Source organism: Nostoc sp. DedQUE02 (genome assembly GCF_034531035.1).
Lineage (GTDB): Bacteria > Cyanobacteriota > Cyanobacteriia > Cyanobacteriales > Nostocaceae > Nostoc.
The window spans coordinates 57,672-104,147 of the sequence record NZ_JAVRBY020000023.1; the positions used below are offsets into that span (position 1 = coordinate 57,672).

Sequence of the window (46,476 nt, forward strand, 5' to 3'; positions counted from 1 at the left end):
CAGTTATTACACCTGATGCGTTGGTCTTACAACAGTCGATACCTTGGGTTCTTGAACCGTTTCAAATCCGTGTTCAAGAACATCGGCAAACTCTACAGATAAATATCCCTTCAAATCTCCCGCCGCTATTCTCAGATGGTATTAGTTTGGAACGAATCTTAGTAGAATTGCTCAATAATGCCTGTAAATACACACCTGCGGCTGGTGAAATTATCCTAAATGTAAGTCACGATTCTTCGCAAGCGCCTGCAAAAACTATTATTACTATCAGTAATTCAGCAGAAATTTCGGTGACAGACTTACCACGAATCTTTGATAAATTTTATCGCATCCCCAAAGCAGATATCTGGAATCAAGGTGGTTCGGGATTAGGTTTACCCATAGTACAGAGATTAACCGAACAACTGCAAGGAAACATTCAAGTAGAAAGTGGCAACGGATGGACAACATTTACACTCACATTAACTGATTTATAGTACTCAAATTTTGAAATGGTATAAGATAATTAAAGCAAATTAAATTATTAAATACAGCCAAAAAAATGTCATTAGCTATATCTTCTACACCTCAAGGATTTACCGCATTTATTACTAATTTGGGAATCCGAGATACAACAGATGATTTTGTATTTATTAAATCATCAGTTCCTTGTGTTGCTGATGGAGTCTTCACTCAAAGTCTTTTTGCAGGGCCAAGTGTTACTATTAGCCGCGAGAACTTAAAAGATTCACAAGCACAAGCAATTGTCGTTATATCTAAAAATGCAAATGTAGCTAATGGTTCTATTGGCATCGCTGATGCCCAAGAAGTTCTACAATTAGTTGCAGCTGAAACTGGAATTGCTGCACATAATATTGTGATAGCTTCTACAGGTGTAATTGGCAGACGTTACCCAATTGAAAAAATCCGATCAGGGTTATTAGGATTGGGAAAAAAATTGACTCCTGCTGATTTTGATGCCGCAGCTCGTGGTATTATGACCACCGATACAGTAGCAAAACTAGCTACACGGCAAATAGGAAATGCCAAGTTAGTAGGAATTGCCAAAGGTGTCGGCATGATTGAGCCTAATATGGCTACCCTTTTAACTTTCTTTTTTACGGACGCGGCAATTTCTGCAAATAGCCTTCGTTCTATTTTTCGCTCTACTATCGATAAAACCTTTAACTGTTTGAGTGTAGATACTGATACTTCTACTAGTGACTCGGCAGTGATTCTAGCTAATGGAATAGCCGGTGAAGTTTCAGAAACAGATTTTGCCAGTGCATTGCAAGAAGTTGCACAAGAACTGGTACTGAAAATTGCACGAGATGCAGAAGGTGCTACCAAGATTATTGAGGTAACTGTAGATTCGGCGATTAACTATGCACAAGCTAAAAAAGTAGCTAAAGCAATTGTTAATTCTCCATTAGTAAAAACCGCCGTTTATGGAGCAGATCCAAATTGGGGACGAGTTGCTATGGCTATAGGCAAATGTGAAAATGAACAGCAGATAAATCCAGATAAAGTTGTTATCAGTTTTGATAATGTGAAAGTTTATCCTAATAGTTTAACTAATGAAAATCTGGAACAGTTGCGGCAAATTATGTCCAAAGATCAAGTAAATATTCATGTTAGCCTCAATATTGGCGAAGCCTCTGCAACTGTATGGGGTTGCGATCTTTCAGAAGGTTATATAGAAATTAATGGCAAATACTCAACTTGATTAAGCCCTTGCTTTGTTTTGGTCTTAGAACCATCTGCACAATCTAACGACACTTATTCCATCACCCATTGCATCAACGGTGCACCATCAAAACCGCCATCCACCCAAATGGCATCCAGTTGTTTAATGTAGAGGCGATCGCACAATCCCTAGCCCCGTAGAATTCCACAGCAACCTAATGTGCTGATGGTAGATAAACTCAAAGTTTTTACCCAATGAACAGTTGGCGAAAATTTCCAATTTGGGGAATGTTTTTGATCCATACTCAAAAGTTTTGCATTGTCAAAATTAGGCGTTTAGATAATCTTACGAATTTCAACATTATCGGTAACATCAAGCTGACAAGCTAACCGCGCATAAGGATAATTAGCTGCTAATGTTTCCAGCATTTCCTGTTCTTCAGGTTGCGGAGGAGGAATATCACCCATAACCTCAACCAAACAAGTTCCACAAATACCAGTCCGACAACCAAACAAAACAGGTGAATTTTGAATTGTGAGATGTTCAGACAAATTTTTATGAGATTCCAGAGTGATCGGAACAAAATCGCTTCCTGGAAACGATATCTGACAAAATTCAGCCATAATATGCAAAAATTTTACCTAAACAACACTCTTCCATTCCTCTCTATGCCTCAATACAGTTCAGTTAAGCTTTTTTCTCTCCCCATGCTTCCCCTGCCTCCCCTGCTCCCCCTACCTGCCTTAACAGATAAATTTCTTAACTGAACTGTATTGCTTTATGCCTCTGCGTCTGTGCGTGAGCTAAAAATAAATCTTCTTGGTGTTCAAAACCTTGAAAAGCCCTTTTTTGAGTTGCCAAATATCGAGAAAGTGAATTAGTAGCCATCAGTGACATATCCCGATTCCGTTGCCAAAGATAATCGAGTTTCTCAACATACACCTGATAAGATTTCATTGCCTCCTGATGAGTTGAAAAACTGCGCTGTAATCCTTCCGACTCCTCGGTAAAACAACGCCGCATCATTTCTTTAGCATCTTTGTCACTCATCTCAAAAATGTGCGATCGCAACACCTGATAAATCTTGCTATACAGCGCCGGATCGTACCAGAATATGCCGTTAATTGCAGCCGAAAAATGAAAATGATCGCGCTGACATCCCAGCAATCCTAAATTAGCAACCAGTCGCTCAAAACCAGTCGGTGGCTTCAGGCAAGTGATAACATCATGAGATATAATAGTCGAACTATTGAAGTGAAAACTTTCATCCATGAAGTGATAATAGGAGACTTTAGCAGGCATTGGAGCAGCTTCAGGATGAGGATGTTTTTGATAATAATTGCTGAGTTTGTGCTGTATTAACTTGCCGTTTAGTGTCCGCACTCCCCGCACCGTGAAATACTGACAAGCCAAAAAAGTGTTATTCGCAGAAATTAGCCCAAAGTATTGAAGTTGAATTTTTTTCCACCAAGTTTTTAGGGCATTGGTGTCAGCATAAACCATCGTTTCTGTAAAGGGGCCGCGCATCGGATAGGTAAAGATAAGTTCCCCAAACAACGCTTGTTCAACCTGTTTGGCAATTGTGCGGAAGGCGTTAATGTGCGATCGCTCTTGGGCGGATTCCAAATCTAAGGTATCGCAGATCAAACGAAAATCTTCTTGAGCATAAAGTCCGGCTGCACTGGTTTGATTGAAAAAGATAGTGGCAATTTCGGCAGAAACAATTTGTGAGTAGTAAGCTACCCAGTAAAGTTGGTTCAAAATTATACGCTGATGTTGGCTAGACTGTTCCCATAAAGGTGTACCATATAACAGGGAAAATTCCTCTGGGTTCCAATACTCGTTTTGACAATCTTCGTAGCGAAACTTGGTGACAGCTTCATCCATTAAAGTAGTATGATCTTGCTGTTTGTTGCGAGTGTGGTTGATTTGTAATTTGCGATGAATAGTTTTTTCCATATCCGTTTTTATTAAACGCAGAGATAAGATTGAGATTTATTACACACATTCATGGGCGGGGAGTGGTTCAAAGGCTCCGCGTTCTTCTAAATGTTGCAGGATAGACTGTGCTGATGTTCCCCCCATGAGCGATCGCAATATTTGTAATCGCGTTCCGCTATGAGTCTCTGTATTTAGTTCTTCTAAAATTTTGATTTTTTGCGATCGCGTCAGATGTCCTTTCACTTGTTCGACTGCTGCAAGTAAACTTTGCGGCCCCACCTGTACCATAAACAAAAACTGTGCCAATACATCAAGAATTGTTGTTTGACTAAATGCTGAAACAGTAATTTGATTAAACAAGGTGGTTCCCGTGGCGTGATGACGGGATTCAGATTGTAAAAAACTAGCAAAAAGTTCTGCTAAAACTGGATAGCGGCATTCCTTTGATAAACGCCGATAATGGCTTAAACCCCATCCTTCTAAAACCACTTGCAGCACAAACAATAAAACTGTTTTATCTTCACTTTCAACCACTTCTGATAGTAAGCGCAAAAACGGATCGCTCGTGCTAGTTACTTCCATTTCTGGTAAAAAATGGCTAATTTGGTGAAGGTGGGTAGCTTCATCAGCTGTAAACAATCCATAAAGCATTCGTTCTTCAACTGTTTCTGCTAACAGTACCATTTTTGCCATATAACCAACCCCTGCTTTCTCAATGAAATATGATTCTTCTAACAGACTGTGGTTGGCAAGTTCTAGAATAGCAGATTGTTCATTAAGATTAGATTGCTGAAAAATTTTGACTTGGTGTAAGTTGAAAAATTCCGCATCCCAATAATTTAATTGTGGGTAATTAGTATAATTATTCCGATTGGGTAATGCTGCTGTTAATATCCGTCGCAAACGGTCATTACAATCTATATGTGGTAAGTCAAAACCGACAACATTATATTTTAAATCCATTTTCTTATGTTCATAAATGTGAAATAATAGTGACACCAATTTTCCACAAATTTGCACTTAATGATTACTCCTTTTATGGCGTTGCTGAATTGAAGTATGAATCTAGATGTAGAGAAGTAGCACTGCTACGTCTCTACAAGGATTTTGGTATTAGGCAAAATCGTTTTCATACATGGAATCAGCAACGCCCCTTTTCTCTTGGCGTACTTGGCGGTTCGTTTAATAATTAACTGCATTTTCATCGCGAATTAGTATTAGGTGTTGATATTTGATTTGGATAATTAACAGTTTCCCAAATTCGCCAGCTTAAGGCTTTCTGGTGATTAACGTGCTGAATAAATTCCAGAATAGATTGATCTGCTTTAGTAGGAGTCTTTAAATCAAACTGAATTGTTTGAAATACCTGTGTATCCCCTTTTGCGAAGTAATTACCAACCTGCTGAGTTAACCATAACAAACCACGATTTAAAACCCATCCCCAAAATCCCGGACGCTTGGGAGTGACAAGAATTGTTTGCCCTTCAGTTTTACCACCTTCTATCATTCGCAGCGCAAATATAATGTAAAAGTGCAGTAAATCCGGCCCTAGCGTCACAGTGCCAGTGCTGCCATACCAATAACACATACTATAAGTAACTTCGTTGCGATATAGAGGACGAATCAGGCGGATTAACCAGGAATCATCCCCTCCCCGTGTAATGTTGCTGAACGTAATAGCGTTTCGATTGAGGTCTTGGGAATCAAATACAATCTCTAAGGGCAGATTATGTACTGTATTGAAATGGTGAGCATCAATCGCATTAATTAGTAAGACATTAGGATGGCAGTTTTTGACAAATCGAGTCCCCAATATATAATCACAGTCTGCCTGTTCTAGTTCTGGTACAAAGGGCAGAAAACTTGGCTTTTCTTCTCCCACCCAAACCCAAATCATGCCGTATTTTTCTGCCGTATGCCAAGTGTTAATACACACAGGTAGCGGTTTTCCCAAAGAAGGAACATCTACACAAATTCCGCCACTGTTATACTTCCAATTATGAAAAAAGCAGCGAATTCCATCACCTTCTACCTTACCTTCTGCCAAATGTGCGCCCATGTGAGGACAATAAGCATCCACCACCACTACTTCACCACTGACTCCCCGATAAATTGCCAAATTTCTACCCAACAAAGTTACCGCTTTCACTTTGCTAACTTTTAGTTCTCTTGATGGTAATGCCCAATACCATCCCTCTACAAATTGCGTTGGATTGTTAAAGTTTGAATGTGGGCTGGTAGAATGCATAAAATATCACCGATCTCGTTACAATTGATATATAGAGGTGGGCAGTGAAGGTGATTAAATACCTTATCTGGCGTAATTTTGTTTAATTTATATGAATAAAAATTCTTAAATAAGAACAGGATCTTGTACAGATTCTAACAATGAATTTGACCGCCACATCCTTTGTCCAGCGCTGGTGAGATTTTCATAGTTAATTTCAGTTAAACAAACCAATTCATCCCCTAACCTATAGCCAGGATTTTTCTCCTCAAAAAACTGGATATGGGGATTAGTCTGTCGTCCTGATGGAATTTCAATCAACCCTTCCCGTAAAATTTGGGGATGCGGAAACTGGACAATACCAGCTGCTTCTTGGTATAAGCTACCATAATATTGCTGTGCCAAATTACCCATTAAATTCTTGACATCAGCAGGTGTTGTGACATCATAACGAGGATAAAAATCTTGCCAAAAAGTAGGAAGAAAACGATAAGTGCGAAAACCAGAGCAAATTAGCAACCAGTAAAGTTTATTTTCTGCATAGTGTTGACGCAGAAAATTGATGGCGGCAATCCAACTACGTGGTAGTGTTGTACTCGACCAAGCACTAGGATCAACAATAGTGTCGCCGGAATATACAACACTAATTTTTTCTCCCAAAAAAGTTTTTTGACATAACATCAGAGTTGAAAAGCCTTTGAGTGTGTTCGTTGTTTCATCTCTCAACAATAAAACCCAGTTTTTGCGTTCTAAATCAATTTGAAAGCCATCCCAGGTTATACCTTTAAAGTGATTTTGCAACAACGCATACATGGCGGTGCGATCGCTTGCTTGCAATTTTTCAACAGGAATCAGCAAACTCTTCATTATTTGTAAATTACTTAAATTTGATTTGTATTATATTTAATTAAAACTTTATCGACTATTCTGGTAAATTTACGGTGTAATGTGACAGATTCCAGAATGGTTATCTACGCTACAATTCTCTATTCACATCTTGCACCTTTTGAATCAGAGTTGATGGAAATCCCCCACTCTACAAAATAATTAAGATGTATTTAGATTGAGAAACAAAACGCAACATTACCAAAGCTTTTGTTGGGTTAGGCGATCGCTAATCTAACCTACTATTCTACACCCTTATTTTTTGACCACCGAGACGGTTTTAGCTGATTTACATACTCCATATATTCAGCTAATGGCCGATCAATACTAAGGAGCAATTTCGGATTAAAGCGAATATTGTCGTAAATCTTGCCATCTTCATCTCTGAGCATATAGTAAGCCAAGCGCGTACAGAATAACAAAAACTGGCTTAAGAGATATCCCACAATACCTTGACGTTTTTCAGTTACATAAATCGGTTGAATTATCGTTTTTCCAGGTGAAATTGGAGTATAAGCATATATCATATACAGTGGCGGAAAAAGCCTGACATCTTTCATCATTGTTAACAAACCAATGCAACCATGAGCATAACGCATTGAATATTGATATGTAGAACCAAGAAATCTTTGACCTAACTTTTCTCTCCAAGTGGTTTGAGGGAATTGTCCCCGCATTGTAAAGTCTATTTGTGTGCCTAATTCGCTGCGATGTAGCGACAGATCCATTTTGATATCTAAATGATGAATTGTTTTTAAATGTTGAGCATCAATCCCATTCATCATACAAATATGGTGATGGCAACTTCTGGCAAATGCAATATCAGCTTGTGCAACAATTTCTTTTCCCTTCAACTCATCAAAATCAGCCACTCCTTCCGATGCTTTAGCATCAGGATAAATCCAGATAAATCCATACTTTTCCTCTATTGCATAAACTTGTAACTTAGCTTGAGTAGGAATTTCTGATTGACAGGGAATATTTTGACAAATTCCTGTTTCATCAAATGCCCAATGATGAAATGTACAACGAATCCAATTACCATCAACCTTCCCAATTCCTAAATCTGTCCCCAAATGAGGACAATAAGCATCCAAAGCCCGTACTTGCCCATCTTCACCTCTAAAAATGGCAATTTTTTGACCGCATACTTCTGCAGATTTTGCTGTTTTTTTAGGGATTTCATGACTATGACAGGCAATATACCAACCCTTAGCAATCACATCCCAATTATTGAATACTTTCATAATTTTTTGATAGATAATTATTTAATATTTCTTGTCGTTGGCGAATATCATCTCGATATTTACCCGTCAAAATCCTAAATAACATTTTACCTAAACAATAAGATGCCCGCCAAGAAAATACAGCATCTTGTAAATCAATATGGCTACGCTCAAATAAAAAATGTCCAGTTAATCCCAGAAATTGAGTTAACGGTAAGCCCAAAAGTAACCAAAATTTTTGCAATTTCCAAGTAGAAAAGAGTAAACTGTAAAAAAAGAATATTCCTAGAATGTGTAGACTAATATTAATTGGATGTTGATGTTTAAGAATAAAAATATCCCAATAGTCTGTAAAAGGATGCTCCAAAATTTGATTATTAATCCGATTTCTTACCTTTTGTTTAGGATTATAGTTGATCTCACTCATGAAAAGATGTGAGTTTCCTCAGATATCGTATGGGCTTGTCGTCTTACAAACAATGGTTCAAGACTACTGTCTTCAAAAGCTGATGACAATCAAGACTGATTTATTGAGTCTGCTGCCTACATTAATAAGGATGATCTAGCTTGCATTTTGATTCAGTGATTTGTTATACCCCCGCTTGATTGGGAGTCTTACCAGTCTATCCTTGTGTTCCGTTTGTTTTCTTTGTAAATCGTTAAATATAGCTTGCAAATCATATTGAAATGATTGAGCGTAATCTTCTCTGTACTTGTGAATTTCTTCAACTATTTCGTTTTTGTACATGATTAAGTCTCCTGATTATATCCTATGAGTTCATAAGGTGTACAAATAACTGGTAAAACATATCCAAGTTCAGAGCTAATTTGTGATAACTTGCGCTGGATTTGGGCATTTGCCATATGTTTGCAGTTCCATGTTAGCAGATAGTCCAAGCCATACACTGTTGCCAATGCTATATGCAGAGCATCGTTTGATGCTTTTGGTGGGAGATTACTTTGCCTGAGGAATGCTTGGGCAAGCTCTAGAGCCTCTTCTGTTAGTTCAAGGAGCATCAAGGATTGTAACATACTCAACCTTTGAGATGCGATCGCTGGATCTCCCTTAGCTGCTTCATCCTCAACAATTTCTGAAGCATAGAGAATGAATAAACTACGATTTTCATTCCACCAGTCTTGTGTGATCTTGATGTTGGCAGCAAGAATGAGGTTGTCTGTTGCTCTGGCGGTCAAATGACCTAAGATCCTGGTTTCAATGTAGATGCTTTCCTTTACGGCAACTTATAATTCCTTTTGATCCAAACTATCTCCTTAATTTATACTATTGATGGTTTTAGCCTCCCAGATAAACTAAAACAATCATACTTATCAGCTAGTAATATAATTTATACCTTAATAGTCATTGTCAGCTACACAAATACCTTTACATTTAATACCGTTCGTAGCAGTGCGCTGACAATGAGGACATAGAACTTTTTCATTTTCTGTATCTTTATTTATGTTTATACTACTGCTTGCCTGTAGCTTGTCTTTTTCTGTCTGTAGTTTTTCACTCATAAGAATCGAGAAATTATTCGCTGTTTAAATTTTATAAGTTATTGAGAAGTGATTATCTGTGAGGCACAATTACTGAATAAAGCGATCGCTCCACCCACCGTAGGTATCACTCTCATAAAAACAGTGCGTTATGTTTCGTTAACGTAGCGTACAGGAAAAGCGATCGCACTGGGAATTATCCTTGTCTACAACCCTGATAAGTAGGCAAAAACTTCTTGCTGCCAATAATTTATCCGGTTTTCTCGTGTTGGTGATTTACCGATTAGTTTACGCCAAGCACCATTTGCTGCACCACTAGGATGGGGAAACTCACGGTGTTTAACTTCTAATTTTATACTTCTAATGGCGCTACTTGCTTCTTGTCCCCAGGTAATGACCGCAAGTGGTTCAAAAATTTCTAACTCTGTCTTCAGAACTTGAATGAAGCGACTACGATCTTTCTTACTCAGAGGAATACCGCGATCGCAATTAGCCTCACTGACCCATACCTTGAAAATGTCTGTAAGGTAAACTCGGTATCCTGCATCTAGTAAGACTTTGATCAAATCAAAATACAGTCTTGTATTACGCAACTTCTCACGACAACTTTTTGAGTGTAAAGCATAGGGTGTTGCAATCCTAATTTGCTCTACTCTTTCATTACTTGTTCTTAAAGGATCTTGTCCAAGGATAACAACTGTTTTCTTGTTTGAAATATTATTGTTCTTTTCAAGGAGACTGGGAATATCTACTCCAATAACGAAAGCGTCTTCGTAGCATTTCTGAAAACTTTCATCGTGAGAGTGAAAAATATTTCTGGGAAGCCTCCGATCGTCGGGATAGCCCTCTAATTCCAATTCTTGCTGCATCACCTCATAAAGAGCTTGTAGTTGACCTTGTGAAATATCCAGAACTTTAGATAACTCCTTATGCAAGGCTTCAAATTCGTTGGCTTTAAACTGGGAAAACAAGTAATTTGACATATTGCTTCAGTATCAATTGAATTGTTGATTCAGGCAATGTTAGCCACAGGTGCAACTCCTCAAGATATTGGCCAAGTCATTGCTGATGTGAAATAAAAGCAATTCAATCTTAAACTCTTAGAAACTTCCAAATAAAAAATGTCTCAAAACTGACCCAATAACCTTCTCTATTTCTCCTCTCTCTGTGTTCTCTGTGCCTCTGTGGTTCGTTTATTTGGATAATTTATTTCTTGGAAGTCTCTCAACCTTTCCTTTGCGCCTCTACCTGAGATACTTCAACAAGGAAACAGAACCGTTAGCAACCTTTCACCCTCCAAGCGCGATCGCTCCCCCCGAAAAACAACCCGAACTCCATTAATATAAACAGCTTGCACAATCTCATCCGAACCGCGCTTAACCATCCGAGGTTCACCATCTAAAACGGGATCTGATATCTGCACCTGTGGGCTAATTGGCTGATTTAAAGCATTGGGATCGAGTTAGTGCGAGTGCCGTAGGCGTAGCCCGTCGTAGATATTGCAGCAGGCATTGCTCTACAGATAGCGATCGATTCACACATCGCAAAATTATGTCACCAAATCTTGACATCATTGCTATCGCTTAACATCGAAGAAGATGGTAATGTTATGAAAAGCTGACATCACGATCCCGGAAGGGCTGATAAATTCGTGAAATAGTCAAAAAACCTAGTGATTACCCCTTGATCCCTAGATATGCTTAGTGGTTAATATTGACTTAACAAACAGGACTCCTCCGATCCCAAAGAAATGCTAATTTTGGCATGATCAGGAATTGAAAGGATGTTACCTCAATTTAAAAACAGATTAAAAAACTTAAAAACTGGGCAAAACCAGGAGTCAGGATAAAAAATTCATCTGGAGTGGATGACATTTTATATAGCATTCTTTAGCCAGGGGAAATCATTTACCGCTTAAACTACTGGAGGCCAAATTAATGGCAAAAGAACGCCCGCCACTAGAGGAGATGACCTTACGCCAACTACGCAAAGTTGCTAGCGAATACAGTATCTCTCGCTATAGCCGAATGCGTAAATCACAACTGCTGACATCAATACAAGAAGTCCAGCGCAGCAAAACTTTACTCAGTCCATCTCGTTCATTGGAGGCACAAGAAACCGTGGAAGCTGCAAAGTTTGAATTAGGTCAGGAAGATCGTACTGGTGGATCTTTGGCTGATGTTGATGAAGGACTGGCAGATTTGCCATCTGGCTATGGTGAAAGCCGGATTGTACTCTTACCGCGCGATCCTCAGTGGGCTTACACTTACTGGGATGTTCCCAATGAACACAAAGAGGAACTGCGCCGCCAAGGCGGACAACAACTGGCACTACGGATTTATGATGTCACCGACATTAATATAGAATACCAAAGCCCCCACAGCATTCAAGAATATCCTGCTGATGAACTAGCTAGAGAATGGTATCTACCGGTTCCAGTTAGCGATCGCGATTATGTGATCGATATCGGCTATCGTGCTGCTGATGGTCGCTGGTTAGTACTAGCTCGTTCTGCTAGAGTACACATTCCTCCCGTCTATCCTTCTGACTGGATTGAGGATGTCTTCATCACTGTCAACTTTGAAGAAGATTTACGTGGAAAAACTCAGTACGAAATAGTTCCCCCTGCTAAGAAGGTTCCAGCTACCGCCAATAACGGTAATGCTGTTGTAAATGGTAACGGCAACCCCATCTACGACGAAATATTTGGTTTAGCAGAATCTGCCGAAGCGCTACGCGTTGCTGGTTCAATCTTCGGTTCTCAGCATCAAGTACCAAGTTCAGCGCGTCCCGAACAAGCTCTCAGTTCCTACATTTTCCCATCTGGTGTGGGTCTGTGGGCATCTGGTTTAACCGCTTCCGGTGCAGGAATGTCAGGTGTTGGCTTCTCGGCTTCCGCCGTACCAGTGCGTCCGCGCCAGTTCTGGTTAATTGCCGATGCTGAGTTGATAGTCTACGGTGCAACCGAACCCGATGCTACCGTAACCATTGGCGGCCGTCCAATTAAGCTGAATCCAGATGGAACATTCCGCTTCCAGATGTCCTTCCAAGATGGTTTAATTGACTATCCGATTTTGGCTGTAGCTGCTGATGGTGAGCAAACCCGGTCAATTCAGATGAAATTTAACCGTGAGACACCATCTCGAAATACTAACACCAAAGAAGAAGCTGTTTTAGAATGGTTTTCCTAAGTTTTGGTTTTCAGATTAACTCCAAACTGAAATTTTAAATTATTCCCCGCTATAGTAATTCTGTAGCGGTTTTTTTGCATTATATGTCTACAAAAAAATTATTTTTGTTATTTATCTTGGTAATTGGTGCAAGCTTTTTATCAGGTTGTCAACAGATTAAAGCAAATTCAGCCCCAAAAGCATCTAAAACTTGTCCTGGCAAAGATGCTAATTTCAGTATTGATTTTTTTAAAACCAATAATCAAGGTAGAAAAAATCCCAGAGGTATTAACAATGTGATTATTTTTAATCCTAAATCAGCAGAATTAGATTTCAAAGTAAATGTTGGTCTATCTCATAAACTCTACGCCAAAGATAGTAGAGGGAAACTGCGTAAAGAATATGTACCAAAACAGTTTCATGAACTCATCGCTGATGAAAATGCCAAATTAAACAAAGAACTACCCATTGCCGCAATTAATGCTGACTATATAGGTACTGATAATAAACCACAAGGCTTAAATATTTCTCGTGGCGTAGAGTATTCGGGAGCATTTAAAAATAAGCGTTCTTCCTTTGGAATATCAGGAGGTACACCCAACCAGCGACAGGCTACGATCCAAGCAGGCAGAAGAAAAAACGATATTCTCAATTACAATTTAGTCGGTGGTAATGGCAGATTTTACCGTCAGGGTCAGTTTAAAGATATTTGTCAAGATCTGGGAGAATTTGCTTGTAAAAATGCGACTAATCGCTCTCTGGCAGCTATCACTAATCAAGGCTATGTAATCCTATTAGTGAATGATTTGAAAGCTAATTCAAATATTGAATTATCTCAAGTTAATCAAGAGTTACTGCCAGATATGTTTGATCATGTCCTAGAAGGCATTGCGAGCAATAACTGTTTAGGTAAGATTCAAGAAGGGATTTTATTTGATGGAGGTATGTCTCCAGGATTGTATTACAACCAGAAAATTTATGTAGAAAACCTTGGGCCGATTGGTTCAGTTTTTTTGATTTACAAAAAATAAAATAGTTATGATTGCCACAATCAAGCCGAGCTAAGAGGATGGCTTAGATAGCAAAGAATTTTGAATCTTTCAGTTGTTACACCCAAGTGGGTGAGAAATAATTCAGCCACTTGGGTGAGCCAGATGTGCGAGGTTACATTTTGTAAAAAAAGAGATTCTAGTACTAGAGAACATTGATTTTACTTAACTCTAGGGAGAATAATTCTATGAAACTTACAAAATTAGCTGCCTCTTTCCTTGCTGTTGCTTCCATTGTCTTCTCAGCAGGCATTGCATCTGCTCAAACAGCAGGTACTAACGGTAACTACATCGGTGCTGGTGTTGCTGTTGGTGCAACCAGTGGCGGACAAGGAAACGATGAAGCACAAATTGGTGGTAATATTCAAGGACGATACGCCGTTCCCAATGCCCCTGTTTCACTGCGGGGTTCGGTGCTGTATGGTGGTGATGCTGCTGCAATTATGCCCATAGTAACTTACGATGCGCCCATTGCCAAAAATACTAACGTTTACTTCGGTGGCGGTTATTCCTTTGTAACTGACGAAGGTCAAAAAACCCCATTGGGTAATCAGAATTCACCTGTAGTTACCCTTGGTATTGAATCAGAAGTTAGCAACAATGTCATTGCCTACGGCGATACTAAATGGGGTATTGATGCCTACAGAAATAGTGATGCTGATGCCGTCAGCTTCCAAGCCGGATTAGGCTATCGTTTCTAGTGATTACAAGCTAGAAAACGGCTTATTCGGAAACTAAAGCAATGATGTTTACCAGCCGTAATAGTAATTCATTCTTTCACGCCTAAATATTGATATTTAGGCGTGAATCATTTTTAGTGATGATTTTGATAAAAAATGATATTGGCTAGTATTGATACTTTCTCTTAAAGTGAAATGAGTAATCGGGAATATACGTATAAGATATTACTCATGAAAAAGATTAATCCCATTCCAGAAATAGTTGGTGAAACAACTGACGTAGAATCTTGGCTAATTCGAGCGGGGCTAAGATTTTCCGACTTAGGTGACGATCCTGCAAGTATTGCCATCCGTAAGCAATGGCGAGAGTACCAAGCCGCAGTTCACAGATGCTGTGTAATTTTACATCAGCCACCATCACGTGTTCAACTAAGTGGCGACTATGCCAGCCTGAGAATACCTGGTGGTGCGTCAACCAATTGTGCGATCGCCTGTCGAGTCGTCCCAAATCCTTAGACTAATAATCCTGTTGCACGCCGCCCACCACTGGCTTAACTTCTGAAAATGGATCGGTACCGCCACCCCAGTTAAAATCACTAATTCGGATGCTGATGCCACCTAATTGCAGTACGGGATTGTAACGCAAGACCAGACCATAAGTACGACGGCTATATTCCAAAATGTAGTCGGTGCTAGTTTCTTTGCCAGTATCCAAGTTAACAGATGTTTGAAAGCCTAAGCGAAAAGGGCCGTAGATTTGTTGTGATATTCCAGCGCTCAAAACTTTGTTATCAACGGAACGGTCAAACAAAAAGGGTGATAATCCGCTATTTAAGCCTTGAGAGAAACTGATATTAAAGGCGGTATAGTCAAAAAAAGGTCGAGAAAAATGACCAATTTGCCCTAGTAAACCAACTGTAGCAGTTAAGGTGCTTTGGTTATCACCATTGCTGTAATAACTGGTAGTGCCTGTGAGTCCAGCAGTCGCTTGCAAGTAAGGAACTACAGGGTTAGCCGTGTATCGTAATCCCTGACTGGCAGTGGCTGGTAATGGTTTTCCTTGCCACAGCAACACCCCAGTACTGAGGGCAGCGCTGGCTTGTAAACGACCTAGTGAGATGCGATCATTTTCCCGCACTGGTTCTAGTAAGTCTTGGCGATCGGTGTTGGCATCAATATATTGGGCACTTCCCTGATAGCTGAGGTTGATGCCACTTTTTCCTAAAGGAATCACAGGAGAGGTAATAATCCCGCCAAAACTGCTCTGGACAGTTTGAAAACCCAGAGTACCGTTGTAGAGACGATCGCGGTAGTTATATTGCACATTCAATGTGTGGGGAAGGGAAGTCCCTAATATCTGGGTTAATCCTAAATTCACCCGCAAATTGTCTTCCACCTTGTCCAAGTTAAAACTAGTTAACTCCCCTCTTCCCCGAACTACCGTCCGTGGACTCAAAATAGAATTTATGTTGGTCTTTACAGCAAATAGTCCAGCTAAATCACTTGTGCCTTCTTGCACACCTTTCTGTACTAACAACTGGGGAGTGATCGTCCAGCTAGTATTGTCTGTAGTGAGTACTGGAAAGCCACGCTCAATATACAAACCACCCCGCTTATCTCCATCATAGCCGAGGGAGACTATTGCAGGTGTAACATCGCGTTCGCGGCGGTCAATAGTCCGCTCATTTAGCGGAATTGGTAAGGAGACTGTTTGATCTAATACCAAACGCTGCTTCTGTGTCCTGATCCGGTCTACCAAGGGTGATTCTCGTGTCAGAGTTACTGTATTTGCACGCAACTCTAGTTCTGGGGGCGAAAAAGGATCGTTGGTGATGCGAACATCTCTTGCTTGCCAGCCTTGCGGATAGAAGTCAATGTGTTCAGCTTCAAACCTGAGCCGATTAACTGCACCTCCTGTTTTCGATATTGGGACGTTGCTAGCATTTGCCTGACCACCAAATGCCAAATCAATTCCTCCAGGGCTGCTTACACCGGAAACTGGCTGATTAGCTCTAATGCGATCGCTTGGCGGGCGTTTTGGAACTCCACCAGCAGTTATATCGGTGGGTAAAAAAGCAAAATCTGTTTGAGTTGATGGTACGAAAATTTCTCCTCTACCATTTTCCAGTTCCCCACTATCTTGAACAAAGTTATAGGTAAAGCGTTGTCCACGCAGTATCTGATCGCCCCGTGTTAAAGTTACGTTGCCTTCCCCCGCAGCGATCAAGTTGTCCAAATTGACTTGCAAGCGATCGGCATCCACTACCGCCCCATCAAATCGCACAATTACATTACCTACGGCTGTTATAATGCGCTGTTGCTCGTTATACTCTTGCCGATCTGAAGTGACTTCCACAATTCTTGGACTGGCTGGCGGGGTGGTAGCTGGCGTAGATGGTTGAGCTTGTGGCTGATTAGTAGTGTTTACCTGTGGTGTAGGCGTTGGTACTTGAGCTTGTTGCTGGGCTTGGGACTTGAATTCTACAGTGATGGGCACTGAGAGTTGGTTGGTCGGGTTACGAGACTTGAATGTTATAAAATTTTGTACTGATTGAGAACTCGCTACAAGATCAGCAGCAGATACAGAGATATTGTCTTTTTTTGGAGACTGTTGTGCAGTAATATCACGTTGCTGTTTTTGTTGGGTTAACTTCTCAGTTAAAATTTCTGCTTTGGATTTGACTAACTTGTTGCTATTTGTGAAAGTTGGGGCAATTTGAAGAGAACGCGGGGATTGGGCGACAAGGGGGCTTGGAGAAACTTTATAGCTAAAGCTAGAAGAGTCCAAAAAGGTTTGTTTTTCTCCACCACTATTTGGATCTAGCGTAGACGCAAAGCGGCTTGTCGTCAGCGATCGCTCACCGGCTTTTTCAGAACCTTCACCTTTTGCATCTAGGTTGGAAGCCTCAGATCCAACTTTTCTTGGCAACGTCGCGGCTTGTCTTTGCATCTCCCGTTTACGCAGCGCCGACATTAAAAGAAGTTCCGAGCGCTTGATGCCGCCACTCGGACTTGTCTTTGTGTCTTTTTTATTTTGGTCATTAGAGGTTGTAACCTCCTGCGTGGGATAACCAACGACCAATGGTTGCCCCAAAAGCCCAGCAGTTGTAGAACCGGTGAGTGGGGAACTTTCTGGTGGAAAGGTTTCTGGTGAATGAGTTACAGAGGAAGTTTCAGCAATTACCAAGTCATTTTGAGTTGAGTTGATCGCAGTTGGCAAAGAAAGATCACTTTTGGTGTTGCCCGTAATTGTCAACTGAGCTAAAACCTTGGGCTGCTTGGAATTATCTGTTTTTTCGTGTATTCCAGTATCTACACCTGAAAGAAACTTGGTATGACTAGCAGATGAGGCGGGATTTACAGTTTGTAAAGATTCAAGGATAGGAGGCGGATCGGGTGGCAGAACTGGATGAAGCATAAATGAGCAAAATCGGGCTAACAAACAGCCAAATGACGAACGGAAGGATAAACATACATTTTGCCTTCCGACTGTCGCCTTCTGCTACCTACAGCAAGCTACCTGGAGTAAGAAACTTACTAACTTGCGCTTAGTAAGTTTCCGTGGCGTTTAGTATTTTCCGCCTTCCAAAGTCGCGGATGATTTATCGCCCTTTTACTCTAAGTCCCGGCGGCCGGGGTTACGAGCTGGATCGTTCGACAAAAATCCGAAGATGAAGATAGTTACGAAGAAGGCAACAACAATATAAACAGCGATTTTTAAAGTCAGCATAGAAATATCTCCAACGGGTAAAACAAAGAAAGCTTTTCTTTCAGGATCTGCGAGGCAGAAAAGATAGCTACTTTATATTACCCAAATCTCGTCCCTTTTTTAGAGGACTCTGGGGACTGGGGATTAGGGATTGGATACTAGCAGTCTCTACCCTAGAGTTATTGAGAATGTTGCAAGTTTGTCAGTTGTCTGACTTTTAGATGATCCTGAGAAATAACTCAGAGACTACTGGCTGTTGTGACGTTGACTAACGCCAAAGGTTTCCCAAACAAGCGAACAGGTTGCAGGGGATAATTACCATACCCAATCCCCAATTCCCTAATTCCCTATTTCTCAGCTTGAACTTTTGCGATATCTTTGCCAATTCGGCTTTTGATGACTCGTGCAGGTATGCCTACAGCAACAGAAAAAGCAGGAATATCCTTATTAACAACTGCTCCCGCACCAATAACACTACCTTTGCCGATAGTAACGCCATCTAATACTGTAACTCCATGTCCTAGCCAGCAATCATCCTCAATCACAATTCCCTTGCGAGTAACACCCTGGTATTTAATTGGCTCCATCGGATTGGCAAAATTATGATTATTGGCATATATCCCTGAATAGGCAGCAATCAAGCAGTGTTTACCAATTTTAATGTCTCCTGGCCCTTCAATAGACACATTGGGAGCAATGAAAGTGTCTTCATCAATATGTATACACGTATCTTCCAAAGACCCGATATCAACGTTACGCTCAATAGCGACTCTATTTCCTAGATGAATTCTATTATTTTTGTGCCCTCTAGCATCCATCCGCACACCCTTGAAAATATAGACTCCACTGCCTATCTCAATACAAGAAGTACCGTTAAATTCAACACCATTTTGAATATACACTGGGCTGCCTATCTGGGCAAAAATACTACCATATCCCCAATTACGCAACTTCGGCCCTAGAAGAAGTGTTGGAATATCTCCTAACACCGTAGTCACTAAAAGTTCTTGCGCGCGCTGCAATTTTGAAAAATATTGCTCGTTCTGCATGGCTACATATCTCTTCAATCAATTGTTGTTGACAGTGTTGAAAGTTGTTTTGGCTATATCCTAATCTTCTGCCAATCAAATATATTCTGTATGTATTAATACATAAACATCCTGGCGTGATTACCAAAATTTCCCAATATTTTTAGATGGTTTTTCAAATGTTGAAAAACCAGAGTCTAGCTTTGACTCTCTGAGCAATTCTTCAAGTTAGATCTATAGAATCACTCAAATATGCACAATTGCGTTAAGTAGCTAGTACAGTATGGCGTAAATAAAACTACCATCTCAAAACTACTTGTTCTAAGCAAATTGTTAAAGATTGGCAAACTTACGTCACATTGTACTAGAAGCTTTTTTACTATATGTACGTAAAAATTTTGCTTCTTTTTCACCAAATTAATTAACAAAACAATTTCAGTGCATCGTCAAATCAAAACTTAGACTATTAAATTATCTAATGGGAAAATTTGCTGATTTAGATAAGCAACTTTTTTGGTTATCCGGCAAATTTGAAAAGCTTGTTCCCAAAACTGTGCTGAGTAAGAATAGCAATAATTGCACGGGCTAAATACCCTGCTAACAGCACTACTGAAGCAACTAGGGATAGTGTTGTTTGCTTTGAAGCTACTTACTCTCCAGCAGCTTTAGTCTTTTGAAACAACTCAGTTTCACAAGCTATTTTGCAACAAAAAATACATTTAACTAGACTATATTCAAAGTTTAGATAAAATTTCTGCCTAGCATGACAATGTAATTATTGTTGGATTTTTCTGGGTAATTTTTCCCAAATAAAATCCAATTATGGTGGATTATCTCCCACATCAGCCATCACATTGAAGTTAACCATCGGTGCAAACAAGTAAGCGCTTCCCCGACTGCTATGACGGCTTTCTTGCAACGAATTTCTAGAGTATGCTGCTCCAATCATGTTGCACACGGATGATTTACAGACTAACCAGTTCACGTTGGTAATTACATGAATGGTTTTTAATAACAATTGTTTTTAACGATAACACATTTTATTTTTAGTGGAACACTTTCAAGAAATAAGTTGATTTCTAAGTTGCTTGTGATCTAATGATGGAAATCAGTTAACTTTTTTACTGGAGCGATGCCTATGGCGGGTCAAGTCTACGCTACTCTAAAATAAGTTTATACACTTAGATAAAATTACTCAGAAATAGAGAGTTAAAAAATGCTGTAAGCGGTTATTTAAAATTGCTCTCTATATTTCTACCGTTCCATATCTAAGTAATTTTATAATTGGGTGCTAAATTCATAATGATATTTACTATACTTGTGATAGCCTCTTCGTTAAAAAGCCAAAGTAGCTCAAAATATTCTTCTTTTCCATATACTGATATCTAAAAATTTGTAAATCACCCATTCGGGTGAGCCAAGGGGGTGATGCGTACTTGGCACTACTTATTATAAATTTTATTCAAAGAAAGCTAAAAGGTAGCTTAGTTTCGAGGATAAATCCCCAAAAAAATATCAAATTGCCCAAATCAAGGTATCGGTTTTAACTCACACACTTGGTTCAAATTATGGCTTTAATTAAAGAAATTGTACAAGAAGCTCTAACTATCGGCTATCTGAGTGTTGTAGCCGAAGATCAACTGCGATCGCAGCTTCAAAGTAATTATGACTCAGAAGACTTAGATGCCTGGATCATTTTACAGCGAGCTATTGCAGCAGGCGATGTAAAACTTGAGTCGCGCCGACAAAAAGCTTCGCTCTCTCCTAAAGCCAAGGACGCTTCATCAAGTATTAAACTTGCTTATCAAATGGCAGCCGAACTCGCTTATGCAGCAGCTGTAGCTCTGACAATGACAAAAAATACTAAAGATCAGCCTTCATTAGGTGCATAAAGTAACAGCCTACTAAGTTATTTTGCTGGTTTAGTATCCAAAATTAATACCAAGTAGTTAGCGTCAGCGTAGCCCGCCGCAGGCACCGCTTTCTTGGTTAACTACTTGGTACGATTTTCATCCGACTGTTTTGTGACGCTGCTTCTTGGCGATCACAATTTTATTAAAAAATAATTAAGAATTTAACTTTCCTAGATACAACTATGGGGAATTTTTACCCTCAGCCAAGACCCTAGAATTGATCCCCGGAAGCAATACTAAAATAAATATAAATTATTTATTCAAAACGAGATTTTTTTAACTGCTCTAGTGCCAGTAAATGATTAAATTTTAATATACCAAGTACATGGCTGAGAGTAAGGCATAGAATTAGAAACACCTTGGTGTAAACTTTAGCAACGAGGTTAAAAAGAATTCTCAATGCTTAACAAAGTCATCGCTTTTTCACAAACTACTGTATAAAGAATTGGCAACATTGGTAAAGAGAGTCAACAATAACCATAGCTAAACTTGGAGTTTTGCCAACTTATGCAGCCAATTCGCACATTTAACGTATCCCCTTCACTACCGCCGCGACTTGAACCACTACGGCGGCTGGCATATAACTTGCACTGGGATTGGAACGTTGACACTAAAGATTTATTTCGTCGCTTAGACTCAGACCTGTGGGAGTCTAGCCATCATAACCCAGTGTTAATGTTGGGTACTATCTCTCAATCGCGGCTTCTGGAAGTTGTCGAAGATGAAGGTTTTCTGGCGCAAATGGATCGAGCTGACCGTCAGTTAGACGATTATTTGCAAGAGCGTACCTGGTATCAGAAACAACGAGAGCAGAAACCAAAAGAATGCTACGCCTATTTTTCGGCGGAATTTGGACTTGTAGATTGTTTGCCCGTCTATTCTGGGGGCTTGGGCGTACTGGCGGGGGATCACCTCAAATCTGCCAGTGACTTGGGGCTACCGCTTGTCGGTGTAGGTTTACTGTATCAGCAAGGCTATTTTGCCCAGTATTTGAATGCTGATGGCTGGCAGCAAGAACGCTACCTGATGAACGATTTCTACAATATGCCCTTGCACCTAGAGCGCAATCCTGATGGTTCAGAATTGCGAATTGCGGTGGATTATCCAGGACGCAAGGTGTATGCCAGAGTTTGGCGCGTACAGGTAGGAACGGTTCCCCTGTATTTGATGGACACCAACATTGAACCCAACAACACTTACGACCACGACATCACAGATCAGCTTTACGGTGGCGACATCGATATGCGTATCCACCAGGAAATCATGCTGGGGATCGGTGGTGTGCAAATGCTCAAAGCTTTGGGACTGAAAGTCACCGCTTACCACATGAATGAAGGCCACGCCGCCTTCTCTGCCCTAGAACGCATCCGCTTGCTGATTCAGGAAGAGGGGCTGAATTATGCCCAAGCTAAACAGGTGGTGGCTTCTAGCAATATCTTTACTACCCACACACCAGTACCAGCAGGGATTGACTTGTTCGCTCCCGACAAAATGCTGTACTACCTGGGCTACTTTGCAGAGATATTTGGGTTGCCCAAAGAGCAATTTTTAGGACTGGGGCGCGAGAATACAGGCGATTTATCTGGGCCTTTCAGTATGGCGGTGCTGGCGCTGAAAATGGCAACATTTTCTAACGGTGTCGCCCAACTACATGGTGTAGTGTCGCGGCAAATGTTCCAAGGCTTGTGGAAGAATGTGCCAGTAGAAGAAGTGCCGATCGCCGCAATTACCAACGGTGTCCATGCTCGGAGTTGTGTGGCGAAATCGACTCAAGAATTATACGATCGCTACCTCGGCCCAAATTGGTCATCAGCACCACCAGATAGCCCATTGTGGGATCGGATGGACGCTATTCCCGATGAGGAATTGTGGCGCAATCACGAACGCTGCCGCTTGGATATGATTTTGTATGTGCGGGAGCATTTGGTCAAGCATTTAACCGATCGCGGCGCTTCGGCTTCCGAAATTACCCAAGCCCAAGAAGTGTTAGATCCTTACGCTTTTACCATTGGCTTTGCCCGTCGCTTTGCCACCTACAAACGTGCCACCCTCTGGATGCGTGATTTGGATCGGATTAAGCGGCTTTTACTGGCTAACAAAGATCGGAAAGTGCAATTCGTAATCGCTGGTAAGGCACATCCTAAGGATATTCCCGGTAAAGAACTCATCCGCGAGATCAATCACTTTATCCGCGAACAACATTTAGAAAAACAGGTAGTGTTCGTTCCCAATTACGACATTTACATATCCCGGTTGATGGTTGCAGGCTGCGATATCTGGTTAAATACACCGCGTCGTCCACGGGAAGCCTCTGGTACTAGCGGGATGAAAGCGGCAATGAATGGCTTGCCAAATTTAAGTGTGCTAGATGGCTGGTGGGATGAAGCTGATTATGTCCGCACAGGTTGGGCCATTGGACATGGAGAGAATTACGACGATCCTAACTACCAGGATGAAGTGGAAGCAAATGCTCTCTACGAGTTATTAGAGAAGGATGTTGTACCACTATTTTACGATCACCGAGATACTGATGGCTTGCCCCGTCCGTGGGTTGCCAAAATGAAGGATGCAATTCGGTTGAATTGTCCCTTCTTTAATACAGCGCGGATGGTGGGAGAATACGCACAAAGAGCTTATTTCCCGGCTAGCGATCGCTATCATACCCTGACTGTTGATAACTATGCCCCAGCTAAAGAACTAGCTGCTTGGAAAGAAAAATTGGGCGAACACTGGTTCAACATCAGAATCAAAGATGTTGACGTATCGGCAGCTTCAGACATTGAAGTTAACCAAACCGTTGCTGTCAAAGCTAAGGTTGACTTGGCAACTTTGACCAATGATGATGTGCAGGTAGAATTATATCAAGGTGCGATCGATGCCAATGGTGAGATTGTCAACGCTGTGCCAGTGGTGATGGATTACCAAGGGGAAGATGGACAGCAATTGAGTATTTACACTGGTAATATCATCTATACCGCTTCTGGTTTACAAGGCTTGTCTTTGCGTGTATTGCCGAAAAATCAAAATCTGGCTAATCCCTATGAACCAAGGTTGATTGCTTGGGCAGAATAAAACTAGTGAGTAGTTATTAAATACTCAAGATGAGGCGTTGCTGAATTTAAGTTTAGCAACGCCTTTTATTGTGTGATATCATGTCCGCCAAATTACCTATAATAAAAAACCCCACCCCCAACCCCTCCCCGCTTTTCGGGAAGGGAGTTAAAGCGCAGCTTTTGCAGGGTGGGGTTCCGGGTATGCTTATTTGCCGGGACATCAATATGATGTAATCACGGCACAAAAATAATTATTGCTAGAATCATCAAGAATTACAAGAGCATATTTGAAAAGTCCTTTTGTCGGTAAAAAAACGTTCTAGATCCCTCTAAATCTCACTTAAAAAGGATTTTAATTCCGGTTTACCCTTAAAAAAGGGGGTTAGGGGGATCTTTATACAACTTGATACTTTTCAAACAACTTCTAAGAAAAATGCGATTTGACTAAGATATAGGTTTTTTTAGAAAGCTGAGAAATCTAAACTTTGCCGAAAAGAGATCGTTATTTCATTCAATACAGCCATATCAATTAAAAAAGCATCATGTCCGTGGGTTGACTTCAGCCACGCCAGTTGAGCATTTGGGATTAAATTTGCTAATTCTTGTTGTTCTACTGGAGGATAGAGAATGTCTGAATCAATGCCGACAACTAAAGTCGGTTGTTGGATGCTTTGTAAAACAGATTCGTAATCTGATAAATTGGGACTTGTGCGATCGCGTGCAACATCATGGCGATCCATTGCGTGGGTGAGAGTAATGTAAGTGTTGGCATCAAATCGTTCTGTTAGCTTTTGACCCTGATGCTGTAAATAGCTGGCTATAGTAAACTGCTCAGATGTATCATACTGCCGGCCAAAGCGGCTTGTAAAACTATCCCAAGAACGGTAAGTAGACATTGCCATCATCCGCGCCACTGCTAATCCTTGATTTGGGGGCGTATCCAGCGTGTAGTTCCCTCCTTGCCAGTTGGGATCGGCATAAATTGCTTGTCTTTGGGCTTCACTTAATCCAATACACCAAGCCGAATGTCTGCCAGAAACGGCAATAGGTGCGATCGCTTTCGTCTTTTCTGGATATAATAACGCCCATTCCAGTGCTTGCATTCCACCGAGTGAACCGCCAATTACTAATCGCAGAGATTGAACACCCAGGTATTCTAGTAGTATAGCTTGCAGGTCAACCATATCTCGGATTGTAATCTTAGGGAAGGATACACCGTAAGGGTTTCCTGTTATGGGATTGATAGTAGTTGGCCCAGTTGTACCGTAACAACTTCCCAAGATATTGCTGCACACAATAAAATCGTGTTCTGAATTGAAAGCTTTCCCGGAACCAAACAAAGGCTCCCACCAATCATCAGCATCAGCCGAACCAGTTAAGGCATGACAAATCAGTACCCCATTATCGCCTTGAGCATTTAACTCTCCCCAGGTACGATAAGCAACCTGAACCCCAGTTAATGTTTCACCACCTTCAAGTTGAAAAGGCACTGTAAGCTGGTAAAACTGGGTTTGCGGTGAAATGAAGCCTGAGTAAATCATATTTATCGGGGAGTGGGGAGTGGGGAGGCAGGGGAGTAGGGGAGGCAGGGGGAGCAGGGGAAGCAGGGGAGGCAGGGGGAGCAGAGGAATAATAACTAATTATTGACCAATGCCCCATACTCCATGCCCAATCCCCAATCCCCATACCCCATGCCCCATCCCCAATCCCCAATCTTCCATTCCCAATTAAAAACTAAATCCTAACTTGCCGAAATGCCTGCTGGAAATCTTCTTTGATATCGTCGATATGTTCAATTCCCACTGATACTCGCACCAAATCGGGTTTTACACCTGCTGAAACCTGTTCGTCATCACTTAGCTGTTGATGGGTTGTAGAGGCGGGATGAATAACGAGAGTTTTCGCATCACCAACATTTGCTAAATGACTCGCTAGTTTCACATGATTAATAAAAGCTCTACCTGCCTCTAGTCCACCTTTGATGCCAAAGTTTAAAACTCCTCCAAACCCATGCCGGAGATATTTCTTCGCTCGTTCATGATCGGGGTGATTGGGAAGTCCAGGGTAATTAACCCAAGATACTTGTTCTTGTTGCTCTAACCAGTGAGCCAATTCTAGGGCATTGCTTACATGCCGATCTACACGTAGAGAAAGTGTCTCTAATCCTTGCAATAACAGAAAGGCGTTAAATGGACTCAAGGATGGGCCAAAATCCCGTAACCCCTCGACTCTGGCACGGATAATAAAAGCAATATTACCAAAGGAACCGCTAGGCCCAAACACTTCTTGAAAATTCAGCCCATGATAGCCGGGTGCTGGCTCAGTAAATAGGGGAAATTTGCCGTTACCCCAGTCAAATTTACCCGAATCGACAATTACGCCCCCAATGGAAGTACCATGTCCACCAATCCATTTAGTTGCAGACTCTACTACGATATCTGCGCCATGTTCAATTGGTCGAGCTAAATACCCACCAGCACCGAAGGTATTATCCACAATTAAAGGAATGCCGTTTTCGTGGGCAATGTGAGCTAAAGCGGCAAAGTCGGGAATGTTGAATTGCGGATTGCCAATGGTTTCAACGTATAACGCTTTGGTGCGATCGTCGATCGCCTGACGGAAACTTTCTGGCTGATCTCCCTCAACAAACTTGACGTTAATACCTAATCGTGGTAGGGCTACTTTAAACTGGTTATATGTTCCCCCATACAAAAAACTAGTGGAAACAATATTATCCCCAGCTTGAGCGATGGTGCTGATTGCCAAGAATTGTGCCGCCTGACCACTAGCGGTTGCTAATGCTGCTACACCCCCTTCTAAGGCAGCAATCCGCTTTTCAAAAACATCCGTCGTCGGGTTCATGATGCGGGTGTAAATGTTGCCAAATTCCTGGAGAGCAAATAACCGCGCTCCGTGGTCGGCGTCGTCAAAAACGTAGGAAGTCGTTTGGTAAATCGGTACAGCACGAGCATTAGTTCCAGGAGCCGGCTCTTGTCCCGCATGAACTTGCAGGGTTTCAAAACGATATTGTTCAGACATTAGCAGTTATTTGAGTTTCCAATTATACAACTAAGTAATAATACGAGTTGAGCATTATACATTATATTGGATTAATCAACGGTAATTTGGAAGGATTACCGTATTTTAACTGGTCACGCCTAAGATTATCCATCTTTAGCACAACAAATTGGGAATGGGGAATGGGAATTAAAGGCACTGCTACGTTGCCTTTGAATCTAAAACCTTTTCTGAAAAAGTAATTTTAGCAAATGTGGGCGAGAACTTGATTGGAAAACAAACAATCTTAATCCCCGCTTCGGGCGACATTTTCAGCTTTAGGCTAAGATTGATCGTTAGTTTTTCACGTTTACTACGTATGTCTCAAAACCACAACAGCAATTCCCGAAGATTGCCCAAAATGAGAACCATGATTTTCTCCATCTTCGGTGTCATAACTGTTTTAGTAGTAGCCTTTCCTTGGCTGTACGAAATTAAAACCAAGGCTGGGATTGACATATCACCTGGACGCCATGCTGGAACCTTTTTTGAAAAACATACCCGTGGACTTTTCAAGTGTGAGTGGCTTTATCCTTATCATTGCGATCGCCCCCAAAGTTAACTAGGGGAATTAAACTTCGCATGACTAAAAGCTAGTATTAATTGAGACTTGACAAACATCCTCTATTAGCGGCAGCAGCCCGATTAAGTTAGGACTTAGAGACTTGACTGAGACGTTTGGCGATCGCTCAGTCGAGTCGCGCTCACGAGGTAAAATCTGAAATTGGCACGATTAGGACAATTCAAAAGGTTTAAGGCTGAATAGTCTTCGCCGACTGATTAAATAACAAATCTCGTGATTTATCTGGATCAAGCGCTTGAGTTTTCAATGCTTCGGCTTTCTCGTAGGCGCGAATTGTTGCCGGACGGGCTTTAATTGTCTCAAACCAACGCTTGATGTGAGGAAAATCGTCTAGGTTTTGACTTTGGCGTTCATGGGGCACAATCCAAGGATAAGCAGCAATATCGGCGATGGAATAATCACCTGCCACAAATTCTCGATCTGCTAGTTGCTTATTTAGTACTGCATATAAGCGTCCCGTCTCATTTACATAGCGGTTAATGGCATATTCAATCTTTTCGGGAGCATAAGTGCTAAAGTGATGATTTTGTCCCGCCATTGGCCCCAGCCCTGCCATTTGCCAAAACAACCATTCTAAAACTTGAGCGCGATTACGTAAATCTTGGGGAATTAATTTCCCAGTTTTTTCTGCTAAATATAGCAAGATTGCCCCAGACTCAAATACCGAAATTGGCGCACCTCCATCTGCTGGTTCGTAGTCAACGATCGCAGGCATCCGATTGTTAGGAGAAATCTTTAAAAATTCCGGCTTAAATTGATCCCCAGCCCCAATATTTACAGGAATTATGGTATAAGGTAAACCGACTTCTTCCAAAAAAATCGTAATTTTATGACCGTTTGGGGTTGTCCAATAGTAAAGATCGATCATGATTATCTTCCCTAAAATTGTGTGATTGTTTTTTAAGCCAATAGTGCAGACAGCTTTTTCGGATTTCTCACAAAATCTGAAAAGAAGAGGGCAAAAGCTGCAAAAATGTATTGGGACTTACGCAAAATCATGATAAAACGAACCGCAAAGGACACATACCCCTGCGGGGAAGCAAGCTACGCGTAGCGTCTCGTAAGAGTTGGACACAAAGGAATAAGAGTTTCAGAGAGTTTTTGCGTAAGTCCTGTGTATATACAGTCAGCATTTTAGCACTTTATACCCAAAAGTATTGTCCTAGAGGTAAGATGGAAAATCGCTTTCAGAATGGAGCTATAGCCCCATACTGGACTATTTTGCTGGGCTATTAATGATTTTGCATTACAAAAAAAAGACGTAATGCTTAAAAAAAATTAACTAGTTCATCTGTAGGGATAATGGCGCTTTTCGAGAAGTTGTGCAGTTAAATTGCAACTCCAAAACCGAGAATTTCAAATGATTTAGAGAGTAACTTATGAGTGAAAAGACAGTAACACTGATTGAAGGAAGCTTATTACCAAAAGGAGATTATGTTTCATCAGGATTTTCCACCATCCAGCCAGATTCATATTTTCCAAATATAATTTTGGGAAATAAATATGATTCTTTTTGGCTTTACTTACGACGGGATATTACTCATAACTGGTACGTGGATAAGCGACGACAAAATGTAGGGTTTGTTAGCAGAGATGAAGCTCATATTCTATACAATACAGCCTTAAAATTTCGAGGAAAAAAAGCTTTAGAAATAGGTTGCTGGATGGGTTGGTCAGCTTGTCATCTGGCTTTAGGAGGAGTAGAGTTAGATGTAATCGATCCGATGCTATCTGAACAATTATTTAATGAAAGCGTTACAGAGTCACTAAAATCAGCAGGCGTTAAGGAATCTGTAAATCTCATACCAGGATTTAGCCCTCAAAAAGTAGAAGAGATCGCAAATAAATTTCAACGAAAATGGTCATTGATATTTATAGATGGTAATCACGAAGCACCAGCTCCGCTCAATGATGCAATTATTTGTGAACAACTTGCAGAAGCAGATGCTTTAGTTTTATTTCACGATTTGGCTTCTCCTGATGTAGGTCAAGGCTTGGACTATTTTAAAGAGAAAGGGTGGAACACAATGGTGTATCAAACTATGCAAATTATGGGAGTTGCATGGCGGGGAAATGTTGAGCCTGTAATACATCAGCCAGATCCTAAAATTAACTGGCGCTTACCTCCACATTTACAAGGTTATTTTGTAAGTGGTTCAGTTGAATCTGCGGTGGAAGATAAAATTGCAGAAATTCTCAAAGCAGTTCGACCATTGACTTTATTGAGTGAAAGAAAGTTATTCTCACTTTATAGTCAGGCAAAACAAATATATTGTTATCTTTTCTGGCTGCCAAAAATGTTACTACTAGCGATCGCCAGAATCAAACCTATCAAGGGCAGCTAGCTTTGTACTATCAGCCATAGACCTCTTGCAAAAGTGCTTTTTGCAAGAGAGGGGAAAAGGGTAAAGGTTAAAGGGAAAAGGGAAAATAACAAACCTTTCCCCTTTTCCCCTTCCCCTTTTCCCGACTTTTGCAAGAAGTCTCATGACTAGCGACTGTGTATGTGTCGCTAATCATGGCTTTCTGTGGATGAAACATAGAGCTTCGATTGATCGTGCTTCCGTCGCTCGTCTTGATCGAGCAATTGTATTGCCTGGTAGTCTAAAAGTGCATGAGTCATTTTTGAATTGACAACCATTTCAAAGAAATCAGAACGCTCAATGGCAATAACTTTGATCGCTGCTTCATTTGCCGCACGTACTGTTGCTGTGCGCTTGTTTTGCTGGAGTAATCCTATTTCACCAAAACAGTTATTAGGCCCCAATGTTTTTAATAATTTTGATTCTGAACCTGAAAACTCTTGAATGATTTCTACCTCCCCTTCAATCAAGATATAGAATCTATCAGCCACATCACCCTGGCGAATAACAATTTCACCAGGCTGGAAGGTCAACATTTTTAACCTGGGAATCAACTTAACTAATTGCTTATCCGTTAAGGTTGGTAAAGTAACAGATAGCTGACCCTCATAGTCCACATCCAGTTTGCCATCTTCCATACGCACAATGCGATCGCTAGCGCCAAAGATCCGACTGTCATGGGTAACAATCAAAACCGCACTTCCTTGTTCTTTCGCCAGTGTGGTCATTAGTTCGGTGACTTCTTGCCCTGTTTGCCGATCTAAAGCGGATGTCGGCTCGTCCGCCAGAAGTAATCGAGGACGGTGAACGAGGGCGCGGGCGATCGCCACACGTTGTTTTTGCCCGCCAGAGAGATCCCTGGGGTAAGCATTCAAGTGCTGCCCTAGCCCCACCGCTTTCAGAATTTGCGAACTTTGGCTTTTTGCTTTTTGAGGCGTGAAATTATCCTGTAGTTCCAGCGAAACCATCACATTCTGCTGGACAGTCATAAAATCCAGTAAGTTAAAATGCTGAAAAACATAGCCGATTCCTCGCCGTATTTGCATTCGCTGGATTTCGTTGGCTCCCTTCAATTCATAATTCAAGACTTTGAGACTGCCCTCTTGAACAGAACGCATACAGCCAATTAGAGATAGTAGTGTTGTTTTTCCAGAACCAGATGCTCCAGTTAAAATAACAACTTCTTTCGGGTGAATATCTAGATCAATTTCAAATAATATTTGTCTTTGACTTTTGCCTTCCCGGTAATAATGATTCAGCCTTTTAATGGCTATAACCTGATTCATAAACCTATAAAATTAAGGAATTAAATTTACTTAAAAACATCGACTGGATCTGCATCTTTAACCTTTAGTAAGGAAAATCCTGCTGATATTATGCAAATCATGCAGACTAATCCGAGAACAAATAATCCTGATTCTACAGTCATTTTGATAAATATTTTTGTAGTTTTAACTAGATAATCATAAGCCAAGCATGATATTATTGCACCTGGGATATATCCGGCAATAACCAAAAATATTGCCTCTTGAAAAACTATAGAAACTAAAGAATTGTGGTTAAGACCCAAAGCCTTTAACGTTGCATAATTGGCAAGATTATGCGTAACCTTTACATAAAGTATTTGGTATAAAATAAAAATACTAATAATAATAGCAATAATCAAAATAAACCGAAAGATGAAGCCCATCGGTGAGTTGCTTTCATGAAATATTTTTTCTCTAGCGATTAATTCTGATTTAGAAAATATTTTAATGTTTGCCGGAAGATAAGTTCTTAATTGCTCAACAGTTTGCTTTATATTGGCATCTGAATTAGCATCTAGTTTTAATTTAATTAAGCCAGCATCTATTTTTGTCAGGCTCCGCCCAAATAATTGACTAAAAGTTGTTGGATTAATAATAAAACTAGCATCATAAGCATTATTAACCCCTAACTCAAAAAGTCCAATAACTCTAAGTTCTCGCAACGATCCATTGGCTCCTGCTAAAACTTCTGCCGATGATTTGCCTGTTTCGTTGAATTCAGTAATGATAGGACTAAATTCATTTCTGGCATTACGGTCAAATAAAGCAAATTTTTGCTTGTTTAATTTTTCAATATTCTCTTTAAGTCCAGGAAGATTTAGTGTTTGTATATTAGCAGGAATGCCTATAACGTTCACTCTAATACGATAAAGAGACTGATTTCTGTCGTACCATTGGGTTGAAGTAATATAAAGTGGTGCGACAGATTCAACGTTCTTTAATGCTAGTGCTTGATATAAAGGTCTGGAGGAAAACATTACTGGTTGCAGTACAGTTGAAGAGAGAGAGCTAACTAAAACAATATCTGCATTAAAATTTAAAGGTAATTGCAACGCCCCTTCTAAAAAAGCATTTCTCAGCCCAAGCTGCATAAAAATGAGAAATGTAATGCAAAAAATTCCCACAATTCCCGCTATAGTTTGATTGCGTTGATATCTCAATTGCAACCAAGCAATGGGAATTTTTTGAATTTCAATTACAAAACGTCGAATCATTCTTTAAGTCCTATTGATACATCAACTTTGAGATTTGTCATTCCTGCTACAACACGGCTATTTTCCCGATTCAGGCGAATTTTCACTTCTACCACATGAGCATCCACATCTGTTGCGGCATCTGTATCTAAAACATCGCGTTTACCAATTTCTAAACCTACTTGGGATACTTTTCCAAAGAGCGGTTTAGTGAGACTGGGACTGGTAATCGTTGCTGTTTGGCCTAAATGTATCTTGGGGATATCTGTTTCGTAAACCTCTGCTACTACCATCATTTGCATCGTATTACCTAAACTCACGATGCCTTTCGTCCCTACCATTTCACCAGGAGAAGTTTGCACCTTAATGATTTGTCCAGTTCGGGGCGATCGCACCACACTCAAGGCCAATTCCGCCTGAGCCTGCATCACCTTTGCCTTTGCCTGTTTCACTTCAGCCTGAGACAACTGCACATCTACTGGACGCACTTCTGCCAAACTATTCAAAGAGGCACGGGCTTGATTTACCTGTCGTTGTGCCGCTTCCATCCCCAAGCGTTTGCTATCGTACTGGGAAGCCGAAACCGCTCCCTCGTGGTACAAACTGCGATACCGTGACTCCTCCATCTGAGCATTTTTCAATTCCGCTTCCAAACGAGCGATCGCCGCTTGTTGAGCTTGTAAATCTCCCTGTTTCGCCCCCGCTCGTACCTGCATTAATCGCGCTTGGGCTACTCTCACCTCTTCTAGCGCCATATTTACAGTTGCCAGACGACGAGTATAATTATCCAACACCGCAAGCACTTGCCCCGCCTTCACCCAATCCCCTTGCTGCACGCGTAGCTGTTGGATGCGGGCTGATTCCGTTGAAGAAGGCGGAAACACTTGAATTACTTCTCCTTCAGGTTCCACACGCCCCAAAGCCGTCACCGCTTGCATCACCATTGGAGTTACAACCACTGGCTGAGGTTTAACTGCTTCACTCGTCCCCATTATCCGATATGCGATCGCCCCACTAAGCGCGATTCCACCATAAAATACTGTACTTAAAAATACGGTTAATTTAGTATTTCTACTATTGTCATTACGGGTAAATAAATGTGTCATAGTTCTTCCTACTTGGAGTATAAAACTATTGTTAGATATAGGATATAAGTCAACTTCACCTTGATAAAGCAAGAAATCAAAGCATAAATTATCTGGTAAAGTTTTTCTCCTTACAATATATATTGTTCCCATTTTGACTGCCAATCGCTATATACTGACTTCTGCAAGAAACTGAGTCAGATCATGTCCGCTTGATTGCTTATTAAACGCGAATCACCCCACCCCGATTTTGTTTAAAACCGGGGTGGGGTGACGTGGATCGTTCGTAATGCTAAGTCATATCATGTCCGCTTAATCACTTATTAAACGCGAATCACCCCACTCCGCCAAAGCTGTGCTTTGTCTCCCCTCCCGAAGAGCGGGGAGGGGTTGGGGGCAATACAGTTCAGTTAAGCTTTTTTCTCTCCCCCTGCTCCCGAAGCCTCCCCTGCTCCCCCTGCCTGCCTTAACAGATAAATTTGCTTAACTAAACTGTATTGGGGTTGGGGGTGGGGTGCGATGACTATGGGAATCGTAACTAATTATGCGGACATGATATAAGTAGACTCAATATCAAGCCTTTATAAGGGTTTCACCTTAAGTTGACAGCAATGCTTGGGAGTATCTCGCCTTAAAAAACAAGCTAACCGAATGGTTTTAAGATGCCATTGTGAAGCAATTGCTAATAAATCTATAACTATATATATACTTTTTCACGGTGATTTGGCGATCGCAGCCCAAACTCTATGGTGAACCTGAAGAATTGGTGTCGGATATCTTGCTTCGAGTAATGCTGCCAATTCTTGGTCAAATATTTCTACTTTTTCTGGTGTTAGGCTAGCTCCCACACCAGCACTCGCCCGAATTCTTCCCCGCCAATCTTCATGTGTATAAGGTACAAATACATCGTAAGAAAATGTGCGGATGTCTCGGAATCCAACTTCGCCAATATCCTGTAACCACAGGGGATGCAAGCCATTACCGCCGGCCATATCCCAGGCGGGATTATGAGCCTCGATCAATTGTTCTGTGGCTTCCACGACATTACCTTTTAAGGGTATCCAATCAAAATGAGCGATCGCGATCGAGCCATTTTTTTTCAATATCCGAGTAACTTCTTTGACAGCACGGGGACGATCAAACCAATGCCAACACTGTCCAGCAGTCACCACATCGGCACTTGCATCTGGTAACTCGGTATTCTCGGCGGTTGCGACTCGATAATCTACTTTGAGTTGGGCAGATTCGCTTAAGAATCTCGCTTGTTCTAAAAGTGATGCTGATGGATCTATGCCAATTACATAAGCACCTCTATCAGCAAAGCCCCGCGCTAGTGTTCCTGTACCTGTACCAAGGTCAACAATATTTTGCCCTGGTAAACCTATACCATATTCAGACAGTTTGTTAAATAATGAACTGGGAAAGCCAGCGCGGTGTTTTGCATAATCAGTAGCAGTTGCACCAAAATCAATTTTCATACCTACAAAACTATTTTTGTAACAATTGTCTAGGCTAGAAGTTCTCTACCCAAGGACGTAGTTCTATTTCATAAGTCCAAGCACTACGGGGTTGGCGTAAAATGCTGAGATAAGTTTGAGCGATCGCATCCGGGTCAAGAGTACTATCAGGATTATCTACTGGATCTTGGCGCTCTGCTGAACGGATTCCACCATCAATCACGAAATGCGCCACATGGATATTTTTTGGTGCTAGTTCTCTAGCAATACTCTGAGCCAAACCGCGCAGTGCAAATTTACCCATTGCAAAAGGAGCAGACAAAGGATAACCCTTAACGCTGGCTGAGGCTCCAGTAAAAAATATAGCACCACCACCAAGTTGCAAAAATCTTTTGGTAGCAGCTTGGGCAACGAGAAAGCCTCCATAAGCAGTTACCTCTAGGGTTTTTGCCACCTCACCAGGGTCTAGATCAACAAGAGGCCCCCGCACTCGGTAACTAGGATTGTAAATGACAATATTTGGGGAACCGACTTTTTTATCAATATCAATAAATAACTGTTCTACTTCATCTGGCTTAGAGGCATCAGCAGCAAAACTAACTGCGCCAATTTCATCGCTTAATTGAGTGAGTTTTTCTATTTGACGAGCTGCTAAAGCGACGGTGAATCCTTCTTTGGCAAATAGACGGGCTAAAGATGCGCTTAGTCCACTACCTGCACCGACAATTAAAGCTGTTGTTGCCATATTTTAAACCTGTAGTGCTTATTCTGCCTAGCTTAGAGCTTTTCTTAGCCTCATTCGATTAAGAATTGAGGGTGACTGAAGATAACGGTGAATTGCCTTTATTGGGACTTTGACCAATTTGCAGTACACAAACTGCGGCAATTAGACAGAGAACGCCTGATAAAATAAACGCTTGTAAATAACTACCTGTCCAAGTTCTCAACACTCCGGCTCCGAATGCTGCTGTGGCTGCACCGATCTGGTGTCCTGCGACAATCCAACCAAACATCACGCCGACATTTTCTTTACCGAAGACATTAGCAACAAGACGGACTGTCGGTGGTACGGTGGCAATCCAATCAAGTCCATAGAAGACGGCGAAGATGGAAAGTCCATACAAGGAAAAATTGAAACTGAAGGGCAAAAAAATCAAAGACAAACCCCGCAGTCCATAGTACCAAAACAATAAGTAGCGATTGTTCCAGCGATCGGATAGCCAACCGGACATAGTAGTTCCAAAAAAATCGAATAGTCCCATGATTGCCAAAAGCCCCGCAGCCTTGACTTCCGGGATACCGTGGTCAATACAAGCAGGAATCAGATGAGTACCAATTAACCCATTTGTGCTAGCACCACAGATAAAAAAGCTACCAAATAACAGCCAGAAATCTCTATTACGCATTCCCAGCCAGAGAGCGTTAAGGGTAGAGGCGATGGAATTTGCTCTAGGCTGTGATATTTCCACAGTTTCGCTGTTGTCGCCAAAGGGTCGCAAACCGACATCCGCCGGACGATCGCGCATAAAGGCTGCGATCGCTGGAATAATTAGAAGTGCTGCACCAGTCAGAGCTAGAGCCGCAATTCGCCACCCAAAGCGATCGGCTATTGAGGCCAGCATCGGCAGAAATACCAGTTGCCCTGTAGCTGTACTGGCAGTTAAGATGCCCAGAACTAAACCCCGCTTTTCCAAAAACCAGCGATTGACAACAATAGCACCCAAAACCAGGGCAATAACTCCGCTACCAGAACCGACAACTACACCCCACAGCAAGACTAGCTGCCAGGAAGCTGACATCACAGTGGTTAAACCGACACCGAGGGCAATGATAGCAAGTGAGAACACCATCATCCGACGAATGCCGATTCGCTCCATAACTGTGGCGGCAAAAGGGCCAATTAATCCGTAGAGTACTAAGTTAATAGAGATTGCCAAAGATATAGTTGCTCTACTCCAGCCGAACTCCTGTTCGAGAGGCACTATAAAAACTCCGGGAGCAGAGCGAATTCCGGCTGCAACGAGCAAGGCTAGGAATGTTAAGCCAGCTACAATCCAGGCATAGTGGAACGGACGACGCGCTAGGAAGGAGGGTAAGGACATGGTTGGCGAGGGGGAGTGGGGGCAGGGGCAGCACTTCGGCTACGCTCAGTGACCGGGGAGCAGGGGGGCAGAGGGAGCAGGGGGGCAGGGGAGGCAGGGGAGGTGATTATTAAAGGCTCATTCACAAGTATCAAAGACTCCTCGGCGAGTATCAAAGACTCGTTGGCGAGTATCAAAGACTCGTCGGCGAGTATCAAAGACTCATTCACGAGTATCAAAGACTCGTTGGCGAGTATCAAAGACTCATTCACGAGTATTAAAGACTCGTTGGCGAGTATAAAAGACTCATTTACGAGTATCAAAGGCTCGTTGGCGAGTATCAAAGACTCATTCCCTATTGCCTATTGCCTATTGCCTATTGCCTATTCCCCATTCCCAATTTAGGAAAAGTTACCCTGCATAAGGATTACCGATTCTGTCTACAGAGACGTTGGAGGAGAATGGCAAACGACCGGGATTTAAGCGTGGTTCGGCTGCATAGCCAACGGGAACTAAAACAGCGATCGCTAAATCTGGATTATCCCCAGCACCAATCACTTGTTTTACCTGATCCTCAACCCAACCGTTCATAAAACAAGTGGATAATCCCAAACTTTCTGCTGCTAACACCAAATGAGTTGCGGCAATGATGGCATCTTTGATTGCATATTCGCGTCGTTTGTCGCCTAACGTAGCTTGAAATTGTGGGATGGCGGTTTTAAAGTAGTTTACCGTGCCTTCATTCCATGCCCCAGTTTCAAGTCCCCGCTCTAGAATTGGGGCCAAGTTTTGTTCGCCTGCGTTAGGATCGGCGGCAAACACAAAGGTTACAGGTGCTTGGACAATTTGCTGTTGATTCCACGATGCTGCTGATAGTGCTGCCTTTTGCGCTTCATCTTGCACAATAATAATTTGCCAGTCCTGGATATTATAACTACTAGGTGCTGCCACGGTTAACTCTACCAGTTGCTTAAGTAGTTCTGGGGCGATGGGGTCTGTTTTAAAAGTTTTGATGGAACGACGTTGAGCGATCGCACTTGGTACATCTAAAGGTTGAGTTTGCGTGATGGAACTCATGAGATTCTCCTGATAGTTGAGTTATGACCAAATAATTCGTAATGACGTTCTCTACGAAACGCTAAAAACAAGCGAACGCACACTTGTTTTGCGTAATGCTAACGTAATTAAGATACAAGCAAATCTATTTATTCAGGAAACAAAAATAAAAATTATTCCTTGTTTCAGAACAAACGATTTGCCTACGCCACACGCCAGCTACTGTCATACAACAGATTTCAAGGAAGTGTTGTACAGAAGCTCGCGTCTTAAAACCAGGTATAAAAGCTCTTTGAATTCTAAATTCGGTGTTGCTGAATCGAGGTATGAATTTGGATGTAGAGACGTTGCATTGCAACGTCTCTACAATGCAACGTCTCTACAAGGATTTTGAAATAACGCAAAATTATTTTTCATACCGCAATCAGCAATGCCCTAAATTCTGAATTCTGAATTCTGACCGGAGGCGGAGCGTCTCCGGCTCCGCTCCTGAATTCTGCTGTAATTACGAATTACACCTTAGCTACCTGCTCATTAGCAGATGACCAAAATGGATAATCTGTATATCCTTCTTCACCGCCACCATAAAAGGTTGCTTGATCTGCTTCATTTAGTGGTGCATTCAAAGCCAAGCGTCGGGGTAAATCGGGATTTGATATAAATAATGTGCCAAAGGCAACTAAATCTGCTGCTTTGCTGGCTAGTACCGCATCACCTTTTTCACGGGTATAACCACCATTGACGATGAGTGTACCTGTAAAGCGATCGCGTATATGACTGGTGGGTACAATTATGCCGCCATGTCTGATGTCTGCCTCTGTTGCCTCATAAATATGCAGATATGCCAAATTAAATTGGTTCAATGCTTGAGCTGCATAACCAAATGTCTCTAGGGGGTTGGAGTCGCCTATATCGTTAAAAGTTCCACTGGGAGATAAACGTACTCCTACCCGGTTAGAATCCCACACAGTAGTTATCGCCTCTGTGATTTCTAACAGGAGTCGGGCGCGATTCTCAATGGAACCGCCATATTTATCTGTACGTTGATTGGTGCGATCGCGCAAAAACTGATCTATTAAATAACCATTAGCTGAGTGAATTTCCACGCCATCAAACCCAGCCGCTAGGGCATTTGCCGCTCCCTGACGATACTGTTCTACTATCTGCGGTATTTCCGAAGTTTCTAAAGCACGGGGAGTAACAAAGGGTTTTGGCCCTTCATAAGTTGCAGCTTCACCTTTAGGAGCAATGGCAGAAGGTGCTACAGGTAAAGCTCCATTCGGTTGTAAGTCTGGGTGAGAAATCCTGCCTACGTGCCATAGTTGCAGAAAAATTCTCCCTCCGTGCTGATGTACCGCATCGGTTACTAGCTTCCATCCCTCTATCTGCTCTGGTGAATGAATTCCTGGTGTAGCGGGATAGCCCTGTCCTTCAGGAGTTACCTGTGTTGCTTCAGAAATAATCAGTCCGGCGGAAGCACGTTGAGTGTAGTAGGTAGCATTCAGTTGGTGTGGGACGTTTCCCTTACCTGCCCTGTTTCGGGTTAAGGGAGCCATCACTATCCGGTTAGGTAATTCCAGATTCCCTAATTGGTAAGCAGAGAATAAGTTGATATCAGTAGTCATGTCACTTCGCTCCAATTTAAAATTCAAAATTCCTAACCCCACATTTGTGAAATCAGCAAATAGATTATGCGGTAGGACACAGCAATGTGCCCCAATGACAGATGTAGTTCAAATATTAAACAATCGACCGAATAACGCCACCATCTACCCGCAAAGCTGCACCATTCGTTGCTGAAGCTACAGGGCTGGAAAGGTAAACTACAATCGCTGCTACTTCTTCATTAGTTGCAAAGCGTTTGATTAAGGAACTTGGACGCACATTTTGAAAAAATTCAGCCTCTACTTCTGCTGCACTAATACCACGTTCGTGTCCTAGCTGGGAAATAAACTTTTCAACTCCTTCTGAGCGGGTTGGCCCTGGAAGGACAGAGTTTACTGTGACTCCAGTCCCGACAGTCATCTCTGCTAGACCTTTTGCAATGGCTAGCTGCGCTGTCTTGGTTGTGCCATAGTGAATCATTTCCACTGGGATCTGAATGGCAGATTCGCTGGAGATAAAAATTATTCGCCCCCAGTTTTGCTCTAGCTGCTTTTGCAGATATTGCCGACTCAAACGGACTCCACTGAGGACGTTAACCTCAAATATCTTTAACCAATCTTCATCAGTAATATCAAAGAAAGTTTTTGGCTCATAAATACCCACATTGTTTATGAGTATATCAACGTGAGGAACCTCTTGAATGAGTTTCTCTACCCCTGATGTAGTGCCTGCGTCAGCAACAACACCAGAAACTTTCGCTTCAGGTGTGCTTTGCTTAATTTTAGCGATCGCTTGAGCGACTCGTTCTTCAGACCGACCGTTGACAATCACTGATGCACCCTCTTGAGCTAGCCCAAGAGCGACGGCCATTCCAATACCTGCGGTTGAGCCACTCACCAAGGCGGATTTACCATGCAATTTCAAGTCCATTTCGCTCTTTCCCCGTTATTTGAAACAGAATTCAGGAGTCAGAAGTCAGGAGTCAGGAGTCTAATATATTTTGACTCCTGGCTCCCTCTAAAGAAGACTGCAAACTAAATGCGTCTCACAATAGTACCTAGATTAAAGATGCTGTGCTAAGGTCTTATTCAAGGTAGTTTTTGGAACTGCCCCAACGACAGTATCAACCTGCCGACCTCCCTTAAAAACCATCAGCGTCGGAATGCTGCGAATTCCATAGTGGCTAGCGACAGTAGGATTTTGATCGGTGTTCAGCTTCACAAATTTCACTTGTCCTTCGTATTCAGCAGCAACTTCATCGACGACTGGGCCCACCATCCGGCAAGGGCCACACCACGGGGCCCAAAAGTCCACTAATACCGGAATTTCACTTTCCAAGACTTCTTGCTTAAATGTGGCTTCTGTGACATTTGTAATGGATGACATAAATTGCCCTCCTAATTAATTCTATAATTCGATAATATCGAATAATAAAAATATATGCCACCTGATGAGATAATGCAACTATGAGATTTCTTTATCATCCAGATCGAAAAAATATTTCTTTACCGGGCGTGTTGTATGCATTGGGCGATCCGGTGCGGTTAGAGATTGTGAGACTACTGGCGACTGAGGGGGAACAATGCTGTGCCAAATTTGATTTTGCGATCGCCAAGTCTACTATGTCCAATCACTTCAAGATTTTGCGAGAGTCGGGGATAGTCTTTACACGCAAAGAAGGAACACAGCATATTAACATACTGCGACGTGAAGATTTAGAGGTGCTGTTTCCAGGGTTGTTGGATGTGGTATTGAAAGCCGCTCAACCATTGCCGATTGAGTCTGCCAGTACTAAACAAACAGCTTATCGGATTTAGGGGCATTGGGCATGGGGCGATTGCTACCTGTTTAATAATCTGCTCGTTTTTCTTTTTGTGTTTCTAAATCAGCGAGGATATCATGTTGTTCTTGAAAAAGCCTTGGAGTGTGAGATAAACCTAAATCTGTAGAGAGCAAATCAATACCGTCGATAATTTTGGGTATCTGAGCTCGATCAACTTGTAGACCAAGAAAGCATTTCTCCCTGTAATCTGGCCTTCCCTGAAAGAGTTCGATGTCTACGACGGGCTACGCCTACGCTCTTTTTAAAGGGCGCATAACCTGATAAGCTTTTTCAGCCTTCTCAATTGATACTTGAGGGATTGGAGATTGCAGCCTGAGAACTGCTAGATCAATTAAATCTCTTGCCTCAACGCTGTCATCTGCGTAACGGTCAGAATTTGACAGCAGCTTAGAGGTAAAGCAGTCATTGAAGCTTAAGCAAGGAACGAGTGACCACTTTGGATATCTTGGTGGATCTAGTTGAAAACGAGTTTCGGCAATAATTTCCGTTTTAATCGGCACATCATCCACAAAAACATCATCCGAATTCCATATTGGTCAGTTGTACTACGTCCAACTTGGATTTTACTTAAATCCCGAAATAATGCTTCATGTCCACCCTCAAATATCACTGTCCGCAGATATTTGTAGCCTTCTGTACCAACAGAAGCGATAAAATCAACGTCCTTACTCCAGTGATATTCTTCAAACTCAAATGCAAGAAGGGTTCCGCCACCGAAGTAAGCAGAACCCTTCCTAAGTATGTCCGAATCTAAGGATTCAAGAACTGTGAGAATTTGATTATGATGTTCTAACCTAAAGGTCATAAACAAACTTGCAACCAGGATTTATAGCGTCTGGCAAGTTCCTGAAGAAAATTGAGTTCTTCACCTTCAAGATTATTAAATAAATTGTGATACTGCCAGCCACGCTCATAACGACTCAGCATTTGTTCTGAAGTAAACCGATACACATCGGCAGTTTGCCAACAAATGGACTCCAAAAAAGGCAGTTTTTTGGGGATAGTAACAGGATTAATTGTTGGTGTTGCGGTTGTCATAGCTCTTTTAATCAACCACTTTCGGCTTATTTTTATTTAGATTAGCATTGTGGATATCCACATTCAATTTTATTCTAACTATAAATTATCTGGTTTGGAGTAAACTCTTCCTTTCCAAACACCGCCGTGTCCTTGCCAGGATACAGGTGGCGAATAGGCAGGGTGGATTAATTGGTTATCAAAGGATATTTGCTGAATTATGAATTATAAATTTTAGGGTTGACACAATTAGCCAAGCGATCGCCCCTCAGCCCTGCGATTAAGTTAGCGATCGCCATTGAAGCCATTTTTGAGCGCGTTTGACGGCTGGCACTACCAATATGAGGTGCAATAATTAGATTTTCTAAGGTCAACAACAAGCTGTCGCTAGGAATCGGTTCTGGTTCGGTGACATCCACAGCCGCCGCCGCAATTTGACCACTTGCAAGGGCACGATATAGAGAATCTGGATCTACAATAGTTCCTCGCGCCGTGTTAATCAAAATAGCCGATCGCTTCATCAACTCAAATTGGCGATCGCTAATCAAATGATAAGTATCATCAGATGATGGTGTATGCAGTGTCACAAAATCAGACTCTTGCAGTAAGTGTTCTAACGTAGCAAACTCCACACCTAAAGATTGTTCTAATTCTGGGCTGCATCGTTGCCTAGTCGTATACAAAATCTGCATTTCAAAACCTTTGGCACGACGAGCAACTGCTTGACCAATCCGCCCAAAACCGACAATTCCCAAGGTAGCGCCTGTAACATTTGGCCCCAACAATAAATCTGGTTCCCAAGTCTGCCACAAACCTGCACGAGTAAACCGATCTGCCTCTACTACTCGCCGTGCAGCTGCCATTAGTAATGCCCAGGCAAAATCTGCGGTAGCATCGGTTAACACCCCAGGAGTATTACCGACAGGAATTTGCCGTGCCGTAGCGGCGGCAATGTCAATGTTATCGTAACCTACCGCCATTTGACTGATGACTTTGAGTTTCCCAGACTCGATGAGTTGCCGATCGATTTGGTCAGTCAGCAGACATAGCAAACCATCTATTTCTTTGACTTTTTCTAGTAAAATTTCGTAGGGAGGGGGTTGGCGTTCTGGCCAAACTTCGACAATAGCGAGCGATCGCAGTTGCTCTAATTCGATGGGTAGGCGACGAGTAACGAAGACTTTAGCTTGAAGCATAATTTTTGAACCTTTTATCTCATCAAAGAGATATATTGCTGGTTCATTTTATCTTTGCTTAGTCTACCCTAAATATAGATGTTTATCCGTGGTGGTATATAGCAATCCGATTTGATTTCTGTTCGCGCCGCTTGGCGAAGGCAATAGGCAATAGGCAATAGGCAAGAAGCCTCTTTTAGTTGTACTGAATTTTTTCACGGAATCAAATATAGAGTCCTGTATCAATAATTTATGACTAACTCAACTCCAATGGATGACGAGAAAAAGCTCCCCAAGAAGAAGGGCAAGTCGCTTCCTCCCAAGCTGATTATCTGGCTAGGAAAGTTTGTCTGGACAAGTATGTGGCAATTAATGATGTCAAATCTTGCTCCTCGCAATCAGTCAGGCGCATATATTCGTCCTAATAGCCAGTTTCGCAAGTTTATCGGCACAGAATCAGGAAATCCACATCCACCAGCAACGGGACGCTACAAACTCTATGTAGGGCTGGGCTGTCCTTGGGCACACCGAACTTTGGTTGTGCGATCGCTCAAAAAACTCGAAGCGGTAATATCAGTGTGTATCGTTTCTCCTTCTCCGATTGAAGGCGGTTGGATATTTAATAACCAGGAAGAAGAAGGTTGCAGCACACTGGCTGAATTTTATCAGAAGGCAGAACCCGGCTACAGTGGACGCTCTACAGTACCAGTACTATGGGATAACCAAACAAAAACTATCGTCAATAATGAGAGTTCAGAGATTATTGTCATGCTGAACTCTGAGTTTAACGAGTTTGTCAACAATCCGACGCTAAATCTTTACCCAGAAGAACTTCAAGAGAAAATTGACTGGTGGAATGAGAAGATTTATCACGCGGTAAATAACGGTGTGTATCGCTGCGGCTTTGCCCAGACTCAAGAAGCATACAATCAAGCCTGTAATGAACTGTTCGCAACTCTTGATGAGATTGAACTGGCATTGCAGACTAATCGCTATCTCTGCGGTGAACATCTTACACTTGCAGATGTGCGTTTGTTCACAACATTATTTCGGTTTGATAGTGCCTACTATGGGCTATTTAAATGCAATAAGCAGCGAATTCGCGACTATCAGAATCTCGGAGCTTATCTACGCGATCTGTATCAGCTTCCGGGTGTGGCTGACACTTGCGACGTAGAAACTGTGAAGCGGGACTACTACGGGAACTTATTCCCGCTCAATCCCGGCGGAATTATCCCCAATGGCCCTGATATGTCCTATCTTAATCAACCACACGATCGCGATCGCATCGGCAAGGTAAATGCTTCATGAACCGATTAACACCAAGTATTATCAGTAGTGTACGCACTCGCTCCTTTAACCCTGAAAGCCTTGATTTCGCTCACTGCGTCAGTTATAACAGTTTTGAATTTTAGATTTTGGTTCAAAATTATGTCTAGCAAGCCAAACTAAATTACAATGCGCTCTTGGTTAAACAGTACGCTTCGCATTCGCTTAGTACTTCTCGTCCTTTTAGCTGTTATTCCAGCACTAGGATTAATTCTTTACACTGCTTCCGAACAACGGCGTACCGCTACAGCAGAGGCACGAGAACAGACACTACGGTTGGCGAGATTGGCGGCTAATAACCAGAAGCAGGTTGTAGAAGGAACCCGTCAACTGCTGATGATATTGGCACAGATGCCAGTTGTCCGTCAAGGGAATTCAGCAGAGTGTAATCAATTACTCACCGATATTCTGAAACAACATTCAGTATACGCTAATTTTGCTGTACTTGATGCTCAAGGAAACACGATTTGTACCGGGATTCCCGATGGTGTGAATGTCAAAGACCGCAGTTATTTCCAACGTGCTTTACAAACCCGGAAATTTACAGTTGGTGACTATCAAATAGATCGCGTCACTAAAAAAGCTACCCTGAATTTTGCTTATCCAATTTTAGACAAGACAGGGCGATCGCAAACTTTGGTTGTAGCTGCACTTGATTTAGCTCAGTTAAATCAGTTGGCGGCGCAAATAAAAATGCCCCAAGGCTCGGTGCTGAGTTTGGTTGACAGCAAAGGAACACTTTTAGTCCGCTATCCCAATGCACAAACTTGGGTAGGAAAATCTATATCGCCGGATGCTTTCGCCAGAATGAAAATTGCTCAGGGTGAGGGGATCGATGAAGTGACTAGCCTTGATGGTGTGTCGCGAATCTTTGCCTTTATTCCTTTGGGCGATAATCCAGCCAAGCCGGATGGATATATCAGGATTGGTATTCCCAAGTCTGAAGTTTTTGCTGATGCTGATAGTTTATTAGTCAGAAACTTAATTAGTTTAGGTGCAGTTACTTTTTTAGCGATCGCTGCTGCTTGGGTAGGTGGAGATATATTTTTTCTCCAGCAGATACAATCTTTAGTACAAACAGCCAAGACCTTGGGTAATGGTCAACTCAACACACGTACTGGACTTGCTCATATATCGGGAGAACTTGGTCAACTGGCACAAGCTATTGACGAAATGGCCGCAGCATTGGAAGCACGAGAAATAGCCAGGACTTACGCAACTGTCACAAGCAATGGCGCGGTGTAGCCGCGCCGCGCGCCAAGCAACTACACGATAAACATG

Annotated in this window: 45 protein-coding genes (1 of these 45 cut by a window edge); 14 read left to right on the top strand and 31 right to left on the bottom strand. The window is 41.9% G+C overall.

Annotation, left to right across the window (positions count from 1 at the left end):
• Together RMX98_RS18505 and argJ are read left to right on the top strand one after the other, a co-directional pair.
• Positions 1–476, top strand: the end of a protein-coding gene (locus tag RMX98_RS18505; RefSeq protein WP_322677085.1) for a response regulator. The gene continues 1,039 nt to the left of window position 1, outside the view; 476 of the gene's 1,515 nt are visible here — the last part of the coding sequence; its start codon lies off the left edge, out of view; the stop codon is at positions 474–476.
• Between the two features lie 65 nt (positions 477–541).
• A complete protein-coding gene (gene argJ, locus RMX98_RS18510) occupies positions 542–1,705 on the top strand; it encodes a bifunctional glutamate N-acetyltransferase/amino-acid acetyltransferase ArgJ (RefSeq protein ID WP_322677086.1) in 1,164 nt (387 codons plus the stop codon).
• Positions 1,706–2,001: 296 nt separating this feature from the next.
• On the opposite strand, the gene RMX98_RS18515 is transcribed toward argJ, so the two are convergent.
• From RMX98_RS18515 to RMX98_RS18525, 3 genes are all read right to left on the bottom strand, one after another.
• Entirely contained in the window at positions 2,002–2,289 is a 288-nt protein-coding gene (locus RMX98_RS18515; protein ID WP_322677087.1) for a 2Fe-2S iron-sulfur cluster binding domain-containing protein, read from the bottom strand.
• 136 nt (positions 2,290–2,425) lie between these two features.
• On the bottom strand, positions 2,426–3,625 hold the full coding sequence (locus RMX98_RS18520) for a P-aminobenzoate N-oxygenase AurF (protein ID WP_322677088.1): 1,200 nt from the start codon (positions 3,623–3,625) through the stop codon (positions 2,426–2,428).
• 39 nt (positions 3,626–3,664) lie between these two features.
• A complete protein-coding gene (locus tag RMX98_RS18525) occupies positions 3,665–4,570 on the bottom strand; it encodes a ferritin-like domain-containing protein (protein ID WP_322677089.1) in 906 nt (301 codons plus the stop codon).
• Between the two features lie 29 nt (positions 4,571–4,599).
• Between RMX98_RS18525 and RMX98_RS18530 the strand changes: the two genes are divergently transcribed.
• Positions 4,600–4,800 (top strand): hypothetical protein, encoded by a 201-nt coding sequence (locus RMX98_RS18530; protein ID WP_322677090.1) that lies wholly within the window; start codon positions 4,600–4,602, stop codon positions 4,798–4,800.
• An 8-nt stretch (positions 4,801–4,808) separates the two neighbouring features.
• Here the strand turns inward: RMX98_RS18530 and RMX98_RS18535 are convergent, their stop codons facing one another.
• From RMX98_RS18535 to RMX98_RS18565, 7 genes are all read right to left on the bottom strand, one after another.
• Positions 4,809–5,855: an aromatic ring-hydroxylating dioxygenase subunit alpha gene (locus tag RMX98_RS18535; RefSeq protein WP_322677091.1), complete on the bottom strand. Its 1,047-nt coding sequence runs from the start codon at positions 5,853–5,855 to the stop codon at positions 4,809–4,811.
• 105 nt (positions 5,856–5,960) lie between these two features.
• The gene (locus RMX98_RS18540) at positions 5,961–6,701 is read right to left on the bottom strand and encodes a hypothetical protein (RefSeq protein WP_322677092.1); all 741 of its coding nucleotides are present in this window, start codon (positions 6,699–6,701) and stop codon (positions 5,961–5,963) included.
• A gap of 260 nt (positions 6,702–6,961) precedes the next feature.
• Positions 6,962–7,966: an aromatic ring-hydroxylating dioxygenase subunit alpha gene (locus RMX98_RS18545; protein ID WP_322677093.1), complete on the bottom strand. Its 1,005-nt coding sequence runs from the start codon at positions 7,964–7,966 to the stop codon at positions 6,962–6,964.
• A complete protein-coding gene (locus RMX98_RS18550) occupies positions 7,950–8,372 on the bottom strand; it encodes an Mpo1-like protein (protein WP_322677094.1) in 423 nt (140 codons plus the stop codon). Before RMX98_RS18550 ends, RMX98_RS18545 begins: the two co-directional genes overlap by 17 nt.
• A 323-nt stretch (positions 8,373–8,695) precedes the next feature.
• Complete coding sequence (locus tag RMX98_RS18555; RefSeq protein WP_322677095.1) at positions 8,696–9,139, bottom strand: type II toxin-antitoxin system VapC family toxin; 444 nt, start codon at positions 9,137–9,139, stop codon at positions 8,696–8,698.
• A 509-nt stretch (positions 9,140–9,648) separates the two neighbouring features.
• A complete protein-coding gene (locus tag RMX98_RS18560; RefSeq protein ID WP_322677096.1) occupies positions 9,649–10,425 on the bottom strand; it encodes a uracil-DNA glycosylase in 777 nt (258 codons plus the stop codon).
• Between the two features lie 275 nt (positions 10,426–10,700).
• Positions 10,701–10,865 (bottom strand): hypothetical protein, encoded by a 165-nt coding sequence (locus RMX98_RS18565; RefSeq protein WP_322677097.1) that lies wholly within the window; start codon positions 10,863–10,865, stop codon positions 10,701–10,703.
• 514 nt (positions 10,866–11,379) lie between these two features.
• Here RMX98_RS18565 and RMX98_RS18570 point away from each other — a divergent pair.
• The 4 genes from RMX98_RS18570 (at position 11,380) to RMX98_RS18585 (ending at position 14,857) form a co-directional block, all read left to right on the top strand.
• A complete protein-coding gene (locus RMX98_RS18570) occupies positions 11,380–12,633 on the top strand; it encodes a DUF4912 domain-containing protein (protein WP_322677098.1) in 1,254 nt (417 codons plus the stop codon).
• Positions 12,634–12,716: 83 nt separating this feature from the next.
• Positions 12,717–13,643 (top strand): phosphodiester glycosidase family protein, encoded by a 927-nt coding sequence (locus RMX98_RS18575; RefSeq protein WP_322677099.1) that lies wholly within the window; start codon positions 12,717–12,719, stop codon positions 13,641–13,643.
• Positions 13,644–13,849: 206 nt separating this feature from the next.
• Positions 13,850–14,362, top strand: a complete 513-nt coding sequence (locus RMX98_RS18580; RefSeq protein ID WP_322677100.1) for an outer membrane beta-barrel protein — start codon at positions 13,850–13,852, stop codon at positions 14,360–14,362.
• Between the two features lie 210 nt (positions 14,363–14,572).
• Positions 14,573–14,857 carry a hypothetical protein gene (locus RMX98_RS18585; RefSeq protein WP_322677101.1) on the top strand — a complete coding sequence of 95 codons (285 nt, stop codon included), beginning with the start codon at positions 14,573–14,575 and terminating at the stop codon, positions 14,855–14,857.
• A gap of 1 nt (position 14,858) precedes the next feature.
• Here RMX98_RS18585 and RMX98_RS18590 read toward each other — a convergent pair whose 3' ends face one another.
• The 4 genes from RMX98_RS18590 to RMX98_RS18605 all read right to left on the bottom strand — a co-directional run bounded on the left by RMX98_RS18590 (position 14,859) and on the right by RMX98_RS18605 (position 20,096).
• A complete protein-coding gene (locus RMX98_RS18590) occupies positions 14,859–17,759 on the bottom strand; it encodes a DUF3769 domain-containing protein (protein WP_322677102.1) in 2,901 nt (966 codons plus the stop codon).
• Between the two features lie 195 nt (positions 17,760–17,954).
• Positions 17,955–18,071 (bottom strand): photosystem II reaction center protein I, encoded by a 117-nt coding sequence (locus RMX98_RS18595; protein ID WP_041566417.1) that lies wholly within the window; start codon positions 18,069–18,071, stop codon positions 17,955–17,957.
• Between the two features lie 326 nt (positions 18,072–18,397).
• The gene (locus tag RMX98_RS18600; protein ID WP_322677103.1) at positions 18,398–19,099 is read right to left on the bottom strand and encodes an acyltransferase; all 702 of its coding nucleotides are present in this window, start codon (positions 19,097–19,099) and stop codon (positions 18,398–18,400) included.
• 799 nt (positions 19,100–19,898) lie between these two features.
• Positions 19,899–20,096 (bottom strand): hypothetical protein, encoded by a 198-nt coding sequence (locus RMX98_RS18605; protein WP_322677128.1) that lies wholly within the window; start codon positions 20,094–20,096, stop codon positions 19,899–19,901.
• 550 nt (positions 20,097–20,646) lie between these two features.
• Between RMX98_RS18605 and RMX98_RS18610 the strand changes: the two genes are divergently transcribed.
• Both RMX98_RS18610 and glgP read left to right on the top strand, forming a co-directional pair.
• Positions 20,647–20,970, top strand: a complete 324-nt coding sequence (locus RMX98_RS18610; protein WP_322677104.1) for a hypothetical protein — start codon at positions 20,647–20,649, stop codon at positions 20,968–20,970.
• A gap of 528 nt (positions 20,971–21,498) precedes the next feature.
• Positions 21,499–24,063 (top strand): alpha-glucan family phosphorylase, encoded by a 2,565-nt coding sequence (gene glgP / locus RMX98_RS18615; RefSeq protein ID WP_322677105.1) that lies wholly within the window; start codon positions 21,499–21,501, stop codon positions 24,061–24,063.
• Between the two features lie 442 nt (positions 24,064–24,505).
• On the opposite strand, the gene metX is transcribed toward glgP, so the two are convergent.
• Both metX and RMX98_RS18625 read right to left on the bottom strand, forming a co-directional pair.
• Positions 24,506–25,585: a homoserine O-acetyltransferase MetX gene (gene metX / locus RMX98_RS18620; protein WP_322677106.1), complete on the bottom strand. Its 1,080-nt coding sequence runs from the start codon at positions 25,583–25,585 to the stop codon at positions 24,506–24,508.
• A gap of 193 nt (positions 25,586–25,778) precedes the next feature.
• Positions 25,779–27,083: an O-acetylhomoserine aminocarboxypropyltransferase/cysteine synthase gene (locus tag RMX98_RS18625; RefSeq protein WP_322677107.1), complete on the bottom strand. Its 1,305-nt coding sequence runs from the start codon at positions 27,081–27,083 to the stop codon at positions 25,779–25,781.
• A gap of 379 nt (positions 27,084–27,462) precedes the next feature.
• Between RMX98_RS18625 and RMX98_RS18630 the strand changes: the two genes are divergently transcribed.
• On the top strand, positions 27,463–27,663 hold the full coding sequence (locus RMX98_RS18630) for a hypothetical protein (protein ID WP_322677108.1): 201 nt from the start codon (positions 27,463–27,465) through the stop codon (positions 27,661–27,663).
• 190 nt (positions 27,664–27,853) lie between these two features.
• On the opposite strand, the gene RMX98_RS18635 is transcribed toward RMX98_RS18630, so the two are convergent.
• A complete protein-coding gene (locus RMX98_RS18635; RefSeq protein ID WP_322677109.1) occupies positions 27,854–28,552 on the bottom strand; it encodes a glutathione binding-like protein in 699 nt (232 codons plus the stop codon).
• 511 nt (positions 28,553–29,063) lie between these two features.
• On the opposite strand from RMX98_RS18635, the gene RMX98_RS18640 reads away from it, so the two are divergent.
• Positions 29,064–30,029 carry a class I SAM-dependent methyltransferase gene (locus RMX98_RS18640; protein ID WP_322677110.1) on the top strand — a complete coding sequence of 322 codons (966 nt, stop codon included), beginning with the start codon at positions 29,064–29,066 and terminating at the stop codon, positions 30,027–30,029.
• Between the two features lie 167 nt (positions 30,030–30,196).
• Here the strand turns inward: RMX98_RS18640 and RMX98_RS18645 are convergent, their stop codons facing one another.
• From RMX98_RS18645 to trxA, 10 genes are all read right to left on the bottom strand, one after another.
• Positions 30,197–31,333 (bottom strand): ATP-binding cassette domain-containing protein, encoded by a 1,137-nt coding sequence (locus tag RMX98_RS18645; RefSeq protein WP_322677111.1) that lies wholly within the window; start codon positions 31,331–31,333, stop codon positions 30,197–30,199.
• 26 nt (positions 31,334–31,359) lie between these two features.
• Complete coding sequence (locus RMX98_RS18650) at positions 31,360–32,568, bottom strand: FtsX-like permease family protein (RefSeq protein WP_322677112.1); 1,209 nt, start codon at positions 32,566–32,568, stop codon at positions 31,360–31,362.
• Positions 32,565–33,653 carry an ABC exporter membrane fusion protein gene (locus RMX98_RS18655; protein WP_322677113.1) on the bottom strand — a complete coding sequence of 363 codons (1,089 nt, stop codon included), beginning with the start codon at positions 33,651–33,653 and terminating at the stop codon, positions 32,565–32,567. Before RMX98_RS18655 ends, RMX98_RS18650 begins: the two co-directional genes overlap by 4 nt.
• A gap of 692 nt (positions 33,654–34,345) precedes the next feature.
• Positions 34,346–35,110 carry a class I SAM-dependent methyltransferase gene (locus tag RMX98_RS18660; RefSeq protein ID WP_322677114.1) on the bottom strand — a complete coding sequence of 255 codons (765 nt, stop codon included), beginning with the start codon at positions 35,108–35,110 and terminating at the stop codon, positions 34,346–34,348.
• Positions 35,111–35,144: 34 nt separating this feature from the next.
• Complete coding sequence (locus RMX98_RS18665) at positions 35,145–35,834, bottom strand: SDR family NAD(P)-dependent oxidoreductase (RefSeq protein WP_322677115.1); 690 nt, start codon at positions 35,832–35,834, stop codon at positions 35,145–35,147.
• Positions 35,835–35,892: 58 nt separating this feature from the next.
• On the bottom strand, positions 35,893–37,191 hold the full coding sequence (locus tag RMX98_RS18670; RefSeq protein WP_322677116.1) for an MFS transporter: 1,299 nt from the start codon (positions 37,189–37,191) through the stop codon (positions 35,893–35,895).
• Between the two features lie 390 nt (positions 37,192–37,581).
• Positions 37,582–38,247 carry a nitroreductase family protein gene (locus tag RMX98_RS18675; protein WP_322677117.1) on the bottom strand — a complete coding sequence of 222 codons (666 nt, stop codon included), beginning with the start codon at positions 38,245–38,247 and terminating at the stop codon, positions 37,582–37,584.
• Positions 38,248–38,738: 491 nt separating this feature from the next.
• Positions 38,739–39,851 (bottom strand): alkene reductase, encoded by a 1,113-nt coding sequence (locus RMX98_RS18680; RefSeq protein WP_322677118.1) that lies wholly within the window; start codon positions 39,849–39,851, stop codon positions 38,739–38,741.
• Positions 39,852–39,966: 115 nt separating this feature from the next.
• Positions 39,967–40,761, bottom strand: coding sequence for an SDR family NAD(P)-dependent oxidoreductase (locus RMX98_RS18685; protein ID WP_322677119.1), 795 nt, complete (start codon positions 40,759–40,761; stop codon positions 39,967–39,969).
• A gap of 132 nt (positions 40,762–40,893) precedes the next feature.
• Entirely contained in the window at positions 40,894–41,217 is a 324-nt protein-coding gene (trxA, locus tag RMX98_RS18690) for a thioredoxin (protein ID WP_012412473.1), read from the bottom strand.
• A gap of 80 nt (positions 41,218–41,297) precedes the next feature.
• Between trxA and RMX98_RS18695 the strand changes: the two genes are divergently transcribed.
• Positions 41,298–41,648 carry an ArsR/SmtB family transcription factor gene (locus tag RMX98_RS18695; RefSeq protein WP_322677120.1) on the top strand — a complete coding sequence of 117 codons (351 nt, stop codon included), beginning with the start codon at positions 41,298–41,300 and terminating at the stop codon, positions 41,646–41,648.
• Between the two features lie 256 nt (positions 41,649–41,904).
• Here the strand turns inward: RMX98_RS18695 and RMX98_RS18700 are convergent, their stop codons facing one another.
• The 4 genes from RMX98_RS18700 to RMX98_RS18715 form a co-directional block, all read right to left on the bottom strand.
• Positions 41,905–42,183, bottom strand: a complete 279-nt coding sequence (locus tag RMX98_RS18700) for a nucleotidyl transferase AbiEii/AbiGii toxin family protein (RefSeq protein ID WP_322677121.1) — start codon at positions 42,181–42,183, stop codon at positions 41,905–41,907.
• Complete coding sequence (locus RMX98_RS18705; RefSeq protein WP_322677122.1) at positions 42,129–42,479, bottom strand: hypothetical protein; 351 nt, start codon at positions 42,477–42,479, stop codon at positions 42,129–42,131. Before RMX98_RS18705 ends, RMX98_RS18700 begins: the two co-directional genes overlap by 55 nt.
• Positions 42,476–42,712 (bottom strand): hypothetical protein, encoded by a 237-nt coding sequence (locus RMX98_RS18710; RefSeq protein WP_322677123.1) that lies wholly within the window; start codon positions 42,710–42,712, stop codon positions 42,476–42,478. The genes RMX98_RS18705 and RMX98_RS18710 overlap by 4 nt, the downstream gene beginning before the upstream one ends.
• Before the next feature lie 197 nt (positions 42,713–42,909).
• Positions 42,910–43,887: a D-glycerate dehydrogenase gene (locus tag RMX98_RS18715; protein WP_322677124.1), complete on the bottom strand. Its 978-nt coding sequence runs from the start codon at positions 43,885–43,887 to the stop codon at positions 42,910–42,912.
• Between the two features lie 231 nt (positions 43,888–44,118).
• Here RMX98_RS18715 and RMX98_RS18720 point away from each other — a divergent pair, with 231 nt between their 5' ends.
• Both RMX98_RS18720 and RMX98_RS18725 read left to right on the top strand, forming a co-directional pair.
• Positions 44,119–45,177, top strand: coding sequence for a glutathione S-transferase family protein (locus RMX98_RS18720; RefSeq protein WP_322677125.1), 1,059 nt, complete (start codon positions 44,119–44,121; stop codon positions 45,175–45,177).
• A 147-nt stretch (positions 45,178–45,324) separates the two neighbouring features.
• Positions 45,325–46,440: a cache domain-containing protein gene (locus RMX98_RS18725; RefSeq protein ID WP_322677126.1), complete on the top strand. Its 1,116-nt coding sequence runs from the start codon at positions 45,325–45,327 to the stop codon at positions 46,438–46,440.
• The last annotated feature ends 36 nt before the right edge of the window (positions 46,441–46,476 follow it).

Bases quoted from the DNA above. Each gene is read 5' to 3' on its own strand.
- glgP (WP_322677105.1), top strand. From the start codon at position 21,499: ATGCAGCCAATTCGCACATTTAACGTATCCCCTTCACTACCGCCGCGA.
- argJ (WP_322677086.1), top strand. From the start codon at position 542: ATGTCATTAGCTATATCTTCTACACCTCAAGGATTTACCGCATTTATT.
- RMX98_RS18705 (WP_322677122.1), bottom strand. From the start codon at position 42,479: ATGACCTTTAGGTTAGAACATCATAATCAAATTCTCACAGTTCTTGAA.
- RMX98_RS18540 (WP_322677092.1), bottom strand. From the start codon at position 6,701: ATGAAGAGTTTGCTGATTCCTGTTGAAAAATTGCAAGCAAGCGATCGC.
- RMX98_RS18545 (WP_322677093.1), bottom strand. From the start codon at position 7,966: ATGAAAGTATTCAATAATTGGGATGTGATTGCTAAGGGTTGGTATATT.
- RMX98_RS18665 (WP_322677115.1), bottom strand. From the start codon at position 35,834: ATGGCAACAACAGCTTTAATTGTCGGTGCAGGTAGTGGACTAAGCGCA.
- metX (WP_322677106.1), bottom strand. From the start codon at position 25,585: ATGATTTACTCAGGCTTCATTTCACCGCAAACCCAGTTTTACCAGCTT.
- RMX98_RS18600 (WP_322677103.1), bottom strand. From the start codon at position 19,099: ATGCAGAACGAGCAATATTTTTCAAAATTGCAGCGCGCGCAAGAACTT.
- trxA (WP_012412473.1), bottom strand. From the start codon at position 41,217: ATGTCATCCATTACAAATGTCACAGAAGCCACATTTAAGCAAGAAGTC.
- RMX98_RS18635 (WP_322677109.1), bottom strand. From the start codon at position 28,552: ATGATCGATCTTTACTATTGGACAACCCCAAACGGTCATAAAATTACG.
- RMX98_RS18650 (WP_322677112.1), bottom strand. From the start codon at position 32,568: ATGATTCGACGTTTTGTAATTGAAATTCAAAAAATTCCCATTGCTTGG.
- RMX98_RS18560 (WP_322677096.1), bottom strand. From the start codon at position 10,425: ATGTCAAATTACTTGTTTTCCCAGTTTAAAGCCAACGAATTTGAAGCC.
- RMX98_RS18660 (WP_322677114.1), bottom strand. From the start codon at position 35,110: ATGAAAATTGATTTTGGTGCAACTGCTACTGATTATGCAAAACACCGC.
- RMX98_RS18715 (WP_322677124.1), bottom strand. From the start codon at position 43,887: ATGCTTCAAGCTAAAGTCTTCGTTACTCGTCGCCTACCCATCGAATTA.
- RMX98_RS18575 (WP_322677099.1), top strand. From the start codon at position 12,717: ATGTCTACAAAAAAATTATTTTTGTTATTTATCTTGGTAATTGGTGCA.
- RMX98_RS18590 (WP_322677102.1), bottom strand. From the start codon at position 17,759: ATGCTTCATCCAGTTCTGCCACCCGATCCGCCTCCTATCCTTGAATCT.
- RMX98_RS18695 (WP_322677120.1), top strand. From the start codon at position 41,298: ATGAGATTTCTTTATCATCCAGATCGAAAAAATATTTCTTTACCGGGC.
- RMX98_RS18535 (WP_322677091.1), bottom strand. From the start codon at position 5,855: ATGCATTCTACCAGCCCACATTCAAACTTTAACAATCCAACGCAATTT.
- RMX98_RS18585 (WP_322677101.1), top strand. From the start codon at position 14,573: ATGAAAAAGATTAATCCCATTCCAGAAATAGTTGGTGAAACAACTGAC.
- RMX98_RS18630 (WP_322677108.1), top strand. From the start codon at position 27,463: ATGAGAACCATGATTTTCTCCATCTTCGGTGTCATAACTGTTTTAGTA.
- RMX98_RS18610 (WP_322677104.1), top strand. From the start codon at position 20,647: ATGGCTTTAATTAAAGAAATTGTACAAGAAGCTCTAACTATCGGCTAT.
- RMX98_RS18515 (WP_322677087.1), bottom strand. From the start codon at position 2,289: ATGGCTGAATTTTGTCAGATATCGTTTCCAGGAAGCGATTTTGTTCCG.
- RMX98_RS18655 (WP_322677113.1), bottom strand. From the start codon at position 33,653: ATGACACATTTATTTACCCGTAATGACAATAGTAGAAATACTAAATTA.
- RMX98_RS18570 (WP_322677098.1), top strand. From the start codon at position 11,380: ATGGCAAAAGAACGCCCGCCACTAGAGGAGATGACCTTACGCCAACTA.
- RMX98_RS18710 (WP_322677123.1), bottom strand. From the start codon at position 42,712: ATGACAACCGCAACACCAACAATTAATCCTGTTACTATCCCCAAAAAA.
- RMX98_RS18625 (WP_322677107.1), bottom strand. From the start codon at position 27,083: ATGTCTGAACAATATCGTTTTGAAACCCTGCAAGTTCATGCGGGACAA.
- RMX98_RS18720 (WP_322677125.1), top strand. From the start codon at position 44,119: ATGACTAACTCAACTCCAATGGATGACGAGAAAAAGCTCCCCAAGAAG.
- RMX98_RS18640 (WP_322677110.1), top strand. From the start codon at position 29,064: ATGAGTGAAAAGACAGTAACACTGATTGAAGGAAGCTTATTACCAAAA.
- RMX98_RS18680 (WP_322677118.1), bottom strand. From the start codon at position 39,851: ATGACTACTGATATCAACTTATTCTCTGCTTACCAATTAGGGAATCTG.
- RMX98_RS18520 (WP_322677088.1), bottom strand. From the start codon at position 3,625: ATGGAAAAAACTATTCATCGCAAATTACAAATCAACCACACTCGCAAC.
- RMX98_RS18725 (WP_322677126.1), top strand. From the start codon at position 45,325: ATGCGCTCTTGGTTAAACAGTACGCTTCGCATTCGCTTAGTACTTCTC.
- RMX98_RS18670 (WP_322677116.1), bottom strand. From the start codon at position 37,191: ATGTCCTTACCCTCCTTCCTAGCGCGTCGTCCGTTCCACTATGCCTGG.
- RMX98_RS18580 (WP_322677100.1), top strand. From the start codon at position 13,850: ATGAAACTTACAAAATTAGCTGCCTCTTTCCTTGCTGTTGCTTCCATT.
- RMX98_RS18595 (WP_041566417.1), bottom strand. From the start codon at position 18,071: ATGCTGACTTTAAAAATCGCTGTTTATATTGTTGTTGCCTTCTTCGTA.
- RMX98_RS18550 (WP_322677094.1), bottom strand. From the start codon at position 8,372: ATGAGTGAGATCAACTATAATCCTAAACAAAAGGTAAGAAATCGGATT.
- RMX98_RS18645 (WP_322677111.1), bottom strand. From the start codon at position 31,333: ATGAATCAGGTTATAGCCATTAAAAGGCTGAATCATTATTACCGGGAA.
- RMX98_RS18685 (WP_322677119.1), bottom strand. From the start codon at position 40,761: ATGGACTTGAAATTGCATGGTAAATCCGCCTTGGTGAGTGGCTCAACC.
- RMX98_RS18675 (WP_322677117.1), bottom strand. From the start codon at position 38,247: ATGAGTTCCATCACGCAAACTCAACCTTTAGATGTACCAAGTGCGATC.
- RMX98_RS18525 (WP_322677089.1), bottom strand. From the start codon at position 4,570: ATGGATTTAAAATATAATGTTGTCGGTTTTGACTTACCACATATAGAT.